Below are 57671 nucleotides of genomic sequence, written 5' to 3'. Positions count from 1 at the left end.
AACCTCAGGTACGTCTGCTTTATCCTGTTGATGGTACTTGAACTTGGTATGGAGTAAGGGCTTAAACTGAGGGGCCTGATTCTCAGCTAAAAGACTTTTGAGGTCTAGGTGCAGACGTTGGGCAATATGACCAGCGCCCTCTAGGACGGCGACGGGTTTATTGTCTAATTCTTCATTCCACCAACTGGGCAAGCCTTTTTCTTGAACGAAACGTTTTGGGAAACCGATCGCCGAGAGTTTTTTATAGAGAACAGACATTGATAATGTTTGTGTCATTGGCTTGCCCTCCGTCTGAGAATTTGCTTAATATCATTCTAACCTAATTGCAGATAATTTAGCTACTATTTTTTGTGACAGAACGTAGATATTTATCATACCATAGGATAAATTTTGCAAAAGCAACACCAAAGGAAAGTTACGAGCCAGAAGAATTGCGATCGTAGAAGATTTGCGATCGCTCCTTTTGTATTGGCAACCTAACACTGGTCTCATCTAGCTATTTCCTAGTCGCTACTGCTGCGCCTTTGCGGTTAATTTCAATCACACATATTTAACCAAGGTGGGCAAATAATGCCCACCATAGTTTTTACTTACCTACCGTGAAATACTCATTCTTAGCGTACACGCTGATAATGCAGTCGCCGACTTCAAAAAACATCCCCTCTTGCTCATCTTTAGAGAATTGCAAGTTGCTGTATTTAGCACCAATTTCATCAGCAGCCGCCGCCTTAGCCTCCATTTCATCGGGAATAAGTCCGGTTGAACCGATGTAGAAAACTAGCGGCGAAACTTTCTCACTGTACACTTTTTCGGCGTAGGTTTCCAGTTGCTCGTTTGCACTAGCTAAAGCAGCGACAAATTCGTCTCGCTTGACATCTTTTTCCTGCCATTTTGCTTGCAGAAGCCTCAGCAAACTTTCTGCACCCACTTTTTCTAAGGTGGCGCTAACAATTCCGTTATTTTCCAAGCCCAAAAAGTCATCGAAAATCAGCTTCATTAAGTCGTCAACTTTGGTGATTTTGGTGCGGGATGAAACTGTTTTGTGTGCGAAGACGACAGGCTCATCTAAGGTGATGTCAAATGTCGGTTTTGCTAGCTTTTCGCCCGTGTTTTTGTGGTAAACTTCGTAGAGGCGATCGAGAAATTTGTTGGCTGAGTGCAATTTGCCGAAGTTGAGGATATTTTTGCTGCCGATGTCGATTTTGTAGCTGACTCGCGAATCTACTGTACCATTGGCGATCGCACTTTTTAACTCTGTGTACTCCGTCGTCGTCGGAAAGTTGAGGTAAAGGCTTTTTGACAGATAGTGCTGTTTCAACTCTTCCAACTGTTGAGCCGTATAACTCTCGGATGCTTCCTTCAAATGAGCCGAGAGAATGCTGGAGAGAATTTTAATGTTGGCGAGTTCCTCAAACACTCCGTCAAGGCTGCCGTAACGCCCGTCAAAAGGCACTAGCGGCAAACTGTCTAAGTTAAGATCGTACTCCGAATGGAAGTCAAAATCTCCCGCAGGCGAGCCGTCTTGTTCGAGCACACCGCATTTTTTGAGCAAATCAAACACTGCTTGGCTGCTGATTTTGGTTCGCAGCGACTTGATATTAACTTCGCCGTCGCTGACAATGGTATAATTGTTGAAAGTATTGAGGTCTGTCACCAGAATTCCTGCCACTTCTGCGATCGCACTTCCATCCTCAACTTTTACCAGTTTAACTTTCCTGGTAATCAGCATATTGATGGTAGCGGTATTTTGATTGATCGCAAATGAACCCATCCGCACGTATTCGCCGCCATCTAAGAATTCTGTTTTCAGCCAAGGCTTGACAAGGTTGCCGTTTTCGTCTCGCTTTCCTTCAACTCGCTTCAAACCTTTGCGCTGATAGTTTTCTTGCAAGTGTTTCAAGTTGATGATGATGCTGTTGCTGTTTTCCTCCAATATCTCGATCAACTCCAGCAGGGAAATTTTATCACTGACTTTTACCCGATCGCCAATTTCATGATTTTGCAACACATCCGGCGCAAACACAGCCCGTTCCAAATCCTCCGTAAACTCCGCTATTTGAGCATTTGTCAAAGCTTTAGCGTGTTTTTCCGTCAAAGTAGCATCGAAGGTGCTCGCCAGCGCATACTTCGCCGTATTCAAATTGCCGTCAGCGAGGTTAGCTTTCGCAAAAGCAAACACCGACTCATCAGTTTGAGCAACCGGAACCTCTAATTTGTCATACTCATCTTTGGTGACTTGCTGATACTTGTAAAACAGTCCCGCATCGTCTGCTTTCAGCCCGCAGATTTTCAGCGTACTCGATGAACCGCTGATTTTCTTGCCGCTTTTGGAAACAAAAACTTGATAATCGTATTCCTTGATTAACGGTTCTTCCAGCGGCGGCGCCACCGAATCACCTAACAGTTTAGTGCTGTCGTACAGAGCATCGTAAACCATTTTAACTTCGCCAGCGCGGATGCAATTTCCCGATAAAGTGTTGGCGATTTTCGAGAGCAGTTTGAAGTCAGCAGAAGCATAGGATATCGTGTTGGCAAACACATCCATGTCCTTAAGTTCGTCACAAATTTCCGCTAGTTTTGCTGCTTCGGCATTAGGACTTGGGTCATTTGCGTAACCGTCTGTGTGCAAGTTAATTGCTGTCACTTCTCCCGCTTTTACGAGAGATTTAGCAAGCTGCATCGACTGGGATATGCAGGTACAGCCAGCGGTTTGGATATTTTTAATTTGTTTGATGTATTGAGAGTCAATCTTCGTCACTTCTTGAATGGAAATTCGCTGAAAGTGACTAATTACGTCTCCGTGGTCAGCGTAGGAAATGAGGCTGACAATTAGTTGGTAATTGTTGTATTCGTCTAAAGTCAAAAGCTTGACTAGGGTCTCTTTCAGCGGTTTTAAGTCATAATACATCGAGCCGGAGCGATCGATAATGATGATGCTGTGGGCAACGGATTTTTCGGGGATATCGCCTGGTGTTCTTTCGAGATTGAGGCGATCGACTAAATAGAATGCCTTTTCATTTCCGGCAAAATTATAGAGGGTAAATTTGGTGCGATTATTCGAGGCTGCTTGGCTGCTGGAACTTTTGATTTGAGATGATTGTTTTGCTTGCCGTGCCATACTTTTCACCTATGTTGATTTATTCCTCAACACTATCTTGACACGCGTTTATGTCGGTGTCAAGGCCTGTTGAGGAAAATTATCGTTATTGTAGGGAGAGGTACGTTGTTGGGCTTTAGCCCTCTTTATCTATAAGTCTAAAGGAGGCTAAAGCCCAACAACGTACCTTAGTTACTGTAGGGTGCGTCAGGGGCGATTTTTTTGAGCAGTCATCATATTCTGTTGCTGACGCACCCTACAGATTTAGTATTCGTAAAAACTCGGTTTATGACCGCGCGTGCAAGTCCTAAAATATTTAATCAATAATGCTAAATTTAGCAAATCCGCTGCTCAAACTCTATCTAAATTTAATCGGATGGGTAGCGTTTGGATTCATTCTCGGCCGCCTGCTACCGAGAAGCTATTCTACATATTTAGCCAAGTTTCTGTTCTTTTTTGGCACACCGCTGAGCATTGTTACTTTTATCCGCCACGCCAATTTTTCTGGCCCTATTTTGCTGGCGCCGCTGATAGCTTGCGCGGCAATTCTAGCGGGTGGCGGACTTGCTTGGATTGTGATAAATTTCGGCTGGGGCGAGGAACGTCTCAAGACTATTAATCCAGGCAAAAATACCTCGGAAGCCAAAACCGCCTGGAGTTTGCCGACTCAAGGCAGTTTTTTATTAGCGGCGATGTTTGGTAATACGGGTTTTTTAGGAATTCCCATCACCTTGTCTTTGTTGGGCCCGGAACACTTTGCTTGGGGGTTGTTTTACGACTTGCTGGGTACTGGTACGGCAATCAATTTACTCGGAATTGCGATCGCCTCTGGCTGCGGTAACAGCAATCTACACCAGCATTGGTTAAGTCCCCTGCGAGCAATTTTGCAGAATCCGGCACTGTGGGCTCTGGGTATGGGATTTGTTTCGCGCAGCTTGCCACTGCCGACATTAATCGAAGGATTGTTAACAACAGGTGCTTGGGCTGTAATTAGTTTATCTTTGATTACAATCGGGATGCAGTTGAGCAAGTTGAATTCTTTGCACAATCTCAAACAAGTTTTGAGTTGTCTGTCAATTAAAATGCTGTTAATTCCCTTGGTATTTGGCGCGGGTTTAACGTTTGTTGGCATTACGGGCGCGCCGCGGCTTTCGCTGGTGCTGCAAATGGCAATGCCTCCGGCTTTTGGTACTACTTTGCTGGCTGAAGTTTTTAATCTCGATCGCGAATTGACCGTAACTGCGATCGGTATTGGCTGCGTTACTTTATTATTCACGATTCCAATCTGGATGCTGCTATTTAGTTTTTCATGAAAATAGAATCTGATTAGTTTAAGAAGGGGGTTATTTTAGTGACATGAATCACAACCATTGAGCGATCTATGTCATGTTCATTTTACTTAACAATCACTGGAGTTGGAAATTCAATTTTCTTCTGTTAAGCTACAAATAGCCCACAGATGAGGCGAATAATAAAAGTATGACAACTCAAAATTTTACATTGACAGGTTATGAAATTGTCGATCGCATTTACTCAGGAACTCGCACCCTAGTTTATCGAGGTTTCCGTACTAGCGACAAACAGCCAGTAGCCATCAAAGTCCTGCGGAGCGAGTATCCCAGTTTTAGCGAACTCGTGCAATTTCGCAATCAATATACCATTGCCAAAAACCTCAATTTACCCGGAATCATCGAAACATACAGCTTAGAAACTTATCAAAACAGCTATGCGCTGGTAATGGAAGACTTCGGGGGAATCTCTCTGAAGGAATGGAGGGAACAAGCGGAAACTGCGCCGAATTTGAGGGATTTTCTGCAAATGGCGATCGACATCAGCAGTACATTAGATATACTCTGCCGCCACCGCATCATTCACAAAGACATTAAACCCGCCAATATTTTAATTAATCCAGAAACAAAACAAGTCAAACTAATTGACTTTAGCATCGCATCTTTGCTGCCGAGGGAAACTCAAACTCTGATGAATCCTAACGTGCTCGAAGGGACACTCTGTTATTTGTCTCCGGAACAAACCGGCAGGATGAATCGCGGCATTGACTATCGAACTGATTTCTATTCTTTGGGCGTGACTTTCTATGAATTGCTGGCGGGAGAATTGCCGTTTCAGTCCAACGATCCGATGGAATTGGTGCACTCTCATATTGCCAAGCAACCGCCATCACTGCATTCCATGAAGCCGGAAATCCCGCAGGTACTTTCCCAGATTGTCAGCAAATTGATGGCAAAAAATGCTGAAGACCGCTATCAGAGCGCTGTGGGGCTGAAATTTGATTTAGAATTTTGTTTGCGTCAACTACAGGACAGTGGTCAAATTGGAATTTTTGCAATAGCCCAGAGGGATCTGTGCGATCGCTTCATCATACCAGAGAAGCTCTACGGGAGAGAAACCGAAGTAAAAACCCTACTCGAAGCCTTTGAGCGCGTTGCATCCCCCCTTACCAAGGGGGGACACAGGGGGGTCGAAATGATGTTAGTAGCTGGTTTTTCAGGGATTGGGAAAACAGTTGTAGTTAACGAAGTCCACAAACCAATTGTGCGACAGCGCGGCTATTTCATCAAAGGCAAATTCGACCAATTTAACCGCAATATTCCATTCTCAGCTTTTGTGCAAGCCTTTCGAGATTTAATGCGGCAACTGCTCAGCGAAAGTGATGAAAATTTGGCTAATTGGCAAACTCAAATATTGCAAACACTGGGCGATAACGGGCAAGTTATCATTGAAGTAATTCCCGAGCTAGAAAAAATTATTGGGCAACAACCACCCGCACTCGAATTATCGGGAACAGCGGCACAAAATCGGTTTAATTTGCTGTTCCAAAACTTTATTCAGGTGTTCACAAAACCCGAACATCCGCTGGTGATATTTTTGGATGACTTGCAGTGGGCAGATTCCGCATCGCTACAGTCGATCAAGCTATTGATGAGTGGCAATGGCTATTTACTGATGTTAGGAGCCTATCGGGACAATGAAGTCTCACCCGTCCACCCCTTTATTTTGACCGTAGAAGAAATCAGAAAAGCGAACGCGATCGTCAATACGATTACCCTGGCACCGCTAGATTTGGCGGATACCAATCATCTAGTTGCCGATACGTTGAATTGTTCGAGGGAACTGGCGCAACCCTTGACTGCGTTAATCGATCGCAAAACCCAAGGTAATCCCTTTTTTACCACCCAGTTTCTTAAAGCATTACACGCAGATGGACAAATTACTTTTGAGCGAGATCTCTGCTATTGGGAATGTGATATTGCCCAAGTGAATGCACTAGCACTCACTGATGATGTGGTGGAATTTATGGCATTGCAATTGCAGAAATTGCCAGCCGAAACCCAACAGGTGCTGAAGTTAGCCGCTTGCGTGGGCAACCAGTTTGATTTGACAACGTTGGCGATAGTTTCAGAGCAGTCTCAAACCGATGCTGCAACAGCCTTGTGGAAAGCGTTGCAAGAAGGCTTAATTTTACCTACTAGCCAAGTCTATAAGTTCTTTCAGGGGACAGAGAAATCGGATACGCAAAATACGGTCAATCCCAAATATCGCTTTTTGCACGATCGCGTTCAACAAGCCGCCTATTCCTTGATTCCAGAAGAACAACAACAGTCAACTCATTTAACCATTGCTCGTTTGCTGCGACAAAACACCCCAGAAGCAGAACTAGAAGCCAATATTTTTGAGATTGTCAACCACTGGAATCGCGCGATCGCACTTCTGATAGATCCACTTGAAAAAACCAATCTCGCCCAACTCAATTTAATTGCTGGAAGCAAAGCCAAAGCTGCTAATGCCTATGAACTCGCTCTGACGTATTGCAGAACAGGTGTAGTGCTTCTAGATGATCTAGGCTGGCATAGCCAACCCAGCCTGATATTGGCATTGCATGAAGGTGCAGCAGCAGCAGCTTATCTCTACGGCGATTTTGTCGAGATGGAGCAGTGGGTGAACAGGATTTTAGCTCAGAAACTAGATCCTCTCGATCGGGTGAAAACCTATGAAATCCAGATTCAAGCCCATAGCACTCAGAGTCAGTTTCCAGAGGCAATCGCGATCGCACAGAATGCCCTAGAGCAATTTAATATTCATCTACCCAAACAACCAACACCAGCAGATATCGTCCCAGCCATGCAAGATATTGCGGCGTTGATCAAGGGCAGAACTGCCGATGATTTGCTCGAACTAACCGTGATGACAGATGCAGTATCTTTGGCAAGTATACAATTACTGTCGAGTATTACTCCAACGTGTTACGTCTCTGCCCCCTTACTGCTTCCCTTTGTCGTTTTAGCTCAAGTCAAACTATCGATTCAAGCAGGTAACACAGCCCTCTCTGCTTTTGGCTACTGTGGATATGCTGTTTTATTAAGCGGTGTTTTAGAAGACTTGGAGGCAGCCTATGAATTTGGTCAGCTAGGATTGAAACTGGCGGAAAAGTTTAAAGTGCAAACTGTTCAGGCAAAAGTTAATTTCATCGTCGGAAACTTTATTCTTCACTGTAAATCCTACTGCCAAAACAGTCTACCTCTGTTCACAGAAGCATTCAAAATTGGGCTAGAAGTGGGTGATTTTGAAAATACGGGCTACAGTGCTGCAAATTTTTGTCAATTTTCCTATGTTGTTGGTCAAGAATTAACGACATTGATTGCAGAAATAGAAATTTATATCGCCACACTCCTGAAGCTTAAGATTGTTTCCACCACCAACTCTTGTTTTGTTTTTTCGCAGACTATCCAGCGATTGCTATCCACACAAAATGAGTCTATATTGACTGCCCAAAAAGAGTTGCATCATACCTTAACTGTTTCTAATGATTTAACCGGATTACATTGTTATTGGGTTTATCGGCTCACAGCTTCCTACTTGCTCAACGAAATAGTTGAAGCAAAACAAAATGCGGCCCAAGCACGCCAAACCTTAGCAGCCGGGGCAGGTCAGATTAGCATACCCATTTTTTACTTCTATGATTCTCTGACAGCATTGGTTGACTTTTCGGAGGTAATAGACAAAACGGCAGTCCTCGATCGCGTCTCTGCAAACCAGGCTAAACTGCACCATCGCGCTTACCATGCCCCGATGAACTTTCAACATAAATATGACTTGGTGGAGGCAGAAAAGAGTCGAATTTTAGGACAAAAAGCCGAAGCAATTGAGCTATACGACAAAGCGATCGCCGGAGCCAAAGCCAACGAATACATCCAAGAAGAAGCATTAGCCAACGAACTAGCAGCTAAATTCTACCTCGACTGGGGCAAAGAAAAAGTCGCCGCAGGCTATATGCAGGAAGCGTATTACTGCTATGCCCGCTGGGGAGCCAAAGCCAAAATCGATGATTTAGAAAAACGCTATCCCCAACTTCTTTATCCCATATTACAATCACAACAAAATCGTTCTGTACTCAGCGAAATCCGCAGAGAAACAATCGGTAAATCGTCAGTATCACATCAAACATTCCCAACAAATCAATCTAGCAGCAATATTTCGGAACCCCTCGATTTCGATACCATTCTCAAAGCTTCCCAAGCTCTATCGAGTGAAATTGAATTAGAAAGATTGCTGGCGGCACTGATGTCTGTGGTGATGGAAAATACTGGGGCTACAACAGCAGTTCTGCTGTTACTTAAGGATGGGAATCTCGCGATTAAAACTGTAGCCTACCTCAAGGAAGATGTCATCTCAATCTCTGTACCGCTGTCAGCTAGCGAGGCGGTTCCTGCTGCTGTAGTCAACTATGTTAAGCGCACTTGGAAAACTGTGGTTTTGGATAATGCAGCAGCACAAAACGATTTTATTGCCGAGCCGTATTTAATGGATAAAAAGCCCACAAGTGTGCTGTGCGCGCCGATTTTGCATCAAGGTAAATTAATCGGGTTGCTGTATTTAGAAAATAACTTGACAATTGGGGCATTTACGGGCGATCGCACTCAAGTCATCCAACTGTTGTGCACCCAAGCGGCGATCTCGCTCGAAAATGCCCGCTTGTACCAACAATCTCAAGCTTATGCCCAAGAATTAGAACGATCGCTCTTTGACTTGCAGCAAGCCCAGTTACAGCTCGTACAGAGCGAAAAAATGTCCGCCTTGGGCAATCTCGTCGCCGGAGTCGCCCACGAAATCAACAATCCCGTCGGCTTTATTAACGGCAATATTGACGAAGCAACGACTACCATCAAAGATGTGATTAATCACTTAAAATTATATCAAGAAAAGCTGCCAAATCCCGGCGAAGAAATCGAACAAGATGCTGAGGATATTGATTTGGAGTATGCCTTAGCAGATTTGCCCAAGATGCTGTCGTCGATGAAAGTGGGGTGCGATCGCATTCGCGGTATCAGCACGAGCCTCCGCACCTTCTCCAGAGCCGATAAAGACTACAAAGTTCCTTTTAATATTCATGAAGGGATTGACAGTACGCTCTTAATTCTCAAACACCGACTGAAAGCTAACGAACACCGTCCGGCGATCGAAGTTGTCACCGATTACGGAAATCTGCCTCGAATTGAATGTTTTCCCGGTCAACTGAACCAAGTTTTTATGAATTTGCTCAGCAATGCGATCGATGCCCTAGATGAGTCAAGTCAAGGCCGCAGTTTTGATCGAATTGAAGCGAATCCTAATTGTATCAGGGTGCGGAGCGGTTTGGAGGGCGATCGCCATATCAAAATTACAATTGCCGATAACGGTGCGGGGATGACTGAATCTGTGAAACAGCGGATTTTTGACCATTTGTTCACCACGAAGGCGGTAGGAAAAGGTACTGGGTTGGGATTGGCGATCGCCCGTCAAATCGTTGTGGAAACCCACGGTGGTAAGTTGAGCTGCAACTCTGCGGTTGGTGAGGGGACTGAATTTGCGATCGTCCTACCTGTTAGTCAAGAAAGTCATTAGTGATGTCCCAGAAGAGCGAACATTAGTCATTAGTGATGATAGCGGTTTTAAACATAGGTTTGTAGTGAGGACTTTAGTCCGCATCCATCCGAGGACTCGCATTCGGAACGATCGAACCTATTTGCCACCACTCCAGACACTGGCAAAATTTCCCGCGCCGCTTCAGCAATTTGCCAAAATCTCAACTATGCTAACGTAGGCAAGCAGCAATGCCTTGTCACGCAGGCGATTGACATACTTTAAAACAATTTATTTTATTGAGGAGCGGTGTATTCCCTATGGCAAACCTGATCGGCACGGACAGCAACGACTTTATTCTAGGTACTCCGCAGGGCGATCGAATTCGGGGCTTAGATGGCGATGACACACTGCTGGGCGCGAATGGAGATGATACCGTAGAGGGCGACGCAGGCAAGGATCAGCTTCTCGGAGGCGATGGAGCAGATTCGCTGCTTGGGGGTGAAGGAAATGACGAGCTCATTGGCAACCAAGGCCGCGATTTTCTTTCCGGTGGCAATGGGGACGACTCGGTTCGCGGCGGTTTGGGTAACGATACTCTCGATGGCAACGACGGGTTAGACAGCTTGTTGGGAGATGCAGGGGACGACTTGGTTCGTGGTAACGGAGGCAATGATGTGATTGCCGGGGGTACTGGCAACGATACCCTCAGAGGGAATGACGGCGACGATTCCGTGTTCGGGAATAGTGATGATGACTATCTCTACGGGGATTTTGGGAACGATTCTCTCAACGGCGGTAGCGGGCGAGATCAACTGTTTGGCCTTGATGGCAACGACTATTTGGCCGGCAGTGACGGTGACGATACTTTGTACGGGAATGCTGGCAGAGATTCGCTCTTGGGAGAATCCGGCAACGATCAACTATTCGGCGGCAAGGCTGACGATACACTTTCTGGTGGCAGCGGTTTGGATACCCTTCGCGGCGATCAAGGTGACGACTGCCTCATGGGAGATGAAGGTAATGATTTCCTATTTGGTGGCAAAGGTAATGATGTTCTCGACGGCGGTTTTGGCGATGATTCTTTGGCCGGAGGTCTGGGCGACGATACAATTTTGGGTAGTTTTGGCAATGACAATTTATTTGGGGCAGAGGGTAATGATTCTCTGGTTGGAGGTGAGGGTTCGGATACTCTAACTGGTGGTAGCGGCAGTGATATTTTTGGATTGGGAGCCGGCCCGGGAAGTTTGGTTTTAATTACTGATTACAATGAGGCTGAGGATTTCTTTGGACTGCCGAGCAGTTTATCTTTCAGTCAACTGCAAGTTCGCCAAGGTAATGGTGCCAATCTCAGAGATACGGTAATTACGATCGACGGGAAGCTGTTAGCAATTTTGGTCAACACTCCGTCGGCGCTGATCGATGCCACTGATTTTATCAGTGTGAGTGGGACGTTTTCCCCCAGGCCGACGACTACGACGACTACGACGACTACGACTACGACTACTACGGGAACGGAAACGACTCCAACTCCGACGACTACGACTCCAACTCCGACGACTACGATTACGACTCCAACTCCGACGACTACGACTCCAACTCCGACGACTACGACTCCAACTCCGACGACTACGACTCCAACTCCGACGACTACGACTCCAACTCCGACGGCTACGACTCCAACTCCGACGACTACGACTCCAACTCCGACGACTACGACTCCAACTCCGACGACTACGACTCCAACTCCGACGGTTTCGAGGATTCCGACTGCGCCGACTGTTACCGTACCTGATTCAATGGTGTCAATTAGTTCGATCGCCCCGACACCGAGTCCGGGACTCTTGCCGATGCCCGGCCAGATGCCGGTATTTCCTGCAATGCTGCCGAGTCCGATACCCGTACCTCCTACACCTTTCGGGTTCTAGGTGCAACAGCGCCCTTCTGTGATGAGTTTTGAGTTAATGTCAACGTCACCAACTCAAAACTCATCACTATTTAAGGTCTTCCTCAGTCCCGGCCGAGTCATTTTCAGACTTGGCCGGATCGTTTTCTAGTGGAGATAATTGTTGGGCGTACCCCAAGATCGATCGAAGTTTCATACGCTGGATGTAAGGCCAGCCGCCATTGGCTTCAATATTCCTGAGCAGTTTGTAAACTGCTTGGCGGTTGTCGGGAAAAGATGCTTGGAACAAACCGTCCCGAATTTCCTGGTGCGAAGCTTCCAGGGCCCGCAGCAGGGTCAAAAGCAGCACACTGTCTCCCTGACAACTTTCGGCTAAAGTCCGAATCGCCTCTGTCAGCGATTGCAGTTGAGACTGCAACTTTTCTGACTCTAAATTTTTGCCGTTGTCCATACCGCTGCTTCCTTTGAAATCTACAAGGCGTTTGTCCCCAGCCTTTTGGTGAGCCGACTAATCGAGCTAGTGGCGATCGCCATTCGGGGCCAATAAGCAACGTAACTTAAGTGGGTTGACGATCGCAAGATTTATTTCCAATCCAAGTCAGGAAAAGAGCACAACCCGTCGTACCATGTGTATTGGGCTGCGATCCGAACATGATTGAGAAATCATAAGTTCTTGCTGATTTTCACCGCACTAGCTCGATTTTTTGAGTGAAAGCCAGTGTCGGTGAAGCGAGCCATCTGGATCTAAATGCTGCTATGGCGCTGGCCTAGCCTGCCGGCGGGCAATTATATTTTGCTCGAACTAGGGCTTTTTCTTAATATAATCCGATGTTGGATATTGAGGTTGGGAGTCAGGAACTCAGGGCTAAAAGCCACTGAGCTTGTAAGAAATTGCAAGCTGTTCTGACCAGACCCCTATACGGAGGAGACGTTATTTAGGTCACGACACCGGCGAATGCGACGCCAGTTTTCCGCTCTGTCACCTGCGATTAAACAGTTTTAAAGTCACTGAAACAGTGTCGCAGGTCTAACAAGCCTTTATAACCAGGTCGAGGCGAACATTACCCCGCAAGGGAGGCTCCATCAGGAGCGAACATTATGCGTACAGGGTTGTAAGATTTGAGATGGTAATTGTCCCATCGAAAGTACATTACAAAAGTACACCGGACTTTTACAACTCCAAGGCGGTAATGGAAAGATTCAAGGCGATTGAAATCGCCTGGTCGTTTTTCTCTCAGGTCTAAAGACTGTGAGTTTCCCAGTTACCGAGTTTTTTTTATGAAATATCGTGCTTTAATTGTTGCACTTTTAGCATTTTGCATGAGTGCGCTGGTTGCTTGTTCTTCTGCTCCTACTGATACCACGGTGGCGACTACCGAGTTGCTCACCTACGACGAGATTAGAGGTACGGGATTGGCTAATAACTGCCCTAGCTTGGCAGAAACTTCTCGGGGATCGATCCCGATTGAAGCGGGCGGCACCTATAAACTGACTGGTATGTGTTTGCAGCCCACAACTTACTTTGTGAAGGAAGAAGCAGCCAACAAACGCCAAGAGGCAGAATTTGTACCTGGTAAATTGTTGACGCGGTTCACGTCGAGCATTGACCAAGTTCAAGGTACGATCAAGGTTGGTAATGACGGTACTCTGACTTTTAAAGAAGAGGACGGCTTGGACTTTCAAGCAATTACAGTTCAGTTACCGGGTGGAGAGCAAGTACCTTTCTTGTTCACCATTAAAGAGTTAGTGGCTACTTCCGATCCGGGAGTCGTTGCGCTCAATACTTCTACCGATTTCCAAGGGGAATTTAACGTTCCTTCTTACCGCAGCGCAGGCTTTTTAGACCCTAAAGGTCGCGGTGTATCGACGGGATACGACAATGCTGTCGCCTTGCCAGCTACTGACAATTCCAAGCTGAATCGGTCTAATGTTAAATTAGCTGACACGCGTACCAAGGCTGGCAAAATTTCTCTCCAAATTGCTAAGGTCAACAGCGCTACTGGCGAAATCGGCGGGATTTTTGAAAGCGTGCAGCCTTCTGATACTGATTTGGGAGCTAGACCTGCTCTGGACGTGAAAATTCGTGGCTTATTTTACGCTCGGATTGAGCCTTCTGTTTCGTAAAATTGTCTTTCTCGATCGATCGAACTCGAGCAGTTTTTTGTCCTAAAGCTACTGCTCGCCCTTCATTAGCCAACAGTCTTTAGAAAGATAACTGAAGACTGTTGACTAATGACTAAATTTATGATTAAAGTGTTATTGACTTGCCAGTTATTAAATTAGAATTTTTGATTAATTGAAGTATTGCGTTTAAACAAATTTGCGACTACAATATGGTGTGAAAAATAAACATCAGTAGAAATACGGATTTTGCTGAACACTTCTCGGATGACCCCGACCAAAAACTGAAGCCCTGACGCTCGCTTAGGGTCGATCGCCAAATTTTAGACCAAAGTTGAAGCTCACAAATTAATCTGTGGAGTTTTAAAATCTAAAATTTAAAATCGACTGACTCCGCCAAATCCTTGCACAGTCCCAAACTTTAACTGGTGTGTCTGCTGTCACAGCTTTTAAGTGCTAGGATTACACCACAGCAAGATTATTTTTTTTAGACTAGATTAAAAACCCGGTCTAAAGCAACATCAGTCCCCTGCTCTACCAACCCTTATGCCACCATGTCTACCACAATCCCCAACGAGCTAAAAAGCGAAAATTTGCAATTGTTGCGCGAGTACCAAAATTCTGGCTCGAACGAAGTCCGCAATCAGTTAGTTCAACTGAATATTGGACTGGTGAGAAAAGAAGTTTACCACTGGATCAATCAGTGCTCTGAAAGCTACGACGATTTGCTGCAAGTTGGGTGCATTGGGTTGATTAGGGCTATAGAGCGATTTGATATCTCGAAGGGACACGCTTTTAGTTCCTTTGCAATTCCCTACATTCGGGGCGAAATTCAACACTACTTGCGGGACAAAAGCCCTTCTGTGCGAGTTCCGCGCCACTGGTTGGCCCTGGAACGCAAATCTGTCGCAGCGATCAAGGATTTGCAGGTGCAGTTGAACCGCAAACCTACGGATGCTGAAATAGCAGCAGTGCTTGAGGTTTCTGTAGCAGAATGGCAAGAAATTAAGTTAGCGCATCTCAATCGATCGCCTTTAAGTTTAGACGCGCCGGTGCAGGATGAAGATGAGGGGGCGACTTGTCTGGGAGAATTGGTGCCCGATAGCAAATATCGGAGTTTTCAGTTGGCGCAAGAAGATCAAATTCGCGTACAGCAAGCTTTGGCGATGTTGGAACAACGGACTCGGGAGATATTGGAGTTTGTTTTTCTGTACGATTTGACGCAGAAGGAAACTGCCGAACGCTTGGGCATTAGCGCGGTGACTGTTTCTCGGCGAGTTAAGAAAGGGCTGGATTTACTAAAGGAAATTATGACGAAACAGCTTTAGACAGTTGACAGTTGACAGTTGACAGTTGACAGTTGACAGTTGGGCAGTTGGGCAGTTGGGCAGTTACTACCAATAACGGATCGTGGCACTACTCAATAACCGCTGTTGATTTTAGATAATCTGAACGATAGCCAACGATTTTAGATGGTTTCAGTATTCATATTCATATCATGTCCGCTCGATTACCATAAAAAACAGTTCGTAGTGCGGACTTAAGTCCGCACTACGAACCTTACTTATTGTCGTTAATCGATCGCACAGAAGATCGCTAATTTACCAGCGGTTATTGTGTTTTTTCAGGGGTTTTTGAGCAGTTAGCTAATCACTAATCACTAACAAATGACTAATGACTAATGACTAATCTTTAGATGCTGCGAACAAATTTATCGAGCCTTTCTAGCGCTTTTTTAATTGTGCCTAAATCGGTGGCATAAGACAAGCGAATGTGGTCGTCTGCACCAAAAGCAATCCCTGGAATAACTGCTACTTGATGCTGTTCTAAGAAAGCATCGCAAAATTGCAGAGAAGTCATTCCAGTTTTGCTGATATTGACAAACATATAGAAAGCACCGTCTGGTTTGATGCAGCTAATTCCAGGGATCGCCTCAAGCAATTCAAATATTACTTCACGCCGATCGGCAAAAGCTAACCGCATTTTTTCCACAGACTCTTGACTGCTTTCCAAAGCTGCGATCGCGCCGTACTGTGCAAAAGTACACACGTTTGAGGTACTGTGACCTTGAATGGTGCTGGTGGCTTTAATTAATTCGATCGGCCCGGCTAAATAACCGATCCGCCAGCCTGTCATTGAGTAACCTTTGGCAAAACCGCTGCTGATCAGGGTGCGATCGAAGATTTCTTTGCCCAGGGAACCGATGCTGACGTGTTTGGCGCCGTCATATATAATTTTTTCGTAAATCTCGTCAGAAACGACTAAAATATCTCGATCGACTATCACCTCGGCCAGCGCTTTAATTTCCGCTGGAGTGTACACCATTCCCGTCGGGTTAGAAGGCGTATTCAGCACAAATAACTTGGTTTTGGGAGTAATCGCCGCACTCAGTTGTTCCGGTGTAATTTTATATCCTGTAGAAGCATCTGTCCGTACAATTACGGGCTTACCGCTGGCGAGTTTGACCATTTCTGGATAGCTGAGCCAGTAGGGAGCCGGAATAATTACTTCATCTCCAGGCTCGATCAGAGCCATCATCAGATTGTAGAGGGAGTGCTTGCCGCCGTTGGTGACAATGATATTTTCCGGTTGATAGTTAAGATTGTTGTCCGATTGGAGTTTGCGGGCGATCGCAGCTTTTAGCTGCAATTCCCCAGCCACGGGGCCGTACTTAGTCTTCCCCGCATCCAAAGCTTGCTTTGCCGCCGCTTTAATGTGTTCTGGGGTATCAAAGTCGGGTTCTCCCGTGCTCAAACTACATACATCAATCCCTTCGGCCCTCATAGCTTTTGCCTTAGCTGCGATCGCCAAGGTTATAGAAGGAGGAACCTCACCCACTCGTGCTGCCAACTTGATCATTGGATTTTAGATATTAGATTTTTGACTTTAGATTTTAGGGCGACAAATCTTGATATTCAACCGCTTCTAACAACCTATCTAAATCTACTCATGAAGAGCTTTCACTAGAGCCAGTCCAAGTCTGCGGTGTAACTTCCTCAATGTAAAAAGTAGTGCATCACTGCTTGCTTACTGCTCGGCTTGCGCTCAACAATAAGCTTGACCACAATTCCCCCGACGCGAGGAAAGCGACTTTGAGGTAAAAATATTCAATTGTAGTTAATGATTCATTCGTGCCAGGTGTTTGTTCGGTGATCACACCAACTAAGCCGGGAGCAACTCGCATGAATCAAGCGCAATTGAATTATACAGCTATTGTCACCAGTTTTCAAATTCTGGGTAAATGAGTAGATTTAGCTAGAAATAAACAGATTTCTTGAAACAGATGTTAACCCTGTTGCTATGAAATTATGACATTTGCCCAGGTAGTACGTACACTATCTAGTAATTAAACAATATAAATTCAAAAAGCTACTACTTTTAATTTTAATTTTTTAGTTTTTATGTTTTGCGTTATCATTGTACCATTTTTGATGCCTCGTTACCCTCAACGTCGATCTGCAAGCTTATGGATCTCAAATCTCTGATTCGCGACATTCCTGATTTCCCCAAGCCGGGAATTATGTTTCGAGACATTACAACTTTGCTCTGCAACCCGCAAGGACTGAGCTACACTATTGACAGTTTAGCTGAAAAATGCTCTGAAATGTCTGCTGACTATGTGGTGGGCATGGAATCGCGGGGCTTTATTTTTGGCACGCCTTTGGCTTATAAAATGGGAGTGGGCTTTATTCCTGTCCGCAAACCGGGAAAACTGCCTGGAGAAGTTCTTTTTGCTGAGTACGAGTTGGAGTACGGTGTCGATCGACTGGAGATGCACCGAGATGCCATGAAACCCGGCAGCCGGGTGCTGGTGGTGGACGATTTAATCGCCACTGGCGGAACAGCGGCCGCGACGGCTAATTTGTTGCAGCAAGCGGGATGCGAGCTTGTCGGTTTTGCTTTTGTCATCGAATTGCAGGCTTTGGGCGGGAGGCAGAAATTGCCGGATGTGCCGATCGTCTCGCTAGTTGAATATTAGGTAGTTGAGTGTTAACTGTTAACTGTTGACTGTTGACAAATAATATCCTTTCAGTTTGCATCGGAATCATTCATCTCTCTCCGATATTTCTCTGCGCTCTCTGCGCTCTCTGCGGTTAAATCATTCCGATGCAACTGGAATTAATATCATTCACAAATCTAAAACCTAAAATCTAAAATCTAAAATAGTATGACTTCTATTAAATCTAATCGAAACTGGCGAATGTTGAATTCTTTATTTGGCAGCGAGACATTTACTTATGTTGTCAAACGACTGTTGCAGGCACTTTTAACCCTATTCTTAGCATCGGCTCTGTGTTTTGCAATTATTGAACTCGCACCAGGAAATTACTTAGATACTTTGAGTCAAAATCCGAAAATTTCGCCGGAAACACTCAAACAACTCGAACAGCAATTCGGCTTAGATAAACCAGCGATTGTGCAGTATGGGCTGTGGCTGAAACAAATTCTGACACAGGGGAATTTTGGCACGAGCTTTGTGTATCAGCGATCCGTAGCGTCGCTGCTGTGGGAAAGAGTACCGGCGACGTTGTTAATGGCGATCGCATCTTTGATTGTAACTTGGGCGATCGCACTTCCTTTGGGAATTGTCGCGGCCGTTAATCAAAATAAGACAGTCGATCGCATTTTGCAAGTAGTCAGCTACACAGGACAAGGATTTCCCAGCTTTATTACAGCTTTGTTGCTGCTATTTTTCGCACAGAATACTTCGCCTCTGTTTCCCGTCGGAGGAATGACAAGTATTGACCATGCAGACTTACCTTGGTGGGGTCAAATCCTCGATTATTGCTGGCACTTAATTTTGCCAACAGTCGCCCTCAGCGTCACAGGTTTTGCTGGCTTGCAAAGATTGATGCGCGGACAATTGTTAGACGTGCTGCGTCAAGATTATATCCGCACAGCACGCGCTAAAGGTTTGCCGGACAATCGAGTAATTTACATTCACGCTCTGCGGAATGCGATTAATCCGTTGGTGACGTTATTAGGTTTTGAGTTTGCTAGTTTGTTGAGCGGTGCGTTTATTGCGGAATTTTTCTTTAATTGGCCTGGTTTGGGTAAGCTGACTTTGGAAGCCGTGAACAATCAAGACTTGTATTTGGTAATGGCGAGTTTGATGATGGGTGCTACGATGTTGATTGTTGGTAATTTGTTTGCAGATTTGCTGCTCAAGGCGGTCGATCCGAGGATTAAGCTGGAAGATTTGAAATAAATAGACTTAATTGAGTAACAGAAGGTATGGAATGGCGATCGGTAATAGTCAACAGTTAACGGTATTCCCATGCCCCCTTCCCGATGCCCCATTCCCCATCTTGGAGTGTTTTATGTCAGAACAACAACCAAACGAACCAATGAGTTTTAGTCACTTTGCCGACTGGTGCAGGCATATTGACAGTCTTTCAGAAGAGGCAAGGCACACAGTTAAAGTGTTGTTAAAAAAGGCTAGCACTCATGATGCTGAAGTAGCTGAGCGGATACTTTCAAGCATGACAGAACTGGATCTCAGCAGTAATCGAATTCGTGACATCAGCTCCCTAGGCTCGCTTACCAATCTGACAATACTGGATCTCAGCAGTAATCGAATTAGCGACATCAACTCTCTCTGCTTGCTCACCAATCTCACTACACTAAATCTCAGCAGTAATCGAATTAGCGACATCAGCTCCCTAGGCTCGCTCACCAATCTGACAACACTGGATCTGTATCACAATCAAATTACCGAAATCAGCTCCCTCGACTCGCTCACCAATCTGACAACACTAACTCTCGGCGCCAATCAAATTACCGAAATCAGCTCCCTAGGCTCGCTCACTAATCTAACAAGACTAACTCTTTACCACAATCAAATTACCGATATCAGCTCCCTAGGCTCGCTCACCAATCTGACAACACTGTATCTCTGCGGTAATCGAATTATCGACATCAGCTCTCTCGGCTCGCTGACTAATCTGATCGCACTGACTCTCAAGCGCAATCAAATTACCGAAATCAGCTCCCTCGGCTCGCTCACCAATCTGACAACACTGTATCTGGACAGGAATGAAATTATCGAGATCAGCGCGTTGCGCTCGCTCACCAATCTGACCACACTGCATCTCAACGGTAAAATTACCGACATCAGCTCTCTTGGCTAGCTCACCAATCTGACAAAACTGGATCTGGGTTGCAATCGCAGCATTACCGACATCAGCTTTCTGGGTTTGCTCACCAATCTGACAACACTGGATCTTGACGAGAATCGAATTACCGACATCAGCTCCCTCGGCTCGCTCATCAATCTGACAAAACTGATTATCGACCACAATCGAATTACCGATATCAGCGCGTTGCGCGAGTTGGTCAATCTCAAGCAACTTTTAGAGGAATGCGGCTGGATAATTCCTTTTGAAAAAATCTGTTATGCGTGCGATCGCCCCCGCCACCTACGCTTTGACAGTGAAAACCGCTTGCACGCTGAAGCAGAACCTGCGATCGAGTTTGCGGATGGATGGAATTTTTACTATTATCACGGTGTCAGATTGCCGGAACAATACGGTCAAGTGCATCCCAATTTGTGGAAGGCAGAATGGATTTTATCTGAAGACAATGCCGAAGTTCGGCGAGTTTTAATTGAAGCAATTGGTTACGATCGCATTTGTCAAGAGTTGGCAGCACAACAAATAGATAGTTGGCAGAAATATGAATTATTAAAAATAGATAATGCCGATGTCGAACCGATTTGTTTGTTAAAAATGACTTGTCCGAGTACGGGATTTATTCACGCTTTGAGAGTGCCGCCAGAAGTGCGATCGGCTAGGGAGGCAATTCGCTGGGTAAATGGAGGTATCGATCCAGAGGAATTTTCCATGCAAACTTAATCTATAACAAGTCTAAATCATTCATGAAGATTTGTAGGGGTAGTGGATGGTGCGTGCCTACCCCGAGCTGGACAACTGGGGTATTGCCCCTGCCTTTTATTATGCCAAATCCCCACATATAATCGACTTTATACCGATCGATAGTTATCCCTATACACAAAAAAAAATTACCTTCAGAGACTTTAAGATTAAAATTGAAAATTAATTTCTGACTGTACAGATCCAAAATTAGAGATTCAGCGTATATCACTAATGAACGCAGTACAAGATTTCATAAGTTCACAGCGCTAAAAACTTAAGCTTGGCGGCTTACAGTTGCGTTGTACTTGTCATGACCATACTGCAAACTATCAAATAAGCTGTTCTGCATTTAAACTGTATGTCAAGAAATAATCCAAGTCTTGTGGGATGGGCTTCTAGCCCGTCCCGAATATGCAATTTAAATGCACGACAGCTTAACGCGCTTTTATAGCCTAAAAAATTTCGGTAATATTAGCGCATACTGTGAATTTGCGATTTTTTGTACTGAAAATCCCGCTGCTTTTAGGCACTGGGAATGTCAAATTTAGATGTGCAATATATCATGGCAGAAATTAGAGGTACTATAGAAGCTGACTCGCTTTCAGGCACTCCTGAAGACGATGTTATTTTTGGTTTGATGGGCAATGACATAATTGCTGGAAATTTGGGAATTGACAGTATTTTTGGCGGCAAAGATAGCGATTCAATTGATGGCAATTCTGGCAGAGATTCTCTGTTTGGCGACTTAGGTAGCGATACTGTTAATGGCGGTGAAGATAATGATTTTGTATTTGGCGGCAGAGGCAGTGATGTTATTTCTGGTAATGCGGGTAACGATGTATTGTCGGGCGATCGCGATACTGATATTTTAGCAGGAGGAGATGGTGCGGATGTATTTGTTTTGAGTCGCTATGCTGTTGGCGATCCTTTCCGTACCAGCGGCGGTGTTAATTTGGGAAATGCTGATGCGATCGCAGATTTTGCTAACGGTACAGATTTAATCGGTTTGGCGGGCGGACTCGCTTTTGCTGACTTGAATATTCTGGACGCTGGAAACGATACTGTGATTCAAGATCGGGTAACAGGAGAATTTCTGGCTAGCCTTAGAGGTGTGAATCGAAGCGCGATCGACCAAACAGATTTCACTACTAATATTAGCAGCATTGTTCCCAATCCTCCGCCTCCACCGCTAACAACGGCTTATGCTTTAACTCCGGATAATCGGATTGTCGGTTTTAGCCTTGCTAATCCGGGAAGTGTCATCTCAGATTTGCCGGTGACTGGGTTGCAAGCGGGAGAAAGTTTGCTGGGAATTGATTACCGGCCCGCTAATGGCGTACTTTACGGTTTAGGTAATAGCAATCGCTTGTACACAATTAATCCAAAAACCGGAGAAGCCAGTCAAGTTGGTAGCGGACAATTTGCTGTTGGGTTGACTCCGGGGGCTGTGGGTTTTGATTTCAATCCGACAGTCGATCGCATTCGATTTGTCAATCAAGCGGGTCAAAACGGTCGCCTCAATCCAGATACCGGGGCAATTGTCGATGCTGATACGCTAACGGGAGGAATTCAACTCGATCGCAATTTAGCTTATGCCACGGGCGATGGCAATTCGGGAAATCCTCCTGCGGGTGTGGGGGCTGCTTACGTGAATAACTTTGCGGGTGCAACTTCGACAACTTTGTTTGTCATTGACAGCAATGCGGATGTTTTGGTGAAACAAGATCCGCCGAATAATGGAGTCTTAAATACGATCGGATCTTTGGGAGTTGATGCAACTAGCATTCTCGGTTTTGATATTAAAAGTATTGGCGGCCGCGAAGTTGCGGTAGCTGCATTAGAAGTTGGCGGAATTTCCGGCTTGTACAATATTAATTTAAGCACGGGTCAAGCTTCTTTTGCTGGTAGAATTGCCGACGGAAGACAGATTAACGGTTTGGCTTTGCCTTTGCCTACAGCTTACGCTTTAACTGTCAGAAATGGCACGGAAACAATTATCGGTTTTAACGAAGCGGCACCGCGCGCTTTACTCAGCGATGCTGCAATTACCGGATTACAACCGGGAGAAAGTTTGCTGGGAATTGATTTTCGCCCTGCTAACGGTTTGCTTTACGGTTTGGGTTCTAGCAATCGATTGTACGCGATCGATCCGGTGACTGGGGCTGCAAGTCAAGTCGGTAGCGGGCAATTCGCCGTACAGCTAACTCCGGGCGCTGTGGGTTTTGATTTCAATCCGACAGTCGATCGCATTCGGTTTGTCAATCAAGCGGGACAAAACGGCAGGATTAACCCGGATACCGGGGCAATTGTCGATGCTGACACGCTGACGGGGGGAATTCAACTCGATCGCAATTTAGTGTATGCCACGGGCGATTCCCTTCGGGATAGCTTCGCTTCACGTAATTCGGGAAATCCTCCTGCGGGTGTAGGGGCTGCGTATGTGAATAATTTTGCAGGGGCGACTTCGACAACTTTGTTTGTCATTGACAGCAATGCGGATGTTTTGGTAAGGCAAGATCCGCCAAATAATGGAGTGTTGAATACGATCGGATCTTTGGGGATTGATGCTTCTAACGTCCTCGGCTTTGATATCAGGAGTGTCGGCGGTAACGAGACAGCTTTGGCTGCGATCGATGTTGGCGGAGTTTCGAGCCTGTACAATATTAATCTGACGACCGGTCGGGCTTCTATCCTCGGTCAAATTGGTGACGGGCGATCGATTAAAGGTTTGGCGCTAACCTTGATTTAGATGCTATTGCCCTTGACAGTTGACAGTTACTCTCTCGATGATTCGGCGTTTGAAATCGCGACTACAGAAACTTTCGTCCGCCTGCACGGACTCAAGAATCAAGGAAGCATTAAATCAAGATATCGTAGCCGTTACTAAACACGAACTGCTTAGCCATCCGTTCGATATTTCTTAGTCCCTCTCTGTTGGGACTTTGTTTTTATAGAAGCGGTTTCAACCGCCGCTCGATCGATATGAATCCATCGAGGTGATAATACATGGATTTGGTATGATATTACATCTGCACTCAAAACTATTAATAAGATGCTATCCCAAGTTTTTTACTTGCTGCGTTCCCGTGCTGACGGCAAATATCTTTCGGCCAATCCTAATCCAGATTCGGCGGTGAGTTACCTGCTGATGTTTCGCGAAGACTATGACGCTTTGAGTTATCTGAATGCCCACGCTGCTGATGTTGCCGATCGATTCGGGGTAGAATCGATTTCTGGTTCTCAGGTGAAAACGCTGCTTCAGCGTTGGGGATTCAACGGTGTGGGGGTTGTTCAAGACCCGCTGTTACCGAATATTGAGTTTTTATTGACAAAGAATTGACAATTGACAAGATTTGCGCTTCACCCGTTTTCTAGCAGAAATCGGGTTTTTTGCTGAAGTTTTGAGGCGATCGCCCGATCGACCTTCCCGAGTCCGAAGCCCCATATTTAGTGCAAATTGTGAAATTTGTCAAGGTTTTACCCTAAATCTGAATCCTGTTGTATATTCATAGTCTGTTGATTTATTCCGACACGTCAGTACACAACCTATGGTTCGAGAATTAGAGCGATCGAGTGCCCGCGAGAAACGCAACCTGTCCGATTTTCCCGAAACAGCACCCGCAGCCAATCCAGTATTTTTCAGGACATACAGCCGCCGTACCGAGACAGGGCGGGAGACTTGGGCCGAAGTGTGCGATCGAACCGTCAAGGGCCTCCAAAAGCTCGGAAACCTCACCCCCGAAGAAACAGAACTCCTATACCGGATGCAAAACGAGCTCAAAACCCTCGCTTCCGGGCGCTGGCTGTGGGTGGGCGGTAGCCAATGGATTGAGCAACCAGAGAACTTTTCTGGCGCATATAATTGTTCCTCAACAAATATTCTCGACTGGCGCGCCTTTGGCTTGCTGATGGATTTGGCGATGATGGGCTGCGGCACCGGTGCAGTTTTGGAACCCAAATACATCAACCAATTGCCACCAATTAGCAACCGCTTAACCGTGACAATGCAAGGCGAAATCGGCTCTACACCCGCCCAGTCGCGCCGTCAAGAAACCGAAGTAAAAATATCAGAAAAAACCGCAACTATTTATGTCGGAGACTCCCGTCAAGGTTGGGTAAAATCCTATCAAGCTTTGCTGGAATTATCCACAAATGAAAGATTTGCAGGAGAAGTTCAAGTTCACATCGATTTGAGCGATGTTCGCCCGGTGGGAGAGCCTTTAAAAGGTTTTGGCGGAGTCGCAAATCCAGTCAAATTGCCCGACCTTTATCAGCGTTGCTCGGTCATTTTGAACAAAGCTCTAGGGCGGCAGTTGAATTCAGTTGAATGCTGCGTCTTGATTGACGAAGCCGCAGTCACAATTGTTGCTGGTAATATCCGCCGATCCGCCGGAATTCGTCAGTTTGATTCTGGTGATGAACTAGGTGCAAATGCCAAAGAAAATCTATGGCAACAAGATGACAATGGCAACTGGAAAATAGATCCAGAACGGGATGCTTTGAGAATGGCAAATCACTCTCGTGTTTTCCATTATAAACCAACACTGGAAGAATGTATTGAGGCTGTTAGAAAACAGTATTATTCTGGTGAAGGCGCGATTCAATGGGCTGGTGAAGCTGTAGCTAGAGCTAACGTTGACTTACTTTCAACACCGAGTCTTAAAATTGAGTTCTTGAAAGCTTACGGAGAAGGAAAAGCTAAACATTGGTTGCAGGAACGCTATCCTGATATGACTGCGGAAGAATTAGAGCATCGGTCAGTCCGTTTGGGCTTAAACCCGTGTGGTAAGTAATTTTGCCTCACGTTAAAAACTTCGCAAAATCGGAGAAGACTGAGATGTTAATTCCGAGGTAAGTAAGGGAATTAAAAATCCTTTACCACCGTAGAGCGTACCAGGTGAACCTTCTTAATTGAAGAACATAATCCTGGCAAGAGTGCGGGGCATTTACAATTAGAGTAAATGAAAAAGTACGCCGAGCTACAGATAATATGGAATCTGTAGAACTAGAGGATAAAAAGCCTTTAGGATAACAACACTGGAAATCATCGGCTCTAATTTTCACTGTGTCAGTGGGGAAACTCTGTTAATTACGAAAGACGGACTGCATAAAATAAAGGATGTTGTTGGAAGTGAAATCGAAATTTGGAATGGTCAAAGATGGAGTTCCGTCACACCATTTCAGACAGCGAGCGATACCAAGGTTGGACGACGCAAACTTTATCGTGTAAAGTTTGCTGATGGAACCTATCTGGATGCCACAGAATATCATCGTTTCTTTGTCAAGGATCGCTTTGGTAAAGTTTACCAAGAAGTTCAAACCAAAGACTTGATGGATACAAGTCGATATAGCATTCATACTGAACCTTTTACAATTCAGTATGAGGATGGCATGAATATCGATGCAAGTTATGCTTACACTTTGGGTGTGGCTGTAGGATATGGAACTACAGACCAAAATGACAATGCCAAAGTTCGACTTTACGAAGGCAAAATGGCATTGTCAGTAGCAGGAAATAAGTCTCCTGAAAGAAACTATGACTATTTACCTGCTTTTACAGATGTAACTAACTTGAGTTTTTCTGGAGAATTCCTGAAAAGTTTGAAAGTTAACCCAGAAGCACTAAATGTAATTGCAAGCTGGAATCGGCAAGCAATCTTACATTTTATTGCTGGATTAGCCGATACGGATGGATCGAATACCAATAGTAATGGTATCAGAATTTATATCTCCGATCGCGAGCGGGCTTTCAGAGTTCAGTTACTTTTGACCAAATGTGGTATTAGCTCATCGCTAAATCTTTGTGCTCATCAAGGGGCAGTTACTAATTACGGCGTCAGAAGTCAGGATTTGTACTACTTGCAAATTACTGACTGCGGTGAAATTCCTTGTCAGCGGTTAGATGTGAGCAAAGGAACGAAGGCTAAAGGCAAAGGTAAATGGCAAGTTGTCACAAGTGTCGAAGAATTACCAGGATTGCACGATACTTACTGCTTCAATGAACCAGAGTTTCATAAGGGAGTTTTCGGCAATACCCTAACTGGAAACTGTAATCTTTCTGAGGTTCACCTCAATCAAATCGACCCTTACAACTTCAAAGAACAAGAGGAAGCTTTCACCGCCGCAGGTTTATCTGTCGCCGTACTTCTCAATCACAAATTTAGCGAACCTCGCTACCAATACAGCCGCGAATTAGACCCGATTGTCGGCGTATCTTTTACGGGATTGTTCGATTTCTTCGTTCATGCTTTTGGCGTTGAGTGGTTGCGCTGGTGGGTGGAAGGCCGCCCGGAAACTCCCCAGGGAATTGCGTTTAAACAGCGGGAAGAAGAGTATTTGACTGGTTGGCGGGAGATTGTGAATCGCGTAGTATGGGATTATTGCGATCGCCATTCTTTGAAACGCCCCAATCGCTGCACAACCGTTCAACCATCGGGTACAAAATCTCTACTGACAGGTGCTTCCCCCGGCTGGCATCCCCCCAAATCCCAGCGTTTCATTCGCCGAATCACTTTCGGGAAAAACGACCCTGTAGCCCTCGCCTGCATCGACTACGGATACAACGTAATTCCGTCCCAATCTGACAAAGATGAAAACGGCAATTTGCTGAACAATCCCTTCGACGAGCGCTGTACAGAATGGCTGGTAGAAATACCCGTTGCTGTCAGTTGGGCGGATTTGCCCGGTGCTGATGAAATTGAGATCAACAAATTCTCAGCAGCGGCACAAATGGACTTTTATATGCAAGTGCAAAAGTTCTACGTGCGGCACAACACCAGCGCGACGATTGAGTTGCGGGAAAATGAAGTTGAAAGTTTGGGAACGCGGATTTACGAAGCCATTCGCGACGATGAAGGCTACATTTCCGCCGCACTTTTAGCTCGATTTGATGCCCTGGAAACTTTCCCGCGTTTGCCTTTTGAACCGATTGAAAAGCAAACTTATGAGACGATGTTGAAAGACGTTTTAGTGCGCCGTCAAATAGATATTTTTCAGGTGGCACTGAGTCGCTATGACTTGGGTGAAATGATGGATTCGGGGCCTGCGGGCTGCGATTCTGATAAGTGTTTGATGCCGGAAACTAAGACTGTCTAACAGTTGACAGTTGACAGTTGACAGTTGACAGTTATGGTATCCGAATCCAACCGTTTATGAAGCAAGGATTTTCGACTCTATTGATGAGAAGAGTGAATGTCCGCGCCCCTTGGTGGCGGTTGCTGTATAATCGCCTTTTATTAAATCCCCCAAATGGGGGATTTTTTTTGTTTTTAAATGCTGGTTCACCAAAAATCTTAGGGGCAGGTTCACCAACCATAATTGCCTAAAATTAATAATCTCATAAACCCGCCCCCACCTAACGATCGAGTCGTTCCGTATAAGGTATAATTAATTTGTCTCTTTAACCATAGAATTCTGAAATTGGTACAGTGAATGAGTAGTGTGGGCGAAAAACTCAAACAGCGACGCCAATCGCTTTCTTTGACGCAGCAGCAGGTTGCTGATGAATTGCGTGTGACTGTAACTACGGTAAAAAATTGGGAAGCAGGCAGACATATTCCAAAGCTGTATCTAGAACAAACGAAAGCATTGTGCGACCTCTTGAAGCTTTCCTTAGATGATTTGGTAGATTAAATATTTTTTAATAATAACAAGATGATAAGAGGTGCAATTCCCGATGATATTCCAACTAATTTACAAGAGCAAATACTGCTGCAAGACGCTAAGGCTCAACCTGCCATCATGATTCAAGGCGGTTCCCGGAAACCGCTAGGAGATTCTCCCAGATTGGTCGCCAACTATGGCGGTCAGCCTGAAGATTGGTATAAAATGGCTAGTAACCAAAGCGCGATTATCGAGGGGGCTGTCGTTGAAATCCATTGGTATAGAAATGTCCGCACCCTCCAAAATGTCGAGTACAAAATCAAACGTACATACCCCAAAATAGCACCTAAAAACCAGTGAGGTTAATATAATATGAAAATTTGCTGCATTGCCAACAGAGGGGCTGAACTACCGGAAAATTACCTAGATCCACCGTTAGACATCACCACAGAAACTGAATTTAAACTGATAGTAGGTAAAGAGTATATTGTCTATGCTATCTCGGAATGGCAAGGAAATTTATCGTACTATATTTGCGATGAACGCTATACTTATTATCCGATACACAATCCAGCCCCGTTATTTGAGATAGTCGATGCCAGATATTCTCGGTACTGGCAAGTGCAATTAGCAACTAACGGTTTGTTAGAGATTGCTTTTGAACATTGGTTCTCCATACCTAATTTTTACGATCAACTAACTGACGGGGAAGCAGAAGCAGTTTTGATTTTTGATAAAATAAAAGAACTCATGGACGCTGAAGCTGCAATTCCTCAACCGCAACCTTTCTCCGTTGAGGAATTGCTCGCGATGCCGACCTTGCAACCCGACAAACTCGCAAAAGTACCTGGTTGAAATTATGTCTGACAATCAAAATGAACCTAGAGAATACGATGCAGTCCTCGGCGGACAAAATTCAATTCCGGTCAACGCTGCGGTACTCGGAGGCATCGCCGGCGTTAAAAGCCGATTGGCCTCGCCTGCGATCGAAATTAGAATCGCCGCACTCTCCGAAGCGCCCAAATATGGAGAAGCAGGCTTGGATTTGATAATGGGAGCATTGCAGGATAAGTCAATGCAGGTGAAATCTGCTGCTTTTTTACTGCTGAAAGATCGGGATGAGGAGAATATAAAACAATGTTTACAAAACCATTTTCCTCTCTTTGGGTTTTATGTCATCACAGTCGATGCGGATGGACAAAAAAACAGTCGTCGTAAGTCATTTGCTCGCTTTTTTCCGGAAGATTTAGGTAATGGTATTGTACTGGAAATGGTTTACATTCCCGGTGGCACATTTATGATGGGTTCCCCCAACGACGAAGCAGGACGAGATGATGACGAAAGCCCGCAGCATCAAGTCACAGTACCAGCTTTTTTTGCAGGGAAATACCCCATCACTCAAGCACAGTGGGAAGCCGTCATGGGAAACAACCCATCGTACTTGAAAGGTGAAAAACTTCCTGTTGAATGTGTATCCTGGTATGATGCTGTCGAATTTTGTGAGAAACTGTCGGAAACAACTGGGAAAACATATCGCTTACTGAGTGAAGCGGAATGGGAATACGCCTGTCGTGCGGGTACAACAACCCCATTTCATTTTGGCGAAACGATTACCCCGGAATTAGTCAACTACATAACCGAATCAAACGAACCCACAGATGTGGGGAGTTTTCCCCCCAATGCTTTTGGGTTGTACGATATGCACGGGAATGTTGAGGAATGGTGCAGCGATAAATGGCTTGACAATTATGATGGTGCACCGACTGACGGAAGTTCTTGGGAATCAGGAAACAATTGTCGGATGTTGCGCGGTGGTTCGTGGGCCAACGATCCGACGAATTGCCGATCGGCTGTTCGTAGCTGCGAACAGCCGATCTATGGCGAGAGATTCAACGGTTTTCGGGTTGCGTGTGTTGCTGTACAACCACCAACACCAAATAAAATCATAGCTGACGAAAAACTAAGTCCAGCAGAGACCTTTCAATTCCAAGTCATCACACTCAACCACTGGGGATACACCATCAAAACAGAACAGCGACAAGCCGAATACTTTAGTGAAAACATAGGATGCGGTGTCAGCTTAGAAATGGTAAAGATTCCCGGCGGCACATTTACGATGGGCCCCCCTGACATCTACACAGTTAGTGGCGATCGAATTCCGCAGTATCGAGTCACAGTACCGACATTTTATGCAGGTAAATACGCCATCACCCAAGAACAGTGGGAAGCAGTTATGAGAAACAACCCATCGTGCTTTAAAGGTGAAAAACGTCCTGTAGAAAATGTATCCTGGTATGATGCTGTCAAATTTTGTGAGAAACTGTCGCAAACAACTAGGAAAACATATCGCTTACTGAGTGAAGCCGAATGGGAATACGCCTGCCGTGCGGGTACAACAACGCAATTCCATTTTGGGGAAACCTTTGACTTAGACTTACTCAACTATGACACACACTACTCCATAGATGTGGGAAGTTGTCCCCCCAATGCTTTTGGATTGTACGATATGCACGGGAATGTTGAGGAATGGTGCAGCGATCGATGGCATGACAATTATGATGGTGCACCGACTGACGGAAGTTCTTGGGAAACGGGAACAAACAACGATCGGCTGACGCGCGGCGGTTCGTGTTACAGTAGTTCTCCCGATCTCTGTGAATCGGCGTTTCGTGACCACAGTGCGCCGAACGATGTTTACTGTGCCCGCGGTTTTCGGGTTGCGTGTATGGCTGCGTGAACTTCCTAGCACTTTACACTTTTGTCCTTTTGCCCTTGGCGATTGGAAATCGCTTCACCTCAAACAAAGTCCCAGCAGAGAGGGACTAAGAAAATATAACCATATTCTGCGTTATTTGAAAATATCTTTCCGCTTCTGCAATAGCAAAGTTACGGTCAAATAAACTGCTGCGTGCAAGCCTAAAATTCCCCAATTCAAGGCTAGGTTTTGCCATGTTGGTTCGTAAACTGCACTCTTCTCGAATAACTGCGGTAGGATTGTTCGATCGGGTAATTCGATCGGCTTTGGCACCATCGCGTTCACGTTAACCAAGCTACCGTAAGCGCCCACAGACCAGCGGCTGACTGTCAACCACGAGATATACTGACCGATTTTCTCGATTTTAAACAAACTTCCCAGGCTGAAGAGGACTCCCGAAAAAATAATCTGCGGCACTAACAGCAAAGGCAAAGCGCTATTTGCCTGACTGCCATTCTTCACAAAAGCCGATACCATCAACCCCAAACTCATGCTGGCCAACAGGGTTAAAAATACTGTAATTCCCAAACCCAGCGGCCAAGCGATTGTATCCGGTGACGGGTGTTTAAAACCAATTAAAATTACTGCGGTCATTAGCACTGCTTGCAGCAATGCCAATCCTCCCAACACCAGAAACTTGGAACCGACATAGGGCAGTAAACCTAAATTAACCAATCTTTCTCGCTGGTAAACGGCGGATTCTTTGACAATTTCTTGCAGAGAACTTGACAAACCTACCCAAATAGCTGCCGATGTAAATACAAATAAAATTCGCAAAGCTAGAAAAGCCAGGGCTGGATCGTCTGCTGTTCCGGTAACTAGCGGTTCTATATCTTTGATTCCGGCTAGCAAAATCGGGCAAACAGCAGCAGTTAACAGTCCTAAACCAACGTTAACTGGGTCGCGTAAAGTTAGCTTGAAATAGCGCTCTGCAAGGATAAACAGTTGTTTGATTGGGGAAACTTTCGCGGGTTGGGGAAGTTTGACGGGAGGTGCTTGTTTTTGCGGTGCTTTTGGACTTAAGGGCGCGGTTATGTATCGCTGGTAATAGGCGGAATTGCGATAGGTATTCGCCCATTCTTTGATGACCTTTTCGCCGATTTCTAATTCGTTATAAATATTGGCAAAGTCTGCTTGATTGACTCCAAAGAAATTGGCAGCATCTGCGGGCGGGCCGAAGTAGCAAAGGTAGCCGTTGCGCCCGAGGAAAACTAAGCGATCGCACAAATTGACATTTGCCGTGGCGTGCGTCACCAAAACCACCGTCCGACCTTTATCTGCCAAATTCCGCAGCAGTTCCATCATCTTTTTGTCCAGCCCGGGATCTAGTCCAGAAGTTGGTTCGTCCAAGAAAAACAACTTCGGATCTGCCAGCAATTCGACGCCGATGCTAACCCGCTTTCTCTGCCCGCCGCTGAGGTCTTTTACAAAGGTTTTTCGCTTGTCCAACATCTCAATATCGGTCAGAGTTTTTGTCAAAACTTGCTCGACATCGACATCGGGTGGCAAGCGCAATTTAATTGCGTAGGTTAGGGCTTCTGTAACTGTTAATTCGCCGTGGACTATATCATCCTGCGGCACGTAACCGATTAAAGAACTGTAGCATTCAAAGTTTTTTCGCAATTCGTCGCCGTTGACGTAAACGGCGCCACGATTTGTGGTTTCAATTCCCAGCAAGGTTCGCATTAATGTGGATTTTCCCGCGCCGCTTCCTCCGACTAATGCCACTAACTGTCCGGGTTCAATTACTAGGGAAATATCGTTGACAAAAGGTCGGTTTAAGTTAATTGCTTCTAAGCCGATCGCGTTTCCCGGATCGATAACTGTTAATTCTTCGTTTTGATAAATTAGCAGAAAAGGGCCGATGCGAATTTTGGCGCCTTCGGTTAAAACGGCTGTTTTTTTGATGCGTTGGCCGTTAATAAATACGCCGTTGGCGCTGGTGTCTGTGAGAACGTAGTCTCCGCGTTTGTTGGCGTCGATCGTACAGTGGGTGCGGGAGACGATCGGCGAATTTAACTCTAGCGTAGAAGTGCGATCGCGCCCCAAGACGACCGATCGATTTCGCAGAGACACAGACTCCCGCGAACCCAAAACGGCCAGCGCCGGACTTCCGGGATTGAAATAACTCACCCGCACCGGATTTCTCAAATCCGTACCAATCCGCAACTCGATTCCGTGTCGCAAAACGCAGCCTTGAGTCGGAGTTACAGGAGTTTCAGTCGGAAGCACAAATAACCCGCCACTGCTGGGTTTTAGGCCGTCGCCGTCATAGATGCGGTAGTCGTCCCCTTCTTGGCGCAAAATCGCTTGACATCTCGACAGCTTCTCCCAATCTTTGGGAACCAGCAAGTCAGCTTGTTGGGGATTTCGTCCCAGTACGTGTTCAGTCTTGGTCAATTCCAAGCGTACCACTTCGCCTTGATAGTCGATTTCTAAATAGGGGCTGGCGATTAAGTTTGTTTTCTTATGGGTTTGACCTGTCATAGGATTTTAGATTTTAGATTTTAGATTGTGCGAGAATTCTGTATTCAAAACATGAGTAATGTTATACCATGTTTAATAATCAATGCTAACAAGCACCTCACTAATCCCAAGCTATTTGCCAAATCAGATAGCTATCATTAAGCTGCTTTGGCACTTCTATACTATTTTTACCAAACTAATTTCTCCCAACCATGAGCTACTGCATTAATCCCAACTGCCGCCATCCAGAAAATCCTCAAACTATCAATTTTTGCCAAACTTGCGGATCTGAGTTGCTAATCAACGCACGCTATCGGGTAATTACTGTTTTGGGACAAGGAGGATTTGGTAAAACTTTTGCAGTCAGAGACAGAGACGGTACTCAGAAAGTGTTGAAAGTTCTGATGAACAACGATACTCTAGGTGTCGAACTTTTTCAGAGAGAAGCGAACGTTTTGCAGCGGCTGAAGCATCCGGGACTCCCGACAGTTGAATCTGAGGGCTATTTTACTTTTAGAGTTAAGGGTAGCGATAAACCTTTGCACTGTCTGGTGATGGAGAAAATTGAAGGTAAAAATTTGCAGCAGTGGCTAGAAGCTCAGAACTACCAACCTATTTCCTCGGAACTAGCTATTGACTGGTTGACACAACTGACGGAAATCTTGAATCTCGTTCACAATCAAAATTATTTTCACCGGGATATTAAGCCACAAAATGTCATGTGCCGGTCGAATGGAAAATTAGTATTAATTGATTTTGGGGCGGTGCGGGAAGTTACAGAAACTATTCAGAGAGCAACTGGAGAAGTAACTCGCATTTCTTCGATGGGTTACACTCCCGAAGAACAGAAAAAGGGCAAGGCTGAGCCGCGTTCTGATTTTTTTGCTTTGGGGCGGACTTTTACGTATTTGCTGACGGCTCAAGAACCGAGAAATTTGCAGGAAGATCCGCGATCGGGTAAATTGATTTGGCGGAATGTGGCGACTCAAACATCGAAGCCGCTAGCAGATTTGATTGATGATTTGATGGCTTATTTTCCGAAAGACAGGCCGAAGGATACTCAAGTTCTTTTGCAGCGACTTGGTAAAATGGTCGTGAAGCGAAGCTATCCCGTAGGGAATCGCCCGCCATCGCCATCTCCCCATCGCAGAAGTCCTAGATTTGCTTTGGGATGGAAGCCGGCTTTAATGGGACTCGGAGTTGCTGGGGCGATCGCCATTTCCGCCTTCGCAATCCAACATTTCTCTAAAACTCAAGTAGAAAATTTATTAAGTTATCAAAGTTCGGCCCATCAGTTTAAAATCAAATACCCTGAAAAGTGGGAAAAACAAGAGTTGCAAAATCCAGTAATTAACGATGTGGTTGTATTCATCGCCCCCAAAAAGAACACGGCTGATGCTTATCAAGAACAAATTACTGTCAGTATAGAAGATTTGCCAAAACCGATGTCTCTAGATGAATACAATGAATCGTCTCTCAAGCAAATTAAAACAAATTTTACTGATGTTAAAATTTTAGAAGAAAATCCTAAAACCATTGCCAATCATCGAGGTTATACAGTTGTTTTTGATGATAAAGACGGACAAACCAATACCAAAAAAATGCAAACTTGGACGTTGATGAATAATAAAGCTTACGTGATTACTTACACTGCGGAGAAATCAGAGTATTCGGAATATTTGAAAACGGCTGAAAATATGATGAATTCCTTTGAGATAAACTAATTCTATTGTTTGTAGTAAGGACTTTAGTCCAATTGTTTGTAGTAAGGACTTTAGTCCTGATTTTTTCATAGGAGAAAGGACTGAAGTCCTCACTACGAACCTGGAAAGGACTGAAGTCCTCACTACGAACCTGGAAAGGACTGAAGTCCTTACTACGAACTTGGAAAGGACTGAAGTCCTTACTACGAACTTGGAAAGGACTGAAGTCCTTACTACGAACTTGGAAAGGACTGAAGTCCTCACTACGAACCTGGAAAGGAGTGAAGTCCTCACTACGAACCGGCTTGATTTTGCCACTTTTTCCCGAAATCTGTCAGCGTTTCCTTGGGAATTTGCTGCTGCAACCATTCCAAAGCCCGATTTTGGTGCGGGTGAAGGCCGGCGCGATCGTACACTTTGCAAACATCGACCAAATTAATCGGCCTGTTACCGAGTCTTGCTATCAATTGAGTGCGCCACTCTTCAGCAAATTTCTGCATTGTTGGCGCGGGAATCCTGCCCTGCAACCACTCTAAAGCTCTCTCTTGGTGAGGACTTTGACCGCTGAGGTCGTAAGTATTGCAAACATTGACTAAACTCAAAAACCCGATCGGCCCTGCGGCTCTAGTTTGAGGTGGATTTACTCTGGCTGCGGGAGTAGGTGCTGGCCTTGTCGCAGGTGCTGGCCTTGTCGCAGGTGCAGGCCTTGTCGCAGGTGCAGGCTGGGTTACTACGTTTTGCTGCGGCAGACTGCTGGCAGTCTTGCGTTGAGTACCCACACCGCAAACTAAATTATTTCTGCCGTAAGTCGGATCGGAGGGGCGAACATTGATTGGTGTGGTGGCTTCGCAGACAATGGAGACAGTTGCCGGATTCTTTAAATTGGCGTTTTCTTCCAAGAAAATTGCTCCGACATAAGCTTTCATATCCGCAGACTTGGGTATTGCGTAGTGAAAGGCGCCTCTGGTAGTGGTGCGAATTGCAAAGTTGTAATCCTGTGGCAATAAAATACTAAAGGTTTTGGCGATCGACCCCACAGAATTGAGAAAATCGTGGTTGCGAACCACATAGGTTTGCTGGCCGCGCACCATCGCACTAATTGCCGACTCCGCAGGTGATAGCGCTTCCCTAGCTGCGATGCGTTCCGGTTCTGGTGCTGGTGCTTCCGCCTGTGGTGCAGGGGCTGGTGCTGGTGCGGGGGCTGGTGCTGGTGCGGGGGCTGGTACTGGCGCTGGTGCTGGTGCTGGTGCGGGGGCTGGTACTGGCGCTGGTGCTGGTGCGGGGGCTGGTACGGGGGCTGGTACGGGTGCTGGTGCGGGGGCTGGTACGGGTGGATTCTGGGCTGAGGTCGATCGGGCGTCGCCCCTTATTTGGTTCCGCCTCGCCAGAAATATCTCAAAAGGAACGCCGTAATTCTCTGCAGCCTGTTGAAGCCGCACGTCAGCTTTACCGTGAGTTGCTACCACACGGCCGTTGCTGTCGAGAACCGGGCCGCCACTCATACCGGGGAGAGATGCGCCGTCGTAGGATAGTTCGTAACCTTCACGAGAACCGGGTGCTCTACCGTTGACGTTGACAGGGTAAAAGCGGTAGCCGCGTTTGGTATCAAATTGTCCGGGACTGGGATAGCCTGCTACATAAACTGTTGACCCAGGCTGCAAATTTGCAGAGGTCGCAGTTTGAGCGACTCCATAGTTATTTTTGCTTTGGAACTGCAACACTGCTAAATCTGTTCCCGGCACGTTTATGGCTTCGTAGATTTTGTAACGCATACCGTCGCCAGTTTGAATAAAGCATTCACCAGTAGTTGCTACGACGTGATTGGCAGTAAGGACTGTATAATTTTCACCTTGACGCTCAATGATCGAGCCCGATCCCTGACAGTCGCCAGCGATCATTACCGTAAATTTTTTAGCAATTTCCCCGATTTCGGTTCGTTCTAGTGCTGGTGCTGGCAGAATTTGCACTGAGACGACGATCGCCACCGCCCCTACCAATGTTGTTGGAATTCTGCTATAAAATTTTGTCATAGTCCAATTATTTAGTTTAGTTTCAGGAATATTAGGGCGGGTTTGTATATATTTTCGATCGCTCAAATCGCCACCAAGCCAAAGCACGAAATATCCCGCACTCAATCGCGCCTATTTTTTCACAGAATTGGTTGTCATTTCCAGCCCTGAAGGTGCTAGCTGCTTAAAAGTGTCGATCGGAATTCCCCAACTGTACTTACTCATCTGCTCTCGCAGCGCTGCATTCGGTTCAGTGCCATCTTTATACTGGTATGGGTCTCCCCACAGCGGGTAAGCGTGGACGCCGTTAACCCCCACCACCTCGCCGCGAACATTCAGCAGCGGCCCGCCGCTCATCCCTTTTTCAATCTCATTGGTGTAACCAATTTGATAGCCACCTTCCAAAGCTTTATCTAACACTCGCCAAACTTTGCCAGTTTTGAACACAAATCCTCGGTCTTTTTGACCTTCTTCTGTCAAAGGAAACCCACCTGCAAATACTGCATCCTGAACTTTTGGTACGGAACCCGGCTTAGCAGTGGTATATTCAACGCTGCTAGTAAAGCGCAACAACGCCAAATCATTGCCTTTAAAATTAGCGTCTTTGACAAAGATTGCAGGGTAAATTTTATTATCTGGGGTTTGGATTTGGTAGGGAGCCTTGCCGGCTTTGAGGACGTGTTCGTTTGTCAGTACGGTGTACTGCGAACCCTGCTTGCGAATGGCGATTCCCGTTCCGGCAACTTGTCCAGACGATCGCACCCTAACAGCGATCGACTCAGCGTGTTGCTGCAATTGCTGTTGCGACATTTCGACTGGCATCTGTTTTAAGAAATTTTTGGCACGCGGAAGTTGTGCAGGCAAAATCATTGAGATGCCACTGATACAAGTTGCCAAGATTAGTGAACGCCAATCCATGTTTGTTTAGCTCGCAGTTTCTTTGCTACTTTTACCACAAACGCTCGTTGTCTGGTAGTTCGTTTTCAAACCATTGATTGAGATTGACGTTAGCAAACCCATTTTCGTATGTTACCAGTTGCTTTTCCCCACTCAGGTAAAGCGGCTGCTTGGAGGCGCGGTTGCGGGTGTTAAGCATTTCTTCGAGAATCTGGTTGGCATTGTTGGGCCGGGGTACTGTCAGCACTATTGCTTCAGCACTCGAACAGTTCCCGCTACCTCTGACTCTATCGACGCACAATACTTGTTGACCATTGAAAGTCCCCGCTCTCATGAATCTGAGTTGACCGTTATCGTTAAACCGTTGAAATCTAGCCGATACGTCTTCGCAGCGCCGTTTGGGAGTCCAACCTGAACCGGAAAAAGCTTCATTGTTCCAAACTATCAGCGGTACGGGGCCTTTAGCGGCCGTGCGGACGATTGTTGCTGGTTTGCCTTCGCTAATCCCGCAGAAAAATTGATTTCTGGTTTGAGCTTGGCTCGGCTGCGAAAAAACACCCGATGTACCTAGAACGATCGCTGCCGCGGCGAGTTTGCCAAATAAAGGTTGTCTCATTAGAGTAGCCTATATAGTTTTAATGATTGGAATTTTTTTTACGTTCTCTCCCGTTAAACTCGATCGAGTTCACAGGAGACCCCTTGCCGCACATAGTTTTTAAATTTTGCGACCATTAACATTTTACTTTACATTATCAAGTAATATTAGTCAATCTGCGTCCACCAAATTTTTGATAATTAGCTGCTACCTGTTCTGAGCCTCGCCGCAGCCCGCCCCACGATCGTATTCAATCTTTTTTTGTGGAACAGGCTTCTAGCCTGTTTTTGTGGAACAAGCTTCTAATATCATGTCCGGTCAATTACCATAACAATGAAAGTTTGTAGTGCGGACTTCAGTCCGTATTATGCGGACTGAAGTCCGCACTACGAACCCATTTTATTGTGGTCAATCAACCGGACATGAGATAACCTATTTTTGTGCAACAGGCTTCTAGCCTGTTTGTGTGGAACAGGCTTCTAGCCTTTTTTTGTGAAACAGGCTTCTAGCCTTTTTTTGTGGAACAAGCTTCTAGCCTGTTCGTTCGATCGCACTTCCCAGCATTCCGTCAACCGTTTAGGTAATAATCGCGCGTTCCCTTCGCATTCATAGCTTCTCCGAGTCGCTGCAAACCGTACACGTAAGCAGCAGTTCTCATACAAACCGACAATTCCTGAGATTTTGTCCAAATTGCCTCAGTTTCCTCGACCATTTTGTGCTGCAAGCGCTGGTTGACTTCCTCCAGCGTCCAATAAAGCCCGCTGCGATTTTGCACCCACTCAAAATAACTCACCGTCACGCCCCCGGCATTGACTAAAATATCCGGGAACACCTGAATTCCCCGCGCTTCCAAAATCAAATCAGCAGCAGAATCAATCGGCCCGTTCGCTACTTCAAAAATAAACTTAGCCTTGACATCATTGACATTTTGTGCAGTAATTTGATTCTCCAAAGCTGCTGGAACCAGCACGTCTACATCTAAGGCTAAAAGCTGCTCGTTTGTCAAGATTTCGTGTTCGACAATATTGCAAACAGAACCTTCGCAGTAAATAGCTTTGATACCTTTGTTAGCTTCTTTGAAACGGCGGATGCTGGGAATATCCAGCCCTTGTTTCGCGTAAATTCCCCCTTGGGAATCGCTGACAGCCACAACTTTGTAACCTGCTTTCCAGAGCAATTCTGCTAATTCAGCTCCGGCATTACCAAAACCTTGGACGGCTACCGTTGTCTCCCACGGAGTTCGGTTAAATTTGGGTAGGAGATTTTGAATTACAAAAAAAGCGCCGGTGGCGGTAGCGGTATCTCTGCCCAAACTGCCACCAATTGTTACTGGTTTACCTGTCACAACCGCCGGACTTAACTGCCGCTTAATAATATTGTACTGATCCATCATCCAACCCATAATCATGGGATTGGTGTAGACATCCGGTGCGGGAATATCGACATCTGGGCCGATAAAATCTGCGATCGCATCTACGTAACCCCGACTCAATCTTTCCAATTCGAGTTTGGATAATTCTTTGGGGTTGACTGTGATTCCGCCCTTTGCTCCTCCAAAAGGTATGTTGAGCACTGCACATTTAAAAGTCATCCAAAATGCCAGTGATTGCACTTCATCGAGGGATACTTTGGGGTGGTAGCGCACTCCTCCTTTCGACGGGCCTCTGGTATCGTCGTAGCGCACTCGATAACCTTGGAAAATTCGCAGCTCACCGTTGTCCATCCGCACGGGAATTGATACGATTAAACTGGATTTGGGATATTTGAGCCGCTCGCTAGTATCCTCGGAAAGGGATACATATTTTAAGGCTCGTTCTAGTCGGCGGCTGGCATCGGCAAATAATGATTCAGACATAAGAATAGTTGACAGTTGATAGTTGACAGTTGACAGTTAGTAGGGGCGGTGCCCCCGTGCCCGCCCGCGATCTGTTGACAGTTGACAGAAGGAAGAAGCTAGAAGTAAGAGGAAAGACGGGAAAAGGAACGATGAAGAAGGAAGAATGAAGAAGGAAGAAGAAAGACGGAAGACAGGAGAAGGAAGAGGGAAGATAGGAGAATAATTTGCCGGAAAGCTCTGGGTTAGGTGGTATTTTAAATTTAATTATTGTGGCTTAACTGCTGGTTTTTCGATACTTTCTAATTTAATCACAATCCCGGTTTGATTCTGGATAACTGCCTTCTACCTTCTACAATAACTGCGTAAGTGGCTTCTGTCTGATTGTCGATCGACTTTGGGGGCAGTCCCAAGCACCTATTCAGCAGATAGAGTTAAAATAGAGGGTGATGTTTAAGCTCGAGCAGCAATTTGAGTTCGATCGCTCAAATCACCGCCAGCCACCAGGGGAATTATATTCTGAAATCTTCGACGCTTTCGCAAACGCTATAAACTAAATTATTGTCAGGAACCCAACTCTAAAGAGATTGGGCTTGCAAGAGCAATCAAGTAAGCCATTCTGACCAGCCTAAGTCTTCACTGACTACGTTATTTGGGTCACGACACCCTGTAGATGCGACGCCAGTCTCCTGCTCTGTCGCTAGTAGTTAAACAGTTTTAAGGTCACTGAAACAGTGCTGCTAGCCCAACAAGCCCTTATAACATTGGCAAGGCGAACATTACCCCGTAAGGGAGGCTCCACAAGAGCAAACATTATGCGTACAGGGTTGCAAGGTTTGAAACGGTAACTGTCCCGTTGAAAGTGCATTACAAAAGTACACCAAACCAAGCAATCCCAAGGCGGTAATGGCAAGAAAGATTCAAGGCGGTTGAAACCGCCCGGGTTGTTTCCCTCTCAGGTCTAAAGGCTCTGAGTTTCTCACTTACCAAATAGTTTTATGATGGTTGGACTCCTAGCCGCGCTCTCTGCGTCTGCGGCGGGGGGTATGAGAATTGCCCTGCCGCTTCTGTTGATTGGTTTGTTGCGGATTGACAAACTTTGGTCGGAAATACCTCTATTGTCTCGCGTTCACCCCCAAGTGGTGATATCTATCTTGGTGAGTTGGTCGCTGTTGGAGGTATTTGCTTCTAAAACCTTTGTCGGACAGCGGGTGCTGCAAGTTGTGCAAATTATTTTTAGTCCTATTGTAGGAGCAATTATGGGAATTGCGATCGCTCAGGTAAGTGCGATCGACGAAATCATTTTTCACCCTGGGATGCTGTGGATTATTGGTATTGTCGGAGGTTTGCTGGCTTTAGTGCTGCAACTGGTACAAGCAGGATGGCTTTACCGACTACAGATTTTACCGATTTGGGTGATTTTCCTGCAAGATGTTCTGTGTATTTCCTTGGTTTTGTTTGCCTTTGACGCCCCGAAAGAGGGTGCGTTAATTGCTATGCTGCTGCTGTGGTTGGCTATTCGCAGTTCTAAGGAGTGGTATTGCTGGTACAGAAGTCAGGGAGTACCGGGGGATGGGGGAAATCCCCGCCGCCACAAGCGCAATCCAGATTAATTTTTAGGCACGTAGTTGCGCTTGGGCGCTCTTTCTTCTATATATAAGAAAGAGCGCTCAAACGCAATTACGTACCTTTTGTTTGATCTGAATGTTGCGTCCAGGAATGAATTTATTCTCCAATACACAAACCTTTCCGGAGCGCTGAAGCGCAACTACGTACCAAGAGCGCCCAAGCGCAACTACGTACCTTTGATTTAATGGATTTAATCTCCATGCAAAAACCGCCCTCTTGCAGTTTTTAGATGCGCGGGGCGGGTTTTATGTTGAGATTCTTTGTCTGCTGTTGGTTCAGATTGCAGGCTTAATCTGCACCTAAAAATAGATCGCACAACCGATTATTATTTAAAGCAAGCCGATCGAGTGTAGCGGGCCGTGACCCGTAATTAACTCGATCACTAATGCTATAAAACCAATCATTGCTACACGACCGTTCCAGACTTCCGCCCCCGTCGTTAAACCCCACTCCCACTGCTCTTGAGGGTACATTTTAACTTTCTTGGAAGGGCGTATCACATCCGAGAATTTAACGCTCGGAGATTCTATCGACTCGATGACTAAATCTGCCAAGGCTTCAATAAATACCGGATGAGTATTCAATGCAGGGACTCGATAGAAATTTTCAATCCCCGACTCTTCTGCTAATTCTCGATACTCCATGTCAATTTCTTGCAGAGTTTCGATGTGTTCGGAAACAAAACTAATTGGAACTACCAACAAATCTTGAACTCCACTTTCTGCCAATTCGGTAATCGCTTCTTCGGTGTAAGGCTTCAGCCATTCCACCGGGCCAACCCGACTTTGGTAAGCTAGTGTATGTTCGTTCGATCGATTCAAATGCTCCATAATCAGACGAGTACAATCTTGAATCTCCCGCTGATAGGGGTCTCCAGCCTCTTCTACGTAGCTGAGGGGGACGCCGTGGGCGCTGAAAAAGATGTGAACTCGATCGGGATTTGGACTGTTATCTAATTCTTGGGCGATCAATTCCGACATTGCCTGAAGGTAGCCTGGTCGGTGATACCAAGAAGGAATTGCGGTATATTCTATCTGGTTGAGTTCTGGATCTTGGTTCCACATTTCTTCTAGCTGGCGGAAGCTAGAACCGCTGGTGCTGATCGAAAATTGAGGATACAATGGCAAGATTGCCAATTGTTCGATGCGATCGCGCTTTATTTTGCCGATCGCCTCTTCAGTAAAAGGATGCCAGTAACGCATCCCCACGTATACTCTGGCATCTTGTCCCTTAGACTGCAAAAGTTCTTGCAGCGCCAAGGCTTGTTCTTCGGTAATCCGCCGCAAAGGAGAGCCGCCCCCGATTTGGCGGTAGTTTTCCTGGGATTTTTTAAAACGTAGAGTCGAAATCAACCAGGCGAGCGGTTTCTGCATCCACGGAAACGGAATGCGAATGATTTCCGGGTCTGCGAACAAGTTGAACAGGAAAGGACGGACATCCTCGATTTGATCGGGCCCGCCCAAGTTTAATAGTAATACTCCTACACGGCCCATAGCGGTTACAGCTCTCCCATCGTCTCAGTTCTGTTACTTATTTTTATCATATAACTTAATAATATCTTAAGTCGATAGCAAGATATACATAATTTTGAATATGGCAACAATTTTGAGAGATTTAAGTTATAGGTATCAGTGGCTGTACGATGCGATCGCGCGTCTGGCTGCTTTAAGCGTAGGTGGCGAAACTCGTTTTAGGCAGCTAGCCTTGGAAAATTTAGCCCTGGGCGCGGAAACTAAAATTTTAGACGTTTGTTGCGGTAGCGGTCAAACTACGCAATTTCTCGTGCAATATTCCCAGGATGTCACAGGACTTGACGCTTCGCCATTATCGCTGCAACGGGCAAGGAAAAATGTGCCCTCAGCAAATTATGTAGAAGCTTTTGCCGAATCGATGCCTTTTGGCGACAATCATTTTGATTTAGTACACAGCAGCGTTGCGATGCACGAAATGCAGCCGTTACAGTTGAGGCAAATCTTTCAAGAAGTATACCGCGTGCTCAAGCCCGGTGGTGTATTCACTTTGGTAGATTTTCATCGGCCCGCAAATTTGCTATTTTGGCCGGGGTTGGCTGTCTTTTTGTGGTTGTTTGAGACTGAAACTGCTTGGCAGTTGATTGAAACTGACTTGCAGAGTTTGTTGGCCCAAGTGGGATTTCAACTCTACAATTCCGAAGGAAGCGAACAACCTAAACTTTATGCTGGTGGCAGTATTCAAGTTATCCAAGTTCAAAAATAGGTACGTTGTTGCGCTTAAGCGCTCTTTCTTTATATACATGAAAGAGCGCTGAAGCGCAACTACGTACCTGGATTTAATGTGACATTTGGGTTTATGAGTAACAACTAAACAAACTTTTTCGCTTCAGTCAAAGCTGCTTCAAACTTAAGCAATACATCCTTTTCGGTGTGAATAACTTTCTCCTGTTCTAGTAGCGGGCGACCAAACCGAAAAATACCATCTTGTTCTACGTGGTCTACAGCAGGAAGCGTTTCGGGATGCGGTAAAAATTTGCGACCGATTGTGTACGGCGTGTGGTAAGAAAAACTAAAATCGGGAAACTTATCGCTCTTAATTTCTAGGTAATAAAGCGAATAATAATCCTTTGTTTCACAGTACACGCATTCCCGGCACTTATTTACCAGTTTCCGGTTTTGATAGAAAAAATCCCACTTATCCCAATAGTAGTCATCTTTCATCATGTCCTGGTGGTCGTCGCACAGTTCGAGATATAATTTGTCAGCACCGGGAGGACGGTAAAAGTAAAGCATAGCGTAGGGCATTTCAATCAGTAATTTGACTGCTTGATTTTTGCGCTCGTACCATTCTTGCTGGTGAATTTCATAAATTTCGTAGACTTCGTTAGATTTAATTGCTTTAAAGCTGTTAAGCTGATTTTCTTTTGCCCACCGCGACGCCCAAACTGTCCAATAAGCTAACTGGAAAGTTGCTGAAATTTCCGCCGAACCTTGTTCTTTCCAGTCGGAAATAATTTTTTCCCACGCTGCACTAAAAGCTCCTCGCGATTGTTCGTTTTGTTCGGAGTTTTCTGTATTGATTGGCTCGGCTGTTGGGCGATGATTTTTAATCAACCCTTTTGGTTCTTTGCGCCAGTTATCAATGTCTGTTGGCGTGAGACTTAAGATGAATCTTCTGTCGTGAACGGGATATTCTAAATGAATTCCAGATTTGCGGAAAGAGCGGTATTCTAGGATCGGGAGTCTGCCTTGTTCGATCCATTGCTGGCGTTCTGCTGCTGAACACTTGAGCATTGCTTCTAATTCTACCGGATCGACGGCTAATTCACTTTTGAAGGTCTCCCAAAATCTTTCTTGTTCGGCTGCATTTGCTTCCAGCACTGATACAATTGTGCTGACGATGCGATCTGTTTGGTCTTGAGAATTGTCGGGAAGTCCTAAGAAGTCGAGGAGTTGGGCTTTGAGTATTCGTCTGGCAGAAATTAGCTCGGCTAACATGAGAAGCTCCAGTAGAGTCTGAACTTGCAACCTTGAATTCGCAAGATTTGTGCAAGTCTTATCTATCTTAATGGATTCTATTGGGTTGTCGGCAATTGAATTGACATCCGATCGCCAATTGTAACGGATATTGTCTGGCACAGGTCGATTTTACGGGATTTGGGCTTGAAAGTCGTGAAGCGTAGCTATCGGAATCTTAATCGCCCGCCACTGGGTCAACTCTAAGCAAAAACACTCATATCAAATCCGGCTGTACCGAAATGATTAAACCACAGAGGGCGCAGAGGACACAGAGGGAGAGAATAGAGATGAATCATTCCAATGAAGCACCGGATTTGATATCAAAGCCTGGTTGTAAGGTCGATTCACGCTCGGGATAGCTACGCCGCGTGCTTGTGACAAAACCGGCTAAAATCGATAATTGCGATCGCGCACCCACAAACTCACAGGCACAGCATGGCCTGTTTTGTCAACCTTGACTTCTACGACAAAAGACTGCCGCTGCTTGCGTTGAGCTTCGCTAATCTCGTCATTGACTTTTTCCCTTTCATTCTCGGGCATATAATAAGTTTCCAAGCCGTATTCCATCTGGGAACCGTTATATTTACCTTGAATGGCGATTTGATTGGCGGGTAAATTTGGGGGATTGTTCAGACTGACGCGCGTGGGCTTCCAAGGTTGGGGGCGGGCGGAATTTGTCGCGGCTGTTGGCGCTTCTAAGATTACATAAAAACTGATATTTGGGTTGACACGGTATATTTGTTTTTCGCAGACAACTCCGCGCGGACAAGGTATTTTCTCTAGTTTTCCTGGTAACTCTTTCCAGCCGGGGAGCTTTTCGAGATTTGCGCGATCGGAAATATCATAACTCAAAACTTGGTAATATCCGCGCAAAAAGTCGTAGGGGTCTACCGGTGCAGTTTGCAAGACAACAGTTTTGCCAGTAACAAAAGTGTAAACTGCTGGAGCCGGTACTGCGGCAATCAGTCCAATTTGTAGAATCAATGGAATCCACAGCCGCCACTCGGGAAGCCGTTTTGCAGCGGGGGGAAGGGTGAAGGATGGTGGCTGAATTAAAGTGTTGGTTGTTTCTGAGTTTTCGGTATTCATATTAGTATTTGGGAATTTGTGATTAATTGGTATGTAGTTGGGCTTTAGCCCTCTTTGTCTAAAATTCTCAAGAGGGCTAAAGCCCAACAACATACCTAGAAACAACTATCTGACTCCTAATCATCGATTTTAGCGAAGTGTTTCTCGAACCACAAGCCTGCTGCAATTACACCAATGCCACACAATACAAATACAAAAGATTTGAGCAACAATTCTGTGTTGTATTCAAAGACTCGACTGATAATTTGCAAAGTTATGAAAACCATTCCTCCCCAAAAACTCTGACGGTTTCCTAAAGCTAAACCTTCTCGGATTAAGCCGACTGCGAGCAGAAATGATAAAACATTAAACAGAAAAGTTGCTAATTGAGGAATCGGAGTAAAAGTGAGGTGAAAAAACGGTATGAAAGCGCTGGCGAGAATGAAAATGCCGATCGCACCTGTAGTCAAATTCACTGTTTTTCGCGGGCGGCGGCCCATCTCCAAACGTCCCAAATGCAGCCACTCAAACACTGCTAAACCGCCCAAAACAGCGACATTTGCCAACAAAACCCAATCAGGCCCGGTTTGCCTGGGTGTCGGCGAATATTGCCAAAACCAGTGGAAAGACAGAAAGTAAAACAGGCCGGCGAAATACAGCAGTGCTAAACTGCGGGCGGTAGGTTGAAACAGCCTGCTGTGTACGTGAGGCCATATCGCATCGTCGTATCCCCACAGCAAGGCGGGCGCTAAACCACAAAATATTGCTGCACCCCAGCCACCATCTACTGCTTGGGCAATAGAAACTTGTAATGAGAAAATTATGGCGATCGCACCTATAGTAAAAATAACACGCGATCGACACCAATAAGCTAACGGCACAAACATCAAACTTCCAGCGATTGGCATTTGTCGCACCAAAACTTCCAGCCAAGAAAACTCAACTTTAGAAGACCAATCTAACACCGCCAGCCAATAGCCGAAACCGATTAAAAGTGCGGACAAAACACCCAACGAAGTCAAGCGCAAACTGTAAGCCATTCCTAACACTCCGATTCCCCAAACGAGATAAAGTCCGTAGGAAGAACCGCCCACGTGGAACATTTGCGCCATCAGCGCCATATTTGCTCCTAAAATCAGAGCACCTAAGAGTAACAATCCTTCACCGAGAAGCTTGTTTCGCCCTTTTGTTGCGGGTAAAATACTTTGATTTAAGTTTTTGTTTTGGGATGGGGGAATGCGCCACAAATAGAAACCTGCGACATTGACTGCAACGAAAACGCTTAGCAGCAGTGCCACTCTCACTTCGCGCGACCAAACTTGCCAGTTGGCTGCTACAAATGTTATAACTCCTATACCTAGAAGTATGCTGCCCAAACCGATGAGAATGCTCAGAAATTGGTTGCGGGAAGTGGTTTCGATGATGTGGAATTGATATCGTTCCGAAAGTTGTTGGTAGAAGGATTTGTCGATGAATCCTTCTGCTTCCCAGAGTTTGGCTTCTGCACGCAACTCGCGCCGAAATTTATCTGAAATCATTTTCAATATTCCAGAGTGTTTTAACTGTGATTCTTATAATAATGTCACTTGTCGGTCGATTGTCGGTGGATGTTGGGACACCTGCTGAAGTTGCACAGGAGTGTTTGAAGACAGTAAACTGGAATTGCCTAAATTGTTGATTGATAGAGTAACCGCAGATGTGAGGTCGATAAAAATTGACATTTTTAAGAGTGGTTCTAAACTTGATTTAAATTCCAATCATAGGGTAAAAAAACGATCGCCCATTCATCGCTTACACCCACCTCCGGCCCCAAATAACCGCCCACATACGCAGCTACCGAACCCGCCGTCTTGACAAAATCCTCGCCGTACCACTCAAAAATCTTGCTCAAATAAAGCGTCTTTTTCCCAGCATCGTACCGCACTTTATCGGGATTCTTGATAAAACTCTTCGCATCCGTCTCTAGTTGAGTTCGCACCGACTCGGGAAAGTAAGCGCCGCGGCGCAACAACGGACATCCGACGGAAGCGCAAACTAAGGCAAAGTGGATGCGCGGTTCGGCAAATTCTGGGCGCAAAATAGCGTGTTCGATTTGATTGAGGCTGTACTTTTTGCCGCCAATTATCGAGTTGGAACGGGTGAAGAAATCCAGAAAACCCAGCCAGTTGGGGATTCCTAAAATTTTGGGACGGATGGACGCGATCGGGTATACTTCGATTACTTGGGAAATTGCGATCGCATTGTACGCATTCAGCCACAGCGCCAACCGCGCATCCGCATCCGTCATAGCAGCTAAATCTACACCTGCCAAAGTTCCCAGCCAATTGCTCAAAACCTCCGCCCCTTCAGCTTTCCAGCGTCGGTAATTGACGCGGCCGAAATCGTCAACGTAGCATTTTAGCAACTCGTCCCAAATCGAAAAGTCGATCGAATTTATCATTAAGTAGAAGGAAGAAGGAAGAAGGAAGAAGGGAGAAGGGAGAAGTAAGAAGTAAGAAGGAGGGAAAAGAGATACACAGCCAGCTTTTTAGCTATCCGTATTTCACGTTTAATTAGATCGATTTACCACCAAGAATTGGTTGAAAGCCGGAACCCTTTGAGGGAGAAATTAAACTCAAACTATTCATTACTCCAATCCTCTTCGTTTTAGGTAGAAGTCACTTTCCAACTGTCAACTGTCAACTGTCAACTGTCAACTGTCAAATTACTGTCCGCATTCTAAAGCCGACATTGCTTTAGGTTCGGGTTTTATTTATTGTACACTTATTTTCTTTTAACTCTTGTGCGGTAGCCTTCGACGCTGCCGAAAAGTTAAATTCAAGTGTATAAGCTGTTAGTCATTTAAATTTATTGCTTGAACCCCTTAAAGTATGGGGTCTGAGCTACAAATAGCGCAGTTTGAATGTCGAACAGCTTAGCCTTTCTCAAATAAGTGAGGTATGCCCTATGCCCTATGCCCTATGCCCTATGCCCATGCCCTATTAGCAGCTCATATTACACCAGAAAGGCTATACAACAGCTTATTTAACCCTACCGTCAACCCAAGTAGCCCCTTTAAGCTTAGCATTTTCCAAATTCGCCCCCGTCAAATCGGCTCCGGTTAAATTGGCCTCAGTCAAATCAGCACCTGCTAAATTAGCTTGCCGCAAAGATGCCCCGCTGAGTGAAGCCCCGCTCAAATTTGCCCCAGCTAAATTCGCTTCTCTGAGATTTGCACCTCTCAAATCTGCCCCTTGCAAATCGGCATTTGCTAAACTGGCTTGCTGGAGGGGAATGCTTCTCAAATCGCATCCCGGACATTGGTTAGTTTGCCGCAACTGGTTCATTTGCTGGGGGTTCGCTGCAATCACCGCTGTAGCCAACCCGAATATCAGTCCAAATGAAATCGCTCCTAAAGTTACAGATTTCATAGTGTTTACCTTCTACAATTATAAAAGATTCTTAATTTAAACTTCAACGGGGAGCGGCTTATTCCGGCACAACACCAATCCCACTTTCAAATGCAAATTTGTAATTTTTCGTTACCAAACAAAGCAACTATGAGCGATCGCACAAATTTTTTTGATAAACTGTTAGCGGCTGTTGAAATCAATCAAAGTCTGCTTTATTTAGCCCTCGACCCCAACCCGGAAACCTTGCCAGCACTGGTTTCGATGACTGTCGAGGAAACTCAAAGTTTTGTAACTGATTTGTTGAAAAGGCTCAAAAGTGCGATCGACCAAACAGCCGATTTAATCTGCGCCTGCAAAATCACCCTCGGTTTTTATCAATCTCTCGGCATTCCCGGCTGGCAACTGCTGCAACAAATATTAACAATTATTCCAGAGCACCTGCCAGTAATTTTAGATGCCAAACACAGCGATTTAAACACCAGCGCGGTGTTTGCCAAAACCGTATTTCAAGACTGGCAATTTGACGCTATTACCTTAAGTCCCTACGCGGGAATCGATGAAGTAGCGCCTTTTTTATTATATCCCGGAAAAACAGTCTTTGTCCTCTGTGCCACGGGCAACCCGTCGGCCGCCGAATTGCAAGAATATCCGACAGCAGAAAACCCTTTCTACTTGCAATTAGTCCGAGTATCTCAGACTTGGGGAACTCCCGAACAACTGGGTTTAGCTGTAGGAGTAATGCCGGATATCTTGGCGCGAATTCGCCAAGCTGCTCCCGAACGGCTGATTTTAGTGGAAGGAGACATCACCGGAGAAAATCACTTGACAGAAGAAAACGACCTCGCGCAACTGCTGGCGGCCGGTTTAAGCAAGAATGGTGAGGGTTTATTGCTGCCAGTCCCCCCAAGTTTGTTTGCCGGGAAAGAGCCACGCCGAGAAATTGAGAAATTACGGGATAATATTAACAAAGAGAGGCTGCGCGCGATCGAAGGAAGTCCGACTTGCGAATTGTGGCTACCGGATGTTTGCTTTTTGCAACCAGAACCCAACCGCGATTTAATCTTGCAACTTTATGACATTGGCTGCGTAGTTTTTGGCGACCACGTACAAGCATCGGGCGCTGTATTTCCATATTATATAGATCTGCGTAAGATCATCTCAATTCCGCAAATTTTCCACCAAATAGTTAGCGCCTACGCAGACATTCTCAAAGACTTAAAATTCGATCGCATTGCGGGCATTCCCTACGGTTCTTTACCTACAGCAACGGGTTTAGCATTGCGGATGGAACGCCCGATGATTTTCCCGCGCAAGGAAGTGAAAACCTACGGTGCGGGTAAGTTAATTGAGGGGCATTTTCAGCCTGGAGAAACGATTGTCGTAGTCGATGATATTTTGATTAGCGGTAAAAGCGTGATGGAAGGTGCGGGGAAGTTAAAATCTGTGGGGTTGAATGTGGAAGATATTGTGGTTTTGATCGACCACGAACAGGGAGTGAAAGATAAATTGCAGGCTAACGGTTATCGCGCACATTCTGTGCTAGCACTTTCGGAGATAGCTGAGATTTTGTATCAAGCAAATCGCATTGATACCGAGCAATTTAATATGTTGACAGCGGAAGGTTGAATCCCAATTCCTGTAGATACTGTCTTGAGCTGTCAAGGGGTAGCAAGTAAATAATTGGGGTCGAAAGGCTTTTGGGACTTTAAAATACCAAAAGCCAAATGCACCAATTTCCGCATCAAAGCACCAATCACCTGCATTTTGACCTTGCCACGACCCAATAAGGGAACACCACAGAATGATTGATCCTATAATGACCAAAAGATAATTTCAGTGTGCAGCCTATCTTATGTCTCTAAAATCTATAATGAAACTGACCGAATACGCCAAATCTCTTTACATCGAAACAGCTAAAAAACTTAAGGGGACAGACAGACGACAATTCATGGCATCGGTAGTCAAAGATTTAGGAATAGGTGGACAAACGTTAGTAGAACAGGAGTTAGGATGGAACAGACGCACCATTCGTAAAGGGATGAAAGAGTTGAAAAGTGGTTAGCCAATTGTCGATGGTTTCAATCGCAGTGGACGAAAGCGGATTGAAACAAAATTACCCAACTTATTGAAACAATACTTCGGACAGTTTTTAAGCCGCGAGAGTACCATAGGATAGGACTGATGGAAGGTTAGGGTGATTTAAAATTAAATTCCGGTCTAAATCAATACTTCGGACAGTTTTTAGGCAGCGAGAGTACCATAGGATAGGACTGACGGAAGGTTAGGGTGATTTAAAATGAAATTCCGGTCTAAATCTAACTTATCAATAAAGGTGTAAAGTATATGCCTATTGAATTCACGGCGTTTATAAGAGGTCATGGAAAACACGAATGTCTCGGGCGATGAATGACTATTATAAGCTTCATATTTGGCTAAATTCAGAGCAATTAGACTGGCATTAAAATGAAAATCAAGACATTGACCACTACGAGATTGACCAGAGGATAAGCCTGTAAATTGTTTGGCATCACGAAAAATAAACTCAATCTGAAAACGAGCCTGATAATACTCAAGTATTTGTTCACCTGTTAGCTCGATATCAGTGCTGAATAATAAAATATTTTTGATTTTACCATTGGGTTGAACTTCTGAAAGACAAGCTAAACGTATTTTACATTTTAAAGAAACACTCCATACTACTAATGAATAAAGCTTATAGCGTTTCTCAGAAAGATGAGGTATGCCGAGGTATGCTGCAACCCTTATAGTATCAAGCTTTTCTTGGCAAAATGGACACCTCACTTTTTAGAGAAAGGCTATAACTCCTGGCTTAGTTCTCTTGATAAAGGTTAAATCTTTTAAATTGTTACAATCTACTTTTCCATCATATTTGCGAGGAGCACATATTTTATTTTTTTCACCTGTATAGAGGTATTTTAAGGTTAGCATCTGACCGTAATTTACTAATCAAATTCAAATTTGAATCTCGTACAGCATCCCAGAATTTAGCGCGACAATAATAACCGTCTGCCACCAAATAACGTATAGATTTTGGCGATAAAAAACGAGTTTCTTTTAAATGTTGAGCATACTCGTCAACTCTTGTTATCTCAGGCGTTGAGCTTTGAGCAGTTTTCTTTTTAGTAGTTTTTTTTGACTTTTTTTTCGTTTGAGCCGTCAGGGGATTTTTGGGTAGTTCTGTGGGAGGACGCCTGGGTATTTGTTGTACGCTCACACTATAAGACAAATGAGTTTCGACTTCGACTACAGAAATTACAGAAATTTCTAATCCCTCTTCTGGTCTGCCAGCTACACCATTATAAAAACTAGCTTTACCTTCAGTTTTTTGCCACTCTTTTAAATAAATGAACAATCGATTACAGCAATAATGGTTTGCTCAGAATTCAAGGCTTTATTGATAAAGTATTTATTAAATTCTGCGAAGTCAAAATCTTTCAAAAAATAACGGCGATAAGTTTTTTCATTCAATGAACTGTAACGGCTCAGATTGGTAAAGTTCACCTTGCCATAAACAAGTAATATAGTGGAAAACAAAATCACCATAAACTTTTTTTGGGATTGACTAATTCCTGACATTTGTTGTAAAATAGATTCTAGAATATTCATCAGGCATTTTTTTAAGTTCGTGTGTTTTTTGAGCTTAACGTAAAAAGTGCCTTTTTTTTGCATTTTCGGTGAAAATCCCAGGGACTTTTTGTCTCTGCTCGGGGAGCGTCCCTGTTCCAAAACTGTCCGAAGTATTGTTTGACGCTTTTATTGATTTTAACTATTTTACACTTATTCCAATACCCCGGACTGTTTTTTGAGCAGCGACCCAAAGCCTCATTCTATCGTTAATATTTCACAGATACTGGAACCCAGAACCCGCATTCTACCGTTGGTCATTGAAAACTGTCCGGACTATTGTTATTCGGATATTTACAAAACCGGGATGCTCCCCTTGACTACAGTTACATTATTTTTTAAACTGGTATCAGTTATCACATTGACAGCACAATGATGCCTATCTCGTAATTTCGCATCAAATCAATCAGATTAATGCCAATGCGATCGAATTAGGACTGCTAAACCACCCAAATATGACGAGATGGTGCGTTAGTTTTGGCGACAAGTAGCAGGTGTTTAATGTTGGCTACATTAACTACACTTCCGCAGAAATTTTCAGGTTTCTCCGGCGCAGTTCACTACTAATATCTTTGATTTCATAGCGTCATTTTTAATCAGGTCGTCTCGTTTTCACATATCTTCAATCAACAAGCACAAAGTATAACAACTGAAAATGCAAAATCTCAATCAAAAAGACGATCGCCCAAACCGACAAATTCTCACAGGCTTAATCCTCGGATGGGGATTGCAAGGACTATTTAGCCTTCCAGTATTAGCACAACCAAGTTTACCCGAATCTCCCGCTGCGATTGAAAACCAGGCTCAACGCGCCCCTACGGAAATTACGGAAATTGCATTTGAGGCACCGGAGACAATCTTACCGGAAAATCAGCAATTTGTCGATCGGTCTATCCCACCATCCACACCCAGTTTACCCCTGTCTTCCCCAACTCTTGCAACTTTTGCTGAACCAGCCCCTACCGAAATTGCAGTTGACTCACTCCAGAAAAGATTAGTCGAAAATCCTCAATCAGCTAATCAAAATCTCCCAGCAGATGCCAGTTTACTGGAATCTCCAACAACTATTGAAAACCAGAATGAACCAATCTCAGAGGAAAGCACAGAACAAGTTACATCTGTCTCTCAACTGGGCGATGTAAAACCTACTGATTGGGCATTTCAAGCACTGCAATCCTTAGTAGAGAGATACGGTTGTATAGCTGGATATCCCGACAGTACCTTTCGTGGCAACCGTGCTTTAACTCGCTATGAATTTGCAGCCGGAGTCAATGCTTGTTTAGATAAAATTAGAGAATTAATTGACACAGGCAATGAAAACAGAGTCAAGCAAGAAGACTTGGTAAAAATTCAAAAACTGCAAGAAGAATTTGCCCCCGATATCGCCGTACTGCGAGGGCGCACCGACTTATTAGAAGCGCGAATAACAGAAGTAGAAGCCAATCAATTTTCGCCTACAGTCAAGCTATCAGGATTGACTATTATGGGGATACAAGGTCGCAGTCCCAACCGTGCAGATCGCGCTCCTAGAGATGGCAAAAGAGATACGAAAGACCCCGGTACAAATATCAACACTATCGCTTTAAGTCAGTTATATTTAACGGCTCAATTCACTCCCCGCAGTAACTTATTCATCGGTCTTTTAAATCAGAGAGGAAAGACTTCACCCCAATTAACCGAAGACGTAAACCTTGCTTACGATTTTGGCGAAAATTCTGCCCTTACCCTCAGCGATCTTAACTATCGCTTTCTGGTAGGCGATAAATTAGCAGTAATTGGAGGGACAGCAGGAGTGAACATGATTAGCGGTTTCCGAGGGCCGAATCGAGCAGAAAGCGCCGCTTCTGGCCCGATTTCAACCTTCGCTCAAAGAAACCCTATTTTGAACATCGGTCTCGGTCAAGGCGGTGCGGGGATTGACTGGCAATTTACCAAAAGAGCGAGTTTACAAGCTGTTTATTCTACTACAGTTCCCGGATTTTTTGTCAGTTCTAACGGGCCTAGCGGACACAATACACTGGGATTACAATTAACTCTCACTCCCGCCGATCCACTAGATATTACTGTTTATTATGTCAACGACTATTCGCCTAACGGCAATTTGCTTAGTCTGGCGGGAGACAGTCAGTTAACTGCTGTTAATTCCAGTACCAACAAATCAGCCTCCATCCAAACGAATGCTGTGGGAGCAACTGTAAATTGGCGGGTTTCTTCGCGTATTTCCTTGGGAGGTTGGGCTGGTTATACTAATTCTCGGATTCCTGGTAAATCTGGGAGTGTGGCAACTACAAATTATATGGTGTTTGTGAATTTTCCCGATTTATTTGGTGCCGGAAATTTGGGGGGAATTTATATCGGGCAACCTCCTAAAATTGTTAGCAGTAATTTACCGATAGGAAACAATATTCCCGATTTTTTAGATACGGGTTTAGGGCGCAAAGGTGGCCAACCGGGAACAACTACTCATGTAGAGATGTTCTACCGCTGGCAGGTGAGCGAGAATATTAGCGTTACTCCTGGAGTAATGGTGATTTTCCAACCAGATCACACTCGCAATAGCGATCCGATTACGGTGGGTGTCTTGAGAACTTCGTTCTCTTTTTGATTTTGTCAGGACTTACGCACGGGTGGTCAGAAACCGGCTTTTTTCCGAGAATACTTCATGAGAACCTTGGAACATGGCAAAAAACTCGGTTTCTTTGGTATCTATGCGTAAGTCCTGTTTGTTTGTAGTGGGACTTCAGTCCTGATAAAAGTGAGAGGATCTTAGTCATCACTATAAACTTATAACGGTTATTTTAAAATAATTAATATTAGTTATCAGTCAGATCGCGCCAGGACTTAAACTTTTTTGCGGGATTCCTGAATTATTGCAACAAATACAAGTTTTCAACCTCAATCAGTTTTGACTTTCTGAGGCGGATTAAAACGCCGAGGAAGATGTCTTAATCTTTTTTCTAAGTACAAACACATGAGCTTTACTAAAACTTCACATTTTTAGGACTAATGTTGTCATTATATGTTTATTGTCTCAATAAAAATACGGAATTACTTGTAAAAAAAAGATCCGCACAAACACTCTAGGAATTATTTTTAAATTCAATTAACATCTTAACATATCTTCGATAGTTACTGAAGTTAGGATTTAGAAAAACATGATTAAATCAAATGGCTATTTTTGGACTCTGGGCTTGGCTGCAATTTCGGCTCTCACAGCTTGTCCTTGTCAAGCACAAACGGCTGTTGAATCAAATATAAATTTAACGGTAGAGAAGAATATAACAACCACTAACCAGCAGAATGGTGCTAACACTTCTACCGCCGCTCCCTCAAAAACTATTAGCACTTCTAAATCTTTTGTGGTTTCAGAGACTAATACCGTACCCGTTCAACCTAGTGCGACGGCGGCGGCTCCGGAAAATCGAACTGTACGCAGCAATCCCTTGGGATGTCGATTTTTTAATACTCCTTCAATGCGACAATAAGTACCACAGATATCGGAAAAAGAGAAGATAGTTGCCAAAGAGAGGGCGATGCTTTCTGAGAATTGCTCTCTATTTGCTTAATTAACTTCATTTTAAACTCAACTTTCTGGGGGAAAGTCAGGGGAGCATCCCGGTTTTGAAAAAGCCTCAAATAGCCAAGAGATCGTTCAGGTAAGCACAACGAAGTTTTAGCATTTGATTGACATTTTTTTTCAACCATTGAGCTCCGGAGATTTTCAACCT

Annotated in this window: 43 protein-coding genes and 2 pseudogenes (1 of these 45 running past the window's edge); 25 read left to right on the top strand and 20 right to left on the bottom strand. The window is 45.0% G+C overall.

What is annotated here, in order from left to right:
* Window positions 1–276 carry the start of an ImmA/IrrE family metallo-endopeptidase gene (locus tag QZ938_RS20855; protein ID WP_293332157.1) on the bottom strand. Its footprint begins 723 nt before the window's first position, so 276 of the gene's 999 nt are visible here — the first part of the coding sequence; it begins with the start codon at window positions 274–276; its stop codon lies beyond the left edge, outside the window.
* Between the two features lie 310 nt (window positions 277–586).
* Window positions 587–3118 (bottom strand): VWA domain-containing protein, encoded by a 2532-nt coding sequence (locus QZ938_RS20850; protein WP_293354056.1) that lies wholly within the window; start codon window positions 3116–3118, stop codon window positions 587–589.
* Between the two features lie 305 nt (window positions 3119–3423).
* Here QZ938_RS20850 and QZ938_RS20845 point away from each other — a divergent pair, with 305 nt between their 5' ends.
* From QZ938_RS20845 to QZ938_RS20835, 3 genes are all read left to right on the top strand, one after another.
* Window positions 3424–4410: an AEC family transporter gene (locus QZ938_RS20845; RefSeq protein WP_293332151.1), complete on the top strand. Its 987-nt coding sequence runs from the start codon at window positions 3424–3426 to the stop codon at window positions 4408–4410.
* Window positions 4411–4576: 166 nt separating this feature from the next.
* Window positions 4577–9997: an ATP-binding sensor histidine kinase gene (locus QZ938_RS20840; protein WP_293354058.1), complete on the top strand. Its 5421-nt coding sequence runs from the start codon at window positions 4577–4579 to the stop codon at window positions 9995–9997.
* Window positions 9998–10275: 278 nt separating this feature from the next.
* Window positions 10276–11883 carry a calcium-binding protein gene (locus QZ938_RS20835; RefSeq protein ID WP_293365634.1) on the top strand — a complete coding sequence of 536 codons (1608 nt, stop codon included), beginning with the start codon at window positions 10276–10278 and terminating at the stop codon, window positions 11881–11883.
* 66 nt (window positions 11884–11949) lie between these two features.
* Here QZ938_RS20835 and QZ938_RS20830 read toward each other — a convergent pair whose 3' ends face one another.
* Window positions 11950–12312 (bottom strand): hypothetical protein, encoded by a 363-nt coding sequence (locus QZ938_RS20830; protein WP_293147301.1) that lies wholly within the window; start codon window positions 12310–12312, stop codon window positions 11950–11952.
* An 827-nt stretch (window positions 12313–13139) separates the two neighbouring features.
* On the opposite strand from QZ938_RS20830, the gene QZ938_RS20825 reads away from it, so the two are divergent.
* Window positions 13140–13985, top strand: a complete 846-nt coding sequence (locus QZ938_RS20825) for a photosystem II manganese-stabilizing polypeptide (protein WP_293354062.1) — start codon at window positions 13140–13142, stop codon at window positions 13983–13985.
* 551 nt (window positions 13986–14536) lie between these two features.
* A complete protein-coding gene (locus QZ938_RS20820) occupies window positions 14537–15310 on the top strand; it encodes an RNA polymerase sigma factor SigF (protein WP_293147305.1) in 774 nt (257 codons plus the stop codon).
* A 364-nt stretch (window positions 15311–15674) separates the two neighbouring features.
* Here the strand turns inward: QZ938_RS20820 and QZ938_RS20815 are convergent, their stop codons facing one another.
* Entirely contained in the window at window positions 15675–16841 is a 1167-nt protein-coding gene (locus tag QZ938_RS20815) for a pyridoxal phosphate-dependent aminotransferase (protein WP_293147307.1), read from the bottom strand.
* A gap of 607 nt (window positions 16842–17448) precedes the next feature.
* Here QZ938_RS20815 and QZ938_RS20810 point away from each other — a divergent pair.
* The 13 genes and pseudogenes from QZ938_RS20810 (at window position 17449) to QZ938_RS20750 (ending at window position 31196) form a co-directional block, all read left to right on the top strand.
* Window positions 17449–17961 carry an adenine phosphoribosyltransferase gene (locus tag QZ938_RS20810; protein ID WP_293147309.1) on the top strand — a complete coding sequence of 171 codons (513 nt, stop codon included), beginning with the start codon at window positions 17449–17451 and terminating at the stop codon, window positions 17959–17961.
* A gap of 189 nt (window positions 17962–18150) precedes the next feature.
* Window positions 18151–19191 (top strand): ABC transporter permease, encoded by a 1041-nt coding sequence (locus QZ938_RS20805; RefSeq protein WP_293147311.1) that lies wholly within the window; start codon window positions 18151–18153, stop codon window positions 19189–19191.
* Between the two features lie 112 nt (window positions 19192–19303).
* The gene (locus QZ938_RS20800) at window positions 19304–20113 is read left to right on the top strand and encodes a leucine-rich repeat protein (protein WP_293354064.1); all 810 of its coding nucleotides are present in this window, start codon (window positions 19304–19306) and stop codon (window positions 20111–20113) included.
* A gap of 9 nt (window positions 20114–20122) precedes the next feature.
* Window positions 20123–20836, top strand: coding sequence for a DUF6745 domain-containing protein (locus tag QZ938_RS20795; RefSeq protein ID WP_293354082.1), 714 nt, complete (start codon window positions 20123–20125; stop codon window positions 20834–20836).
* A gap of 556 nt (window positions 20837–21392) precedes the next feature.
* Window positions 21393–23606, top strand: coding sequence for a DUF4394 domain-containing protein (locus QZ938_RS20790; RefSeq protein ID WP_293147315.1), 2214 nt, complete (start codon window positions 21393–21395; stop codon window positions 23604–23606).
* A 303-nt stretch (window positions 23607–23909) separates the two neighbouring features.
* The gene (locus tag QZ938_RS20785; protein WP_293147317.1) at window positions 23910–24197 is read left to right on the top strand and encodes a hypothetical protein; all 288 of its coding nucleotides are present in this window, start codon (window positions 23910–23912) and stop codon (window positions 24195–24197) included.
* A 208-nt stretch (window positions 24198–24405) separates the two neighbouring features.
* Window positions 24406–25650 carry a ribonucleoside-triphosphate reductase, adenosylcobalamin-dependent gene (gene nrdJ / locus QZ938_RS20780; RefSeq protein ID WP_293147319.1) on the top strand — a complete coding sequence of 415 codons (1245 nt, stop codon included), beginning with the start codon at window positions 24406–24408 and terminating at the stop codon, window positions 25648–25650.
* 235 nt (window positions 25651–25885) lie between these two features.
* Window positions 25886–26128, top strand: a pseudogene (locus tag QZ938_RS20775) (hypothetical protein); the annotation flags it as partial.
* 60 nt (window positions 26129–26188) lie between these two features.
* Window positions 26189–27952, top strand: a complete 1764-nt coding sequence (gene nrdJ, locus QZ938_RS20770) for a ribonucleoside-triphosphate reductase, adenosylcobalamin-dependent (protein WP_293354066.1) — start codon at window positions 26189–26191, stop codon at window positions 27950–27952.
* A 336-nt stretch (window positions 27953–28288) separates the two neighbouring features.
* Window positions 28289–28489 (top strand): helix-turn-helix transcriptional regulator, encoded by a 201-nt coding sequence (locus QZ938_RS20765; RefSeq protein ID WP_293354068.1) that lies wholly within the window; start codon window positions 28289–28291, stop codon window positions 28487–28489.
* 21 nt (window positions 28490–28510) lie between these two features.
* The gene (locus QZ938_RS20760) at window positions 28511–28819 is read left to right on the top strand and encodes a hypothetical protein (RefSeq protein ID WP_293354070.1); all 309 of its coding nucleotides are present in this window, start codon (window positions 28511–28513) and stop codon (window positions 28817–28819) included.
* A gap of 12 nt (window positions 28820–28831) precedes the next feature.
* A complete protein-coding gene (locus QZ938_RS20755) occupies window positions 28832–29314 on the top strand; it encodes a hypothetical protein (RefSeq protein WP_293147329.1) in 483 nt (160 codons plus the stop codon).
* A 4-nt stretch (window positions 29315–29318) separates the two neighbouring features.
* Window positions 29319–31196, top strand: a complete 1878-nt coding sequence (locus QZ938_RS20750) for an SUMF1/EgtB/PvdO family nonheme iron enzyme (RefSeq protein ID WP_293354072.1) — start codon at window positions 29319–29321, stop codon at window positions 31194–31196.
* Between the two features lie 111 nt (window positions 31197–31307).
* Here QZ938_RS20750 and QZ938_RS20745 read toward each other — a convergent pair whose 3' ends face one another.
* A complete protein-coding gene (locus tag QZ938_RS20745; RefSeq protein WP_293354074.1) occupies window positions 31308–33701 on the bottom strand; it encodes an ATP-binding cassette domain-containing protein in 2394 nt (797 codons plus the stop codon).
* A gap of 191 nt (window positions 33702–33892) precedes the next feature.
* On the opposite strand from QZ938_RS20745, the gene QZ938_RS20740 reads away from it, so the two are divergent.
* Window positions 33893–35404 carry a serine/threonine-protein kinase gene (locus QZ938_RS20740; RefSeq protein ID WP_293354076.1) on the top strand — a complete coding sequence of 504 codons (1512 nt, stop codon included), beginning with the start codon at window positions 33893–33895 and terminating at the stop codon, window positions 35402–35404.
* A 272-nt stretch (window positions 35405–35676) separates the two neighbouring features.
* Here QZ938_RS20740 and QZ938_RS20735 read toward each other — a convergent pair whose 3' ends face one another.
* From QZ938_RS20735 to QZ938_RS20720, 4 genes are all read right to left on the bottom strand, one after another.
* Window positions 35677–37518 (bottom strand): trypsin-like peptidase domain-containing protein, encoded by a 1842-nt coding sequence (locus QZ938_RS20735; RefSeq protein WP_293365633.1) that lies wholly within the window; start codon window positions 37516–37518, stop codon window positions 35677–35679.
* A gap of 6 nt (window positions 37519–37524) precedes the next feature.
* Window positions 37525–38310 (bottom strand): serine protease, encoded by a 786-nt coding sequence (locus QZ938_RS20730; RefSeq protein WP_293355499.1) that lies wholly within the window; start codon window positions 38308–38310, stop codon window positions 37525–37527.
* A gap of 31 nt (window positions 38311–38341) precedes the next feature.
* Entirely contained in the window at window positions 38342–38905 is a 564-nt protein-coding gene (locus QZ938_RS20725; RefSeq protein WP_293147341.1) for a COP23 domain-containing protein, read from the bottom strand.
* Between the two features lie 547 nt (window positions 38906–39452).
* The gene (locus QZ938_RS20720; protein ID WP_293147343.1) at window positions 39453–40739 is read right to left on the bottom strand and encodes a Glu/Leu/Phe/Val dehydrogenase; all 1287 of its coding nucleotides are present in this window, start codon (window positions 40737–40739) and stop codon (window positions 39453–39455) included.
* A 980-nt stretch (window positions 40740–41719) separates the two neighbouring features.
* Here QZ938_RS20720 and QZ938_RS20715 point away from each other — a divergent pair.
* Window positions 41720–42331, top strand: coding sequence for a DUF4126 domain-containing protein (locus QZ938_RS20715; protein WP_293355538.1), 612 nt, complete (start codon window positions 41720–41722; stop codon window positions 42329–42331).
* 345 nt (window positions 42332–42676) lie between these two features.
* Here the strand turns inward: QZ938_RS20715 and hemH are convergent, their stop codons facing one another.
* Window positions 42677–43840: a ferrochelatase gene (gene hemH, locus QZ938_RS20710; protein ID WP_293355502.1), complete on the bottom strand. Its 1164-nt coding sequence runs from the start codon at window positions 43838–43840 to the stop codon at window positions 42677–42679.
* A gap of 100 nt (window positions 43841–43940) precedes the next feature.
* Here hemH and QZ938_RS20705 point away from each other — a divergent pair, with 100 nt between their 5' ends.
* On the top strand, window positions 43941–44582 hold the full coding sequence (locus tag QZ938_RS20705) for a class I SAM-dependent methyltransferase (RefSeq protein WP_293355505.1): 642 nt from the start codon (window positions 43941–43943) through the stop codon (window positions 44580–44582).
* Window positions 44583–44686: 104 nt separating this feature from the next.
* Here QZ938_RS20705 and QZ938_RS20700 read toward each other — a convergent pair whose 3' ends face one another.
* The 5 genes from QZ938_RS20700 to QZ938_RS20680 all read right to left on the bottom strand — a co-directional run bounded on the left by QZ938_RS20700 (window position 44687) and on the right by QZ938_RS20680 (window position 50316).
* A complete protein-coding gene (locus QZ938_RS20700) occupies window positions 44687–45958 on the bottom strand; it encodes a hypothetical protein (RefSeq protein ID WP_293363355.1) in 1272 nt (423 codons plus the stop codon).
* A gap of 267 nt (window positions 45959–46225) precedes the next feature.
* Complete coding sequence (locus QZ938_RS20695; protein WP_293355511.1) at window positions 46226–46927, bottom strand: GDYXXLXY domain-containing protein; 702 nt, start codon at window positions 46925–46927, stop codon at window positions 46226–46228.
* 116 nt (window positions 46928–47043) lie between these two features.
* Entirely contained in the window at window positions 47044–48444 is a 1401-nt protein-coding gene (locus QZ938_RS20690; RefSeq protein WP_293355514.1) for a DUF2157 domain-containing protein, read from the bottom strand.
* Between the two features lie 197 nt (window positions 48445–48641).
* Complete coding sequence (locus tag QZ938_RS20685; RefSeq protein ID WP_293355517.1) at window positions 48642–49346, bottom strand: DUF547 domain-containing protein; 705 nt, start codon at window positions 49344–49346, stop codon at window positions 48642–48644.
* A 580-nt stretch (window positions 49347–49926) separates the two neighbouring features.
* Window positions 49927–50316 (bottom strand): pentapeptide repeat-containing protein, encoded by a 390-nt coding sequence (locus QZ938_RS20680; RefSeq protein WP_293147360.1) that lies wholly within the window; start codon window positions 50314–50316, stop codon window positions 49927–49929.
* Between the two features lie 129 nt (window positions 50317–50445).
* Between QZ938_RS20680 and QZ938_RS20675 the strand changes: the two genes are divergently transcribed.
* Window positions 50446–51924, top strand: a complete 1479-nt coding sequence (locus QZ938_RS20675; protein WP_293355520.1) for a bifunctional orotidine-5'-phosphate decarboxylase/orotate phosphoribosyltransferase — start codon at window positions 50446–50448, stop codon at window positions 51922–51924.
* A gap of 32 nt (window positions 51925–51956) precedes the next feature.
* Here QZ938_RS20675 and QZ938_RS20670 read toward each other — a convergent pair.
* Window positions 51957–52076 (bottom strand): annotated as a pseudogene (locus QZ938_RS20670) (IS110 family transposase); the annotation flags it as partial.
* A 92-nt stretch (window positions 52077–52168) separates the two neighbouring features.
* On the opposite strand from QZ938_RS20670, the gene QZ938_RS20665 reads away from it, so the two are divergent.
* A complete protein-coding gene (locus tag QZ938_RS20665) occupies window positions 52169–52360 on the top strand; it encodes a hypothetical protein (RefSeq protein ID WP_293355523.1) in 192 nt (63 codons plus the stop codon).
* Window positions 52361–52539: 179 nt separating this feature from the next.
* On the opposite strand, the gene QZ938_RS20660 is transcribed toward QZ938_RS20665, so the two are convergent.
* The 3 genes from QZ938_RS20660 to QZ938_RS20650 form a co-directional block, all read right to left on the bottom strand.
* Entirely contained in the window at window positions 52540–53100 is a 561-nt protein-coding gene (locus QZ938_RS20660; RefSeq protein ID WP_293355526.1) for a hypothetical protein, read from the bottom strand.
* A 115-nt stretch (window positions 53101–53215) separates the two neighbouring features.
* Window positions 53216–53671, bottom strand: a complete 456-nt coding sequence (locus QZ938_RS20655) for a transposase (RefSeq protein ID WP_293355529.1) — start codon at window positions 53669–53671, stop codon at window positions 53216–53218.
* Complete coding sequence (locus tag QZ938_RS20650; RefSeq protein ID WP_293355532.1) at window positions 53656–53925, bottom strand: hypothetical protein; 270 nt, start codon at window positions 53923–53925, stop codon at window positions 53656–53658. The genes QZ938_RS20655 and QZ938_RS20650 overlap by 16 nt, the downstream gene beginning before the upstream one ends.
* A gap of 673 nt (window positions 53926–54598) precedes the next feature.
* On the opposite strand from QZ938_RS20650, the gene QZ938_RS20645 reads away from it, so the two are divergent.
* Together QZ938_RS20645 and QZ938_RS20640 are read left to right on the top strand one after the other, a co-directional pair.
* On the top strand, window positions 54599–56548 hold the full coding sequence (locus QZ938_RS20645) for an iron uptake porin (RefSeq protein WP_293355535.1): 1950 nt from the start codon (window positions 54599–54601) through the stop codon (window positions 56546–56548).
* A 550-nt stretch (window positions 56549–57098) separates the two neighbouring features.
* Window positions 57099–57428: a hypothetical protein gene (locus QZ938_RS20640; RefSeq protein WP_293156904.1), complete on the top strand. Its 330-nt coding sequence runs from the start codon at window positions 57099–57101 to the stop codon at window positions 57426–57428.
* On the opposite strand, the gene QZ938_RS20635 is transcribed toward QZ938_RS20640, so the two are convergent.
* On the bottom strand, window positions 57403–57671 hold a 269-nt coding region (locus tag QZ938_RS20635), incomplete at its 5' end, for a hypothetical protein (RefSeq protein ID WP_293365635.1). The genes QZ938_RS20640 and QZ938_RS20635 overlap by 26 nt on opposite strands.

It is taken from the genome of Microcoleus sp. CAWBG27 (assembly GCF_020883145.1).
Lineage (GTDB): Bacteria > Cyanobacteriota > Cyanobacteriia > Cyanobacteriales > Microcoleaceae > Microcoleus.
The sequence above is the reverse complement of the archived record's forward strand: the minus strand, read 5'-3'. Positions and strand labels throughout refer to the sequence as shown.

Coding starts and splice junctions, on each gene's coding strand:
- QZ938_RS20850 (WP_293354056.1), bottom strand. CDS start 3,118: ATGGCACGGCAAGCAAAACAATCATCTCAAATCAAAAGTTCCAGCAGC.
- QZ938_RS20845 (WP_293332151.1), top strand. CDS start 3,424: ATGCTAAATTTAGCAAATCCGCTGCTCAAACTCTATCTAAATTTAATC.
- QZ938_RS20840 (WP_293354058.1), top strand. CDS start 4,577: ATGACAACTCAAAATTTTACATTGACAGGTTATGAAATTGTCGATCGC.
- QZ938_RS20835 (WP_293365634.1), top strand. CDS start 10,276: ATGGCAAACCTGATCGGCACGGACAGCAACGACTTTATTCTAGGTACT.
- QZ938_RS20830 (WP_293147301.1), bottom strand. CDS start 12,312: ATGGACAACGGCAAAAATTTAGAGTCAGAAAAGTTGCAGTCTCAACTG.
- QZ938_RS20825 (WP_293354062.1), top strand. CDS start 13,140: ATGAAATATCGTGCTTTAATTGTTGCACTTTTAGCATTTTGCATGAGT.
- QZ938_RS20820 (WP_293147305.1), top strand. CDS start 14,537: ATGTCTACCACAATCCCCAACGAGCTAAAAAGCGAAAATTTGCAATTG.
- QZ938_RS20815 (WP_293147307.1), bottom strand. CDS start 16,841: ATGATCAAGTTGGCAGCACGAGTGGGTGAGGTTCCTCCTTCTATAACC.
- QZ938_RS20810 (WP_293147309.1), top strand. CDS start 17,449: ATGGATCTCAAATCTCTGATTCGCGACATTCCTGATTTCCCCAAGCCG.
- QZ938_RS20805 (WP_293147311.1), top strand. CDS start 18,151: ATGACTTCTATTAAATCTAATCGAAACTGGCGAATGTTGAATTCTTTA.
- QZ938_RS20800 (WP_293354064.1), top strand. CDS start 19,304: ATGTCAGAACAACAACCAAACGAACCAATGAGTTTTAGTCACTTTGCC.
- QZ938_RS20790 (WP_293147315.1), top strand. CDS start 21,393: ATGTCAAATTTAGATGTGCAATATATCATGGCAGAAATTAGAGGTACT.
- QZ938_RS20785 (WP_293147317.1), top strand. CDS start 23,910: ATGCTATCCCAAGTTTTTTACTTGCTGCGTTCCCGTGCTGACGGCAAA.
- nrdJ (WP_293147319.1), top strand. CDS start 24,406: ATGGTTCGAGAATTAGAGCGATCGAGTGCCCGCGAGAAACGCAACCTG.
- nrdJ (WP_293354066.1), top strand. CDS start 26,189: ATGGATACAAGTCGATATAGCATTCATACTGAACCTTTTACAATTCAG.
- QZ938_RS20765 (WP_293354068.1), top strand. CDS start 28,289: ATGAGTAGTGTGGGCGAAAAACTCAAACAGCGACGCCAATCGCTTTCT.
- QZ938_RS20760 (WP_293354070.1), top strand. CDS start 28,511: ATGATAAGAGGTGCAATTCCCGATGATATTCCAACTAATTTACAAGAG.
- QZ938_RS20755 (WP_293147329.1), top strand. CDS start 28,832: ATGAAAATTTGCTGCATTGCCAACAGAGGGGCTGAACTACCGGAAAAT.
- QZ938_RS20750 (WP_293354072.1), top strand. CDS start 29,319: ATGTCTGACAATCAAAATGAACCTAGAGAATACGATGCAGTCCTCGGC.
- QZ938_RS20745 (WP_293354074.1), bottom strand. CDS start 33,701: ATGACAGGTCAAACCCATAAGAAAACAAACTTAATCGCCAGCCCCTAT.
- QZ938_RS20740 (WP_293354076.1), top strand. CDS start 33,893: ATGAGCTACTGCATTAATCCCAACTGCCGCCATCCAGAAAATCCTCAA.
- QZ938_RS20730 (WP_293355499.1), bottom strand. CDS start 38,310: ATGGATTGGCGTTCACTAATCTTGGCAACTTGTATCAGTGGCATCTCA.
- QZ938_RS20725 (WP_293147341.1), bottom strand. CDS start 38,905: ATGAGACAACCTTTATTTGGCAAACTCGCCGCGGCAGCGATCGTTCTA.
- QZ938_RS20720 (WP_293147343.1), bottom strand. CDS start 40,739: ATGTCTGAATCATTATTTGCCGATGCCAGCCGCCGACTAGAACGAGCC.
- QZ938_RS20715 (WP_293355538.1), top strand. CDS start 41,720: ATGGTTGGACTCCTAGCCGCGCTCTCTGCGTCTGCGGCGGGGGGTATG.
- hemH (WP_293355502.1), bottom strand. CDS start 43,840: ATGGGCCGTGTAGGAGTATTACTATTAAACTTGGGCGGGCCCGATCAA.
- QZ938_RS20705 (WP_293355505.1), top strand. CDS start 43,941: ATGGCAACAATTTTGAGAGATTTAAGTTATAGGTATCAGTGGCTGTAC.
- QZ938_RS20695 (WP_293355511.1), bottom strand. CDS start 46,927: ATGAATACCGAAAACTCAGAAACAACCAACACTTTAATTCAGCCACCA.
- QZ938_RS20690 (WP_293355514.1), bottom strand. CDS start 48,444: ATGATTTCAGATAAATTTCGGCGCGAGTTGCGTGCAGAAGCCAAACTC.
- QZ938_RS20685 (WP_293355517.1), bottom strand. CDS start 49,346: ATGATAAATTCGATCGACTTTTCGATTTGGGACGAGTTGCTAAAATGC.
- QZ938_RS20680 (WP_293147360.1), bottom strand. CDS start 50,316: ATGAAATCTGTAACTTTAGGAGCGATTTCATTTGGACTGATATTCGGG.
- QZ938_RS20675 (WP_293355520.1), top strand. CDS start 50,446: ATGAGCGATCGCACAAATTTTTTTGATAAACTGTTAGCGGCTGTTGAA.
- QZ938_RS20665 (WP_293355523.1), top strand. CDS start 52,169: ATGAAACTGACCGAATACGCCAAATCTCTTTACATCGAAACAGCTAAA.
- QZ938_RS20650 (WP_293355532.1), bottom strand. CDS start 53,925: ATGAATATTCTAGAATCTATTTTACAACAAATGTCAGGAATTAGTCAA.
- QZ938_RS20645 (WP_293355535.1), top strand. CDS start 54,599: ATGCAAAATCTCAATCAAAAAGACGATCGCCCAAACCGACAAATTCTC.
- QZ938_RS20640 (WP_293156904.1), top strand. CDS start 57,099: ATGATTAAATCAAATGGCTATTTTTGGACTCTGGGCTTGGCTGCAATT.